This is a genomic window from Bacteroides sp. D55t1_190419_B8 (assembly GCF_015558905.1).
In the GTDB taxonomy this organism is placed as follows: Bacteria; Bacteroidota; Bacteroidia; order Bacteroidales; family Bacteroidaceae; genus Bacteroides; species Bacteroides vicugnae.
Genome location: NZ_JADMOU010000041.1, coordinates 1 through 44,022 on the forward strand (window position 1 = coordinate 1; position 44,022 = coordinate 44,022).

Sequence of the window (44,022 nt, forward strand, 5' to 3'; positions counted from 1 at the left end):
TAATAAGTTAATAATCAATCATATAAATAGAATAAAAACAGGAGTGGGATAGTAAAAAATATAATGCGTCTGCCCTGATCCTTTCAGAGATAGATGGTCACCTTATAGAATGACTAATATCACCTTATAAAGTGACATTAGTCATTCTATAAGGTGACCATTGTCCCGTTGTAACGTGACAACTACTCGAGTGCATAAAAGATTCTAGTTTTCTGCATAGAAAATCTTAAATCTATGCATTGAATAATCTTAAATACAATAAAGGTTATGGAGATATTACTTTATGGAAGTAGAATATCTTACTCGATCTTTATACGAATTTTATTTCGTTCCATAGCTGTTATCTTGTGATTAATGTCTTCTTGCACTGGTGAATTTCATTTTATATGCTGCCATACGATGACAAGGTAAAGTACACTGCTGAAAATAGTTAAGTGAAAAGCTACCTGGTTTGTTGAAAAATACTATATTTGTACACAACTCTAAATGTTCTATTTATGAAACACGACTGTCAACCAAAACCCATTGATACGGATTATATGGTATTGGTGCATGATATGATACGATTATCAGGACAAATAGCTCGAAATGTACACAATATGGGCAGAACCTGTATGTTTTGCCATCAATAAGTTATAAGCATGAACCGTTTTATAAACTACTACAAGAAGATATTCTCACAAGAGTATATGGATCGCACCATTTCGGGGGGTATCAAGTCGCAGCTCACCCTGTTACTCGTTACTATTGCTACGGTGCTGGCTATCTTCTTTATCATCGTGATGTTCTTCTCTATCCAATTTTATGGACATGAGGAATGGGGCGAAAGGCTCTGGGTGGTGTACAACAACTTTGTGGATCCTGGTAACCAAATGAACGAGACAGCTTGGTCCAGCAGGCTATTGCTGGGAATTGTTAGCTTTTCGGGATCCATTTTATTGGGCGGTGTGCTCATCTCTACCATTTCCAACATTATAGAGCGGCGTGTGGATGTGGTAAACACGGGGCGAATGACTTACCGCAACATAACTCAACACTATGTATTGATAGGCTTCAATGAACTATCTATCAATATGATACGCGAACTATATAACGAATGTCCTTCGGCACGTATCTTGCTGATGAGCGGTATAGAGGCAGCAACGGTGCGCCATCGCATACAGTCTGCCTTGCCCATCGAAATAGAGCGGCAGGTGCTTGTTTACTTTGGCAACATTGAGTCGGTCGAAGAACTTCAGCGGTTGAACATAGTGAGCGCGAGTGAAGTGTATGTATTGGGTGATGAAGAACGTTGCGGACGCGATGCTAAAAATATAGCGATTGTGCATTTGGTGAGTGCTTTGCGTGGCAAATGCCCCGATGGCAAGGTGATGCCTGTGTATGTACAGTTCGACAGCATCCCTTCGTACTCTAACATACAGAAAATGAATCTGCCGCCGGAGGTGTTTTGCATTGAGGGGAAACCTAATATCTTTTTCCGTCCCTTTAACCTCCACGAGAATCTGGCCCGGCAACTATGGAGTCTCTATGCTGCCGATAGTGAAAGATATTATGATCCGCTAGACTATCGCCCCATAAGCATAACGCAACAACCTGATGGAAGCTGGAGTGCTACTAGTCAAGACTATGTGCATCTGGTTATTGTGGGATTCAACCGGATGGGACGCTCGCTGTTGCTTGAAGCACTACGTATCTGTCATTATGCCAATTACGATGACCGTCTGCCGGCAGATGAACGCATACGTACCCGCATCACTTTAGTAGATCGAGAGATGGAGTCACAGAAAGACTACTTCAAAGCTCAATTTCCTTATATAGAGAGTCAGATAGACGATATTGAGGTAGAATATTGCCATGACGACATTTGTAGTACTGCTATGCGCACCCGTCTACAACAATGGGCACAAAATAAACACTGTATGCTTACAGTGGCTATTTGTGTGCATGATCCCGATTTGAGTCTCTCATTAGGACTCAATTTACCGCATGAGGTTTATCAGCATCAATGTCGTGTACTTATCCGTCAGGATTTCAATAACGATTTGTCGTCGATAGTGGATGATGAGCAAGGGCGTTATCGTTATGTCAAGGTGTTCGGCATGGTAGATAGGGGGATGAAGAAAAACATCTTGCAGGATAAACTCGCTTTGTATGTGAATTACCTCTACGATTGTTGCTATACGGATGAAAGCCTCAAGCAGAAAGAGGTGTTGAAGAAGATGTATGAATCTTATAGCAGCCACTCTGCCGACTTCATTTTGATGAATCACCAGGCACACTATCTGTGGAATAAATTGAGCGAGCCGTTACGTTGGGCTAACCGCTATCAACTGGATGCCTATAGTGTGTTTTGTCGCACGTTAGGCTACGGTATTAAGCGGAGCGACCGTTCGCCGGCGCGTATATCCGTATCTATGTTCAATGAGAATCTACCGTCTCAAGTTTTGTATCTGTTGGTGCGCATGGAGAAATACCGATGGAATGCCGAGCGTACGGTGGCTGGCTGGAGACGTGCCGAGGTGAAAGATAAAGTTTTCTTGCAACACCCTCTCATTATGCCTTTCAACGAATTGTTGCAAAAGTACCCCGAAGAGGTGGAGAAGGATGCCGACGTTATTCTTAATCTGCCCTATGTACTGGCATTGGGAGGATATGAACTTTATAAACTGGCGTAACCCTTATACGTTGAAAACCTAAAATTTCTTCCTGCATTGAATAAATGCCTTTTTTTCATTAAAATCATCTTTCTTTTGAGGAATAATTGTGGTGCATTTGTTCTTATTATAAATAAGAAGATCAATTATTTAAATAGAATGAATATGAAGAAAAAATTAGCAGGAGTTGCATTGGTGTTGGCTACCGTCTCTTTGATGAGTATACAGCCTGTAGAAGCATGTACGCGTGCGGTGTATATAGGCCCTGACCAGATGGTGGTAACGGGACGTACAATGGACTGGAAAGAAGATATCATGACGAATATCTATGTATTTCCGCGTGGCATCCAACGTATGGGACATAATAAGGAAAAAACAGTGAACTGGACTTCCAAATATGGAAGTGTGATTGCTACAGGATATGATATAGGTACTTGTGACGGAATGAACGAGAAAGGATTAGTAGCTAGCCTGCTTTTCTTGCCGGAATCCATTTATTCTCTTCCCGGCGATACCCGTCCGGCAATGGGCATCAGCATTTGGACACAGTATGTGCTTGATAACTTTGCCACAGTACGCGAAGCGGTGGATGAATTGAAAAAGGAGACTTTCCGCATTGATGCTCCCCGTATGCCGAATGGAGGACCGGAGTCTACCTTGCATCTGGCTATCACTGATGAAACAGGCAATACGGCCGTATTGGAATATCTGGATGGGAAATTGAGCATTCACGAAGGAAAAGAATACCGGGTAATGACAAATTCTCCTCGATATGAATATCAGTTGGCCATTAATGATTACTGGAAAGAAATCGGTGGCTTGCAGATGTTGCCGGGAACCAACCGGGCAAGCGACCGTTTTGTACGGGCTTCATTTTACATTCATGCCATTCCGCAGATTGCGGATGCAAAGATTGCAGTTCCCAGCGTATTGAGTGTGATGCGTAATGTTTCCGTGCCATTTGGTATTAATACACCGGAGAAGCCTTATATATCTTCTACCCGTTGGCGTTCCGTATCCGATCAGAAGAATAAGGTATATTATTTCGAATCTACCCTGACTCCGAATTTGTTTTGGCTGGACTTGAAGAAAATTGATTTTAGTCCGAAAGCCGGTATTAAGAAACTGTCTCTGACAAAGGGCGAAATTTATGCAGGTGATGCAGTGAAGGATTTGAAAGACAGCCAATCATTTACCTTCCTTTTCGAGACTCCGGTCATGTAATTTGTCAGTGTGATAGATATATAAAAGAGTGGTGGACAAATGCTTGTAATCAAGCTTGTCCACCACTCTTTTATATGTATCGTTTATAACTTGATTGTTATTTATCCGCTTTATCGTCTGGCATATTCCTGATGAAACTCTATGACTGCCTCTATCCCTTTCCGGAAGATCTCCAATGAGCAATTCTCATTTGGAGAATGAATCGCATTCGATTCGAGTCCAAATCCCATCAATACGGTTTTGATTCCCAATACCTGTTCGAAAGTAGAGATGATGGGGATACTTCCGCCACGGCGTACCGCCAACGGCTTTTTCCCGAAAGCGATTTCGAAACCTTTCTCTGCTGCCTGATAGGCAGGAAGTGAAATCGGGCACACATATCCTTGTCCTCCGTGCATGGGAGTCACTTTCACCTGTACTGTATCAGGAGCGATACTAAGAATATAATCTGCGAACATTTGCGAAATCTTATGGTGATCCTGATGCGGCACTAACCGGCAAGAGACTTTAGCATAAGCCTTTGAAGGCAGTACGGTTTTAGAACCTTCTCCTGTATATCCGCCCCAAATGCCACATACGTCAAAAGACGGACGGCAACTGTTACGTTCCAATGTGCTATATCCTTTTTCTCCGAAAAGCTCTTTTACACCGATTGCTTCTTTGTATTTCTTTTCGTCAAAAGGAATATGGGCTATCATTTCCCGTTCGGCTTGCGGCACTTCTTCCACATCATCGTAGAATCCGGGAACAGTGATACGTCCGTCGGCATCCGTTACTTTGCTGATAATCTGGCAAAGCACGTTGATCGGATTGGCTACCGCACCTCCGAAATGTCCGGAATGCAAGTCACGATTCGGTCCCGTCACTTCTATTTCCCAATAAGCCAGCCCGCGCAGACCAGTAGTCAATGAGGGAAGTTCGGCCCCTAGCATACTCGTATCCGACACTAGAATAACGTCTGCTTTCAGCAATTCTTTATGTTCTTCGCAGAAAGCTTCCAAGCTGGGCGAACCTATTTCTTCTTCACCCTCGAAGATGAACTTCACATTATTCTTCAGTAATCCGTTTTTGACGAGATATTCAAATGCTTTCACCTGAATGAACGATTGTCCTTTGTCATCATCCGCTCCACGTGCCCAGATATGTCCGTCACGTATTTCCGGTTCAAACGGTTCGCTTTTCCAGAGTTCCAATGGTTCGGCCGGCATCACATCGTAATGAGCGTAGATTAATACAGTCTTTGCATCCGGGTCTACGATCTTTTGAGCGAAAACAACCGGATTGCCCTGTGAGGGCATTACCAATGCTTCGTCCACACCTGCTTCCAATAACAGCTGTGCCCAGCGTTCCGCACAAGCCAGCATATCGTCGTGGTGCTCCGGCAAAGCACTGATACTGGGGATGCGGATGAGGCTGAACAAGTCATCCATCATCTTAGGTTCGTGTGCCGCTATGTATTTCTGAATCTCGTTCATTAGAGTTGCGTCGTTTTATCCAGTAAGTAATAATCGAGTATAGTCATGGCGGCCATTGCTTCTACGATAGGTACGGCACGAGGTAATACGCAAGCGTCATGACGTCCGCGTGCTTTCAGAGTGGTGTCGACGCCATCAATGTTGACAGTTTCCTGTTCCATTAGCAGCGTGGCAATCGGTTTGAACACTACACGGAAATAAATATCCTGACCATTACTCAATCCTCCCTGAATACCTCCGGAGTGATTGGTGTGCGTCTCGATCCGTCCGTTATTGTTATAGAAAACATCGTTCTGTTCGGAACCTTTCATTTTCAATCCCTTGAATCCTTCGCCGTATTCGAATGCTTTGGCAGCGTTGATGCTTAACATGGCGTTACCCAAGGCAGCATGAAGTTTACCGAAAACAGGTTGTCCCAATCCGATGGGGCATCCCTTAATGACACAGGTCAGTGTACCTCCGATGGTATCGCCTTCACCTTTTACCTTATAGATAAGGTCTGCCATTTCTTTTGCTTTTTCAGGGTCCGGACAACGTACATCGTTGGTTTCTATCAGGTCGAAATTATAGTCCGAGTAAGTACCCTCAAGCTTGATAGGACCTACCTGCGAGGTATAGGCAGTGATGTTGACTCCCAGTTGGCGGAGTGCCAGCTTAGCCAATGCACCGGCTACAACGCGCGAAATCGTTTCGCGTGCAGAGGAACGTCCGCCGCCGCGATGGTCACGGATTCCATACTTCACCGTGTATGTGTAATCAGCGTGTGAAGGACGATATACATTTTTCAGATTGTTGTAGTCATTGGGGTGTTGGTTTTCATTCCAAACGATAAAACCGATAGGACACCCGGTTGATTTCCCCTCAAAAATACCTGAAAGAAACTCTACTTTATCAGCTTCTTTGCGTGGGGTGGTAAGGATTGATTGTCCCGGACGACGGCGATTTAGTTCTTGTTGTACAAATTCTTCGTCGATGGTAATTCCTGATGGGAATCCGTCAATCACTCCTCCAATTCCTTTTCCATGAGACTCACCGAAACTTGTGAGTCGAAAGATATTGCCAAATGAATTAAACATAGTTGTGGCTTTTTTAAAATTACTATATGCAAATATAACAAAGTTTTCGGTAAGAAAGTTGCGAACTCGAAATAACTTCGAAAAAGGAAGCATATTGAACCTTTTTTCTTCTTTTTAGTTTATAAAGGACGAATTTATTGTAATAACTAAACCAAAGACGTATGAAAAAGAATCTATTGTATTTATTGGCATTGGTATGTGCTCTAACTTTCTTTGCTGCTTGTAGCAGTGACGATGACAACAGTGATAACAAGAATAACGAGAATCCTCCCGAAGAGGAGGCTGTGATAACGGCTCCGGATGTAATCGGAACGTATTGGGGAAATCTGGATATATCCATGATACCGGATGGTTCTGACCAGGAAATTGTCATCGGCGACGGAATAGAGAAGTTTATCACGCTCTCGCAGGTCAGCAATACGGAAGTGAAGATTGAACTGAAGGATTTTGAATTGTTCATCAATCAGCAGATACTAAAGTTTGGAGATATTGTCATTGATAAATGTGAAGTGAAGAAGGGGGAAGGTGTGTCTACATTCACCGGACAGCAAGACCTTACGTTTGAAGGAGATGCCGCCTCTTTGGGTACTTGCCCTGTGACAGTTACGGGAACTGTAGAAGATGGAAATGCAGACATGACTATTAATGTGAAAGTGCCTGCATTGCAACAGACGGTGAAAGTAACCTACTCCGGAGTGAAGCAGGTGGCAGAGCCTAGTGGGACTTAAAAAGCATACCCGAAACCTATATTCAAGTAGATGGGGTACATGGCAAAAGTGATCGTATTAAAATCGTTTTTAAATATATCATTCAATCCCCAGGTAAGATCGGCGTACACATTGAGGTGTTTGAAGGCTCGCCATCCGGCTCCTACTTGTAGTCCCCATTGGAAATGTCTCAAATCGTCAGAGAAATCGTATGTTGCAATTTTGCCGTCGGTAAACTCTACTTTCGGACCGGTGGGATTATCTTCCCGCAAATATCCTTCGTATACGTGACCTGAAAATTCTCTTGAAAGCAGATAGGAGAAATAAGGCCCGGCTTTGATGTTCCACCGGTTGGTTAGTTTGTAGGTAGCCATTAGAGGTATTGTCAGTCCGGCGGTATGTACTTTGGTTTTTACTCCGCCTGTCCATACTCCACTGATTCTTTCACCTCCTTGCCCGAGAATCTCCATATTATAATTCTTCACAGTGGCTTCGGTAGTCATTGCTTTGTTTTCAAGCCGCAATCCGACTATAATTCCGAGCTTGTTCTGAACGGCAATCCATTTGGTCACTTCACCTCCTATACTGATAGCCAATGTCGGGTTATATCCGTCAATGGAACGGATTTCCACCGGAAGAGGAAGCGGGGCTGTGCCGCCAATGCTGAAACCTGCTTTTATCTCATATTCCAGTCCGTGAAGGGCGGAACGGATCAGTGTTTCATTTCGATCAACCTGTGCATAGCCGGGGAGGGCTATTCCTATACAGGTTAGTAAGCTGAATATATACGGATAGATTTTCATCGTTCTTGTTGTTATAAAGTTATTTAGTTTTACTAATTTTCCGAGTGATAGATTAACTCGGCCTCGTCAATGAGCAACGTACTTCCGATTGCTCCGTTAAAATGATCTCCTTCCAGGCTTGAGGTGAACACTATGGCTATATTATATTTTCCATCCCTTAGCTTTTCCTTATCTATGAATTTGCCGGGGAGAGTGGTGAAAGGCAGCTTAAAGTAAGTCCATTCATTTGTTTCTTTGGCATTATCAATCCGTGCTGTTGAAATTAGATTTGGGCTGGTAAACGCGTTCGTCCCATCAAGAGTTGGAACAGATTCGCTGGTTTCGTACATGATGGCATATATGTCACAGATATCCCGTTTCCCATTTACAGGTTTGCCTCCTTCTGTAAACTGATCTCCTGCTTTATATTTATAATAACCTGCCAGATAAGTAGGTATATGCCGGAAAGGAAGACCGAATTTAGTTGCTTTAAGCGGATTACTCATCGCATTGTTTACATCGAAGGAACCGATAAACAGATTTCCTGCCGCAATGGGCATTCCTGCTAACTGTCCGAAGAATCCGGTACTGCGTGTCACTAAAGAAAGGCATTTGCCGGCTTTTCCGTCCGTTATTTGGAAAGTGGGATAATCATCAGCTGTTTTAGCTACGCCGGTCATGGCATAGCCCGCATTTCCGCTGGCCCATTCCATAACGACTTTATCTCCTTCGCGTTCTACAAATATGTAGTACTTCTTTCCGCCAAGCGTATCTTCGAAATTATAGTTCGTGGCAAGTTCGGTGTCGATAACCGATACGATATACGTTTTCTTCCAAACACCATCGGCGGCTGTAACAGTATATTCTTGTGGAGTATTGAAATTTCGTTCCGTACCGCTAAGAGGATTAATTGTAGCTCCCGGAGTCAATGTAAATTCTGGTGTAAGTTCTGAAATATCAGTTCCCGGACCGACGAAGATAGTGATGGAATTATTGTTAATAATAGGACTGGTTGTCATGGCTACTCCCGGTAGTATGCAACTTAATATGTCTGCTTCTGCATTGAGAGCTTCTTCGCGGATACAAGAAGAGGAAACAATAGCCAGCAGCAAATAGAGAATCACGTGTTTTGCTTTCATTTTTCTATCAATTCTTTCTGTTAAAGTTTGGTATATGGAAGGTTTTATAACAATATGAGATTTTATTTGTTCATTATAGAATGCTGGAAAAGAAAGAATTTCTTATTTTTGTGGAACTAAAACTTATAAGTCCATGACTGAATCAGAAAGAAGGCAAATTATAGAATTGATTAAGAAAGAAGTCATTCCGGCTATTGGATGTACGGAACCTATCGCAGTAGCGCTTTGTGTAGCTAAGGCTGCTGAAACGCTGGGAGTGAAACCGGAGAAGATAGACGTCTTGTTAAGTGCTAATATATTAAAGAATGCCATGGGAGTCGGAATCCCGGGGACGGGTATGGTAGGGCTTCCCATAGCTGTAGCTTTAGGTGCGTTGATTGGCAAATCAGACTACCAGTTGGAAGTGTTGAGGGACTGTACGCCGGAAGCGGTGGAGCAGGGAAAACTGTTTATTGCAGAAAAACGGATTTGTATTTCTCTGAAAGAAGATATTACGGAAAAGCTTTATATCGAGGTGAACTGTAAAGCGGGAGATAAAACAGCTAAAGCTATCATTGCCGGTGGACATACCACCTTTATATATATAGCCAAGGGTGAACAGATATTGCTCGACAAGCAACATACAGTCAGCGAGGAAGAGGAAGATGCTTCGCTCGAATTAAACTTGCGTAAAGTCTATGACTTTGCACTGACTGCTCCGCTGGATGAGATCCGTTTTATCCTTGATACAGCCCGTTTGAATAAAGCTGCTGCCGAGCAAGCCTTTAAAGGTAACTACGGACATTCTCTAGGTAAAATGCTTCGAGGAACTTACGAACATAAAGTGATGGGTGACAGCGTATTTTCTCATATTCTCTCTTATACATCAGCTGCTTGCGACGCCCGGATGGCGGGTGCAATGATTCCTGTCATGAGTAATTCCGGCAGTGGTAATCAGGGGATATCCGCTACACTCCCTGTCGTTGTCTTTGCCGAAGAGAACGGAAAGAGCGAAGAAGAACTTATCCGTGCTTTAATGCTAAGCCATCTTACTGTTATATACATCAAACAAAGTTTAGGACGTCTGTCCGCTTTGTGTGGCTGTGTGGTAGCTGCCACCGGATCCAGTTGTGGAATCACCTGGTTGATGGGGGGAAACTACAATCAGGTTGCCTTCGCCGTTCAAAACATGATTGCTAATCTGACAGGAATGATTTGTGACGGTGCAAAACCGAGTTGTGCTTTGAAAGTAACTACCGGAGTTTCGACAGCTGTATTATCTGCAATGATGGCAATGGAAGACCGTTGTGTGACTTCCGTAGAGGGAATTATCGACGAAGATGTAGATCAAAGTATCCGCAACCTGACAAGAATCGGCTCGCAAGCCATGAACGAAACGGATAAAATGGTGCTTGACATCATGACGCATAAAGGATGCTGATTTCAAGTATTAAGTAATAAGTATTAAGTATCAAATATTAGCTCAAATAACGGCATAAAAAAAGTATTAAGTATTAAAGCCCGGCTGTGTCCGCACGGAATTAATACTTAATACTTTATAATTTAATACTTTATTTAGTGACAGTGTCCGCCTTCGCAACCGCAGTCGTCTCCGCAGCCATCACCGCAGCTGTCGCATCCGCAACCGCAGCCATCACCACCACTCATCATTTTCACAAGTTCCTGAATTTCTTCGTTCGTAGCAGGACGGCTTTCCAGTATTTCACCTTCAAAGATCAGGTCGGCACCGGCCAACGGGTGGTTGAGGTCAACTACTACAATATCCGGTTTGATTTCTACTACGCTGGCATTTACGCGTTGACCGTCACCAGTCATCAAAGGCACGATGTTACCCTCTTTAATACGTTCACTGTCAAATTTGCCATCTATTTCAAAGATATTTTTGGGGAGGTCAATAACGTGTTGTTCGTCATATTGTCCGTAAGCCTTATCTGCCGGAATGGTAAAGTCAAATTTATCACCTTTAGAAAGAGCAGTTATCTGATTTTCGAAATCTTCGAGTGTTGTTCCTAATCCTGAAATGAATTGAAAGGGATGTTCTGCTTTTGCTTCTTCGAACAACTCTTTTTCACCATCTTCCATTGTATATAGTTTGTATGCAACGGTAATGTACTTGTTTTCTACTGTTTCCATCTGATATTTTTTGTTTCTGATTAATAATTCCCGGTAATCCGGGTCGACAAAGATACGAATTATTTGCTTTTACTCCGGTATAGGGAGGGTAAATTTCAGATTATTAAGTGCTTTTGTCAGAAAAGAAAAGTAGAACGCATCCTTTGATAATAGTTGTAAATTCAACCTTTAAGTGATAAAATAGAGAAATAACACCACTCTTCTCTTACAATTATTAGCTTTTAAGTGATTTTTTTCTTCGATTTGTTTGGAGTTAATAAAAAAGCCCTTACCTTTGCAGCACGAAAATAAAGAAAAGAAGATATGAATATGTTACATACATCTATTAACCTAGCAGTCCTGCATATTATTCGCGTCGTGGTGGTCCCATCAAGAGCGTGAGAAAGGTTTTTGTGTTGTATGTGTTCGTACCATAAAAGATAAAATTTAGAGCCTTTCTCACTTGTGTGAGGAAGGCTCTTTAATTAAAAGATAGATTGAAATGAAAAAGCAATTACGCAGTTCGTTTAGTACACAAGGCCGTCGGATGGCGGGAGCCCGTGCATTATGGGCAGCCAACGGTATGAAGAAGAATCAGATGGGTAAACCCATTATCGCTATCGTCAATTCGTTCACACAGTTTGTTCCGGGACATGTGCATCTGCATGAAATCGGTCAGCTGGTGAAGGCAGAGATTGAGAAGCTGGGATGCTTCGCTGCGGAATTCAATACAATAGCTATCGACGACGGTATAGCAATGGGACATGACGGTATGCTTTACTCGCTTCCTTCACGTGACATCATTGCAGACAGTGTAGAGTATATGGTTAATGCGCACAAGGCAGATGCAATGGTATGTATCAGCAATTGCGATAAGATCACTCCCGGAATGTTGATGGCAGCTATGCGTCTGAATATTCCTGCCGTATTTGTATCGGGCGGTCCGATGGAAGCCGGAGAATGGAATGGTCAGCACCTGGATTTGATCGATGCGATGATTAAATCGGCCGATGAAAGTGTCAGCGATCAGGAAGTAGCGAATATCGAGCAAAATGCTTGTCCTACTTGCGGATGTTGTTCCGGTATGTTTACCGCCAACTCAATGAACTGCCTGAATGAAGCAATCGGACTGGCTCTTCCCGGAAACGGAACCATCGTAGCTACACACGAGAACCGTACGCAGCTTTTCAAAGATGCAGCAGAACTGATCGTGAAAAATGCAAAGTTATATTATGAAGAAGGAGACGAAAGCGTACTTCCCCGTAGTATTGCTACCCGTCAGGCTTTTTTGAATGCCATGACGTTGGATATAGCGATGGGGGGATCGACCAATACAGTTCTTCACCTGTTGGCTATTGCTCATGAAGCAGAGGTAGACTTCAAGATGGACGATATCGACATGCTTTCCCGCAAGGCTCCTTGTCTCTGCAAGGTGGCTCCCAATACACAGAAATATCATATTCAGGATGTAAACCGTGCCGGTGGTATCATTGCTATCATGGATGAACTGGCAAAAGGAGGTCTGATAGATACATCCGTTCGACGGGTAGACGGAATGTCATTGGCGGAAGCTATTAATGAATATTCAATCACCAGCCCGAATGTAAGTGAAAAAGCAATTAAGAAATATTCGAGCGCAGCCGGAAATAGATTCAATCTCGTACTTGGTTCACAGGGTATGTACTATAAGGATTTGGATAAAGACCGTGCAACCGGATGTATCCGCGATTTGGAGCATGCTTATAGCAAAGACGGTGGATTGGCCGTATTGAAAGGTAACATTGCGCAAGACGGTTGTGTGGTAAAAACAGCAGGTGTAGACGAAAGTATCTGGAAGTTTACCGGACCTGCCAAAGTATTTGATTCGCAAGAAGCAGCCTGTGAAGGCATTCTCGGAGGCCGAGTCGTCAGTGGCGATGTCGTCGTCATTACGCACGAAGGTCCGAAGGGTGGTCCCGGTATGCAGGAAATGCTTTATCCTACCTCTTATATTAAATCTCGTCATCTCGGAAAAGAATGTGCTTTGATTACCGACGGACGTTTCAGTGGCGGAACTTCCGGATTGAGTATCGGACATATTTCTCCTGAAGCGGCAGCTGGAGGTAATATCGGAAAAATTGTAGACGGAGACATCATAGAAATCGATATTCCGGCCCGGAAGATTAACGTGCGACTGACGGATGAAGAATTGGCAGCCCGTCCGATGACTCCTGTCACTCGTGACCGTTATGTGCCGAAGAGTCTGAAGGCTTATGCCAGCATGGTAAGTTCTGCCGATAAGGGAGCAGTGAGATTAATCTGATATAGTTCATTTATCAACTATCAACTAATATGAAAGATTTAATAACAGGTGCAGAGGCTATGATGCGCTCTTTGGAACATCAGGGAGTGACTACCATCTTCGGTTACCCCGGTGGTTCCATAATGCCGGTGTTCGATGCCTTGTACGATCATCGAAATATATTGAACCATATTTTGGTTCGTCACGAGCAGGGAGCTGCCCATGCGGCACAAGGTTATGCCCGTGTATCAGGAGAAGTGGGCGTTTGCCTGGTGACGAGCGGTCCCGGAGCAACTAATACGGTAACAGGTATTGCAGATGCGATGATCGATAGTACACCTATCGTAGTGATTGCCGGACAGGTAGGAACAGGGTTTCTTGGAACAGATGCTTTTCAGGAAGTTGACTTGGTAGGTATTACGCAACCAATCGCCAAATGGAGCTATCAGATCCGTCGTGCGGAAGATGTGGCCTGGGCGGTCGCACGTGCGTTTTATATTGCCCGTAGTGGTCGTCCCGGTCCGGTGGTACTGGACTTTGCCAAGAATGCGCAAGTAGAAAAAACGAAATACGAACCGACGAAAGTCGATTTTATCCGCAGTTATGTTCCTGTTCCCGATACGGACGAGGAGTCTGTACAGGCAGCTGCCGAACTGATTAATAACGCCGAACGTCCGCTTGTATTGGTAGGACAGGGTGTTGAATTGGGAAATGCACAGAACGAATTGCGTGAATTTATCGAAAAGGCGGATATGCCTGCAGGCTGTACGCTGCTCGGACTGTCTGCTTTGCCGACAGAACATCCGTTGAATAAAGGAATGTTGGGTATGCACGGTAATTTGGGGCCGAATATCAATACCAATAAATGCGATGTGCTGATTGCCGTTGGTATGCGCTTTGACGACCGTGTGACTGGCAATCTGGCTACTTACGCCAAACAAGCGAAAGTGATTCATTTTGATATTGATCCTGCGGAAGTGAATAAGAATGTAAAGGTAGATGTAGCTGTTTTGGGAGATTGCAAGGAGACTTTGGCTTCTGTGACTAAACTCCTGAAAAAGAGAACTCATACCGAATGGATTGATAGTTTCAAAGAATATGAGAAGGTAGAGGAAGAAAAAGTAATCCGCCCTGAACTTCACCCTGCAACAAACTCTTTGAGTATGGGAGAAGTGGTGCGTGCGGTAAGCAATGCTACTCATCATGAAGCAGTTTTGGTAACGGATGTAGGTCAAAATCAAATGATGTCTGCACGTTACTTCAAATATACGAAAGAACGTAGTATCATCACTTCCGGAGGACTCGGAACAATGGGCTTCGGTCTTCCCGCAGCTATCGGGGCAACTTTTGGAGCACCGGAACGTACCGTATGCGTATTTATGGGAGATGGCGGACTGCAAATGAATATTCAGGAACTGGGTACAATTATGGAGCAGAAAGCTCCGGTGAAAATTATCTGCCTGAATAATAATTACCTCGGAAACGTACGCCAGTGGCAAGCTATGTTCTTCAATCGCCGCTATTCGTTTACTCCGATGTTGAATCCGGATTATATGAAGGTTGCTTCGGCTTATGATATTCCTTCCAAACGTGCTTTTACCCGTGAAGAACTGAAAGAAGCCATTGCAGAAATGCTGGCGACGGATGGTCCGTTCCTGCTCGAAGCGTGCGTAGTGGAAGAAGGCAATGTTCTGCCGATGACTCCTCCGGGTGGTTCGGTCAATCAGATGCTGTTGGAATGCTAGGAGAAGTTGAATATTGAGAATGGAAGATTGAAAGTTCGCAATTAAAATTTAGGATTATGAGTGACAAGACATTATATACGATAATAGTTCATTCCGAAAATATAGCCGGATTGCTGAATCAGGTAACTGCTGTATTTACTCGTCGGCAAATCAACATCGAGAGTCTGAATGTATCTGCTTCTTCTATTAAAGGTGTACACAAGTATACGATTACAGCCTTGACAGATAAGGACACCATTGAGAAGGTAGTGAAACAGATTGAAAAGAAGATCGATGTGATTCAGGCACATTATTTCACCGAGGATGAAATATACTTCCATGAGATTGCACTTTATAAGGTATCTACTCCTGCTTTTCAGGAAACTCCGGAAGCATCCAAGTTGATCCGCAGATACAATGCCCGTGTAGTGGAAGTCAATCCGGTATTTTCTATTGTCGAGAAAAATGGCATGAGCGAAGATATAACCTCACTCTACGGTGAACTGAAGGCTTTAAATTGTGTTTTGCAGTTTGTTCGGTCGGGACGCGTAGCGATTACTACCAGTTGCTTTGAACGGGTGAACGAGTTTCTCGATGGACGGGAAGCCATGTATAACCAGAGTAAAAACCAACAAGAATAATGAGTGAAGAAAATAAAATAGGAACTTATCAGTTTGTGGCAGAACCGTTTCATGTTGACTTTAACGGACGTCTGACTATGGGCGTACTGGGAAATCATCTGTTGAATTGTGCTGGTTTTCACGCAAGTGACCGTGGCTTTGGTATTGCAACACTGAACGAGGATAATTACACTTGGGTACTTTCGCGTCTAGCTGTTGAGTTGGATGAAATGCCTTATCAATATGAGAACTTTTCAGTTCAAACATGGGTGGAAAATGTCTACCGCTTGTTTACTGACCGTAACTTTGCTATTATTGATAAGGATGGGAAAAAGATTGGTTATGCGCGTTCCGTATGGGCAATGATTAATCTCAATACCCGCAAACCGGCCGATCTATTGACCTTGCACGGAGGAAGTATCGTAGATTATGTCTGTGACGAACCTTGTCCTATTGAAAAACCTTCACGTATCAAAGTGACAAGCGATCAGTCAATGGCTACCCTGACGGCAAAATACAGTGATATTGATATTAACGGTCATGTGAACAGCATCCGTTACATTGAGCATATCCTTGATTTGTTCCCGATAGAGTTGTACAAGACCAAACGTATCCGCCGTTTCGAGATGGCGTACGTGGCCGAAAGTTATTTTGGTGATGAGCTCTCTTTCTTCTGCGACGAAGTGAATGCAAACGAGTTTCACGTAGAAGTAAAGAAGAATGGCAGCGAAGTTGTTTGCCGTTCGAAAGTGATATTTGAATAAATGTGAGAATACAAAATTAATTAATAACGGATGACGTAAGTCATCAAAAACTAAAAACAAAAAGAAAATGGCACAGTTGAATTTTGGAGGTACTACTGAAACTGTAGTAATCCGTGACGAATTTCCATTGGAAAAAGCTCGTGAAGTATTGAAAAATGAAACAATTGCTGTAATCGGTTATGGCGTACAGGGACCTGGACAGGCACTGAACTTGCGTGATAACGGTTTCAATGTAATCGTTGGTCAACGTGAAGGAAAAACATACGATAAAGCAGTAGCAGACGGATGGGTTCCGGGCGAAACTTTGTTCGGCATTGAAGAAGCTTGCGAGAAAGGTACTATTGTAATGTGCCTGTTGTCTGACGCAGCAGTAATGTCTGTATGGCCTACTATCAAACCTTACTTGACTGCCGGAAAAGCTCTTTATTTCTCACACGGTTTTGCTATCACTTGGAATGACCGTACAGGTGTAGTTCCTCCTACTGATATCGACGTTATCATGGTTGCTCCTAAAGGTTCGGGTACCTCTTTGCGTACTATGTTCCTCGAAGGACGTGGCTTGAACTCTTCTTATGCTATCTATCAGGATGCTACAGGCAAAGCAATGGATAGAACCATCGCACTGGGTATTGGTATTGGCTCCGGTTATCTGTTTGAAACAACTTTCCAACGTGAAGCTACTTCTGACTTGACAGGTGAACGCGGTTCATTGATGGGTGCTATCCAAGGTTTGTTGCTGGCACAGTACGAAGTATTGCGTGAAAACGGTCATACTCCTTCTGAAGCATTCAATGAAACAGTGGAAGAACTGACACAGTCATTGATGCCGTTGTTTGCAAAGAACGGTATGGACTGGATGTACGCTAACTGTTCTACTACTGCTCAACGCGGTGCTCTTGATTGGATGGGCCCATTCCACGACGCTATCAAGCCGGTAGTTGAAAAGTTGTATAATAGCGTGAAGACTGGTAACGAAGCACAGATTTCTATCGACAGTAATTCACAACCTGATTATCGTGAAAAATTGAATGAAGAGCTCCGTCAACTGCGTGAAAGCGAAATGTGGCAGACTGCTGTTACTGTTCGTAAACTTCGTCCGGAAAACAATTAAACTGGATAAATTATACAAGTTTGTAAAAGGGAGAGGGCTGTTTGCTTTCTCCCTTTTTGGGTTAAAAAGAGATTTAGAAATGAATAAATGAAGCTTTCCGAAATTATTTTTCAAAAATATATTGATTATATGGACAAAAAATGCAAGTTTATGTTTATCTTTGCGTCATCAGATAAAATAAACGAGAAGTATGAATTAACTTAACCAGCCCTGAAGAATGATTAACATCACTAAATAAATAAACGAATGACGCTGCTTTTGATTTCTCAGAAGTGGTGATTTAGTGTGTTTTATCTTTATGGGAGTTGATATTTCTTTTTGAAATCTGCATTTGTATATTGAAAGTAAAAGTCATTTTAATGGCTTCTTAAATAAAGAATAGTACTGACGTAAAATAAAATATTGTTTGTTTTGTTTGTGTTAAAACGAAGTGTGGTTTCGTGAGAAAGTGCACTTTGTTAAAAGGAGGATTAAGTATTTAATCCTCCTTTTTAATGAATAACATCAGCCTTTTGTAAAAAGGATGTTTGGTAAGGGTAGAGGTGTCTCCTAATATAACAAGCTTCATTCGTGCCCTTGTAATCGCTACATTCATTCTTCGCAAATCATTCAGGAACCCAATCTGCCCATCCTCGTTGGCACGTACAAGACTGATGAAAATAACGTCCCGCTCCTGTCCCTGAAAACCGTCTACCGTGTTTACGGTGATGAGGCTGCGGAAGGGGCGTAAAAAGCTGCTCCCTTTGATCTTTCCCCTCAAATATTGCACTTGCGCCTTGTAGGGTGAAATCAGACCGAAATCAATTCTTTCATCCAATATCCGTTCTTTGCCGATCCGTTCGATATATGCTTCCAGTTCCTGTAGTAATAGATTGGCTTCCTGCTTGTTGATGCGTCCGAAACTCTCACCTACAAAATCTTCGTGAAAGTCCATTTCCGAAGTATCAATCCAATTCATAGGAGTGTCAAAATCAAGAATACCCCGGTAGCGCACTTCCGGAGCAGCTTCCAGTTCTCCGTGGTAGAACCAGTTGGAGGGAAACTGCATGATGGCTTCGTGCATTCTGTACTGCACTTTTAATAAAGAAACAGCAGAAGGCTTTTGCTGAACCACTTTTTCCATTAACGTGTGATCCAGTCCTCCACGAGCGGCTTCTATACATTTGATAGTTGGTGGGAGCTGGCAATGGTCTCCTGCAAGGATGACGCGGTCTGCCTTACGGATGGCAATCCAGCAGGCAGCTTCGAGCGCTTGAGCAGCTTCATCAATGAACAAAGTAGGAAAGCGACGCCCGTTGAGCAGACGATGGTTGCTGCTGACCAGTGTAGAAGCAATCACACGGGCACTATCAAATAGATCGGCATTGATTTGTATTTCCAACTCTGTGGCACGATCGCGGAGATGGCTCATGCGATTACGCATACCTTCCCGTTCAGAATAACTTCCCTGGCGCATCCGGCTACCCATTTCACGGATAGATTTGCGAATTCCCCAAAGTTCCGGATAGGCAGGATGGCTTTCAAACCGGCGTTCGTAGGTGGATGAAAGCATTCTGTCGTTGACCCGGGTAGGATTCCCGATGCGGAGTACGGGTACTCCCCGGTCTACCAGTTTCTCACAAATCCAGTCGACAGCAGTGTTGCTTTGTGCACAGACAAGCACTTGCGGTTCCCGGTGCAATGTTTCGTAAATTGCTTCGACAAGAGTCGTTGTTTTTCCGGTTCCCGGAGGACCGTGAACGATGGATACATCACGTGTGCAGAGTACCTTGTTGACAGCTGTTTCCTGGGTGCTGTTCAGCCAGGGGAAGCGGACAGGATATAACTCCCGGAATCCCGGTTTTTGTGTGCCAAGCAAAATATCACGCAGTTCTGCCAGACGATTATCTTTAGCGCGTATGGTGTCTTCCAGTGCCTCGAACATGGCCCGGTAGGATGTTTCGTCAAAATAAAGTTGCACCCCCAGTATGCCGTCAGTTTGCAGTTCCGCTAAAGCTCCCGCTCCGGGAAGTACAACTACCATTCGCTCCTCATCTGCAAAGCTGACAGTAGCGATGAAATTCATGTACTTCACTTTTCCTTCGAATGACTGGTGGAAAAAGCAGACGGGGCGGCCGAACTCGAAGGAATGCTCTATTTCTTTATTTTCGGTCCGTGTAATATCTATTACAAGCTGATTCAGAGAATTGTAGTAACTTCGGCCAAGAGAGACGGGATACCAGCAGAGACCGCGTTTCACTTTACGGGCAACGCCCATTGTTTCGGTCTGCCGTTTAAATTCTTCCTTTTCGTGTTCATACTCCATCCGTAGGAGGAGTTGCTGTTGCTGAAGGTCGATGATTGGACTTTTCGGATTATTACTCATAATAGGCGCAAAGGTAACAAATCTTCGTTCCGGGTAGAAAAAATATTTCATTTTGTTAAACATTACTCGAACGCCGTTCGTTATTTTTATAGATAGACTCATAAAAGATAAAACAATATGGTATATGATGTGACTATGTTAGAAGCTTTCTACGCTGCTTATAAAGGAAAGGTAGAACACGTACGGGCTATATTGAAACGCCCCTTGACGTTGGCCGAGAAGATTTTGTATGCTCATCTGTATGATGTAGCCGATTTAAAAGATTACAAACGGGGAGAAGATTATGTGAACTTCCGTCCCGACCGTGTAGCTATGCAGGATGCGACTGCGCAGATGGCATTGCTTCAATTTATGAATGCAGGTAAGGATCAGGTGGCTGTGCCCTCAACAGTACATTGCGATCACTTGATACAGGCGTACAAAGGTGCAAAGGCGGATATTGCTACGGCAAGATTGACCAATGAAGAAGTATACGACTTCCTTCGCGATGTATCTTCCCGTTACGGCATCGGTTTCTGGAAACCGGGAGCAGGTATTATCCATCAGGTAGTACTCGAAAACTATGCTTTCCCCGGCGGTATGATGGTAGGAACGGATTCCCACACTCCTAATGCAGGCGGACTGGGCATGGTAGCTATCGGTGTTGGTGGCGCGGATGCTGTGGATGTGATGACAGGAATGGAATGGGAACTGAAAATGCCGAAGATTATCGGTGTTCGTCTGACCGGAAAACTAAGTGGCTGGACATCTCCGAAAGATGTAATCCTGAAACTGGCCGGCATCCTTACCGTAAAAGGAGGAACAAATGCTATTATCGAATATTTTGGTCCTGGAACCGAATCCCTTTCTGCTACCGGGAAAGCTACCATTTGTAATATGGGTGCCGAAGTAGGGGCTACTACCTCTCTGTTCCCGTTTGACGGGCGCATGGCTGCCTATTTAAGGGCTACCGGAAGAGATTGTGTGGTCGATTGGGCGGAGACTGTCGATGCCGATCTTCGTGCGGATGATGTAGTGACCGACGAACCATCCAACTATTACGACCGTGTGATTGAAATAGACTTGTCGGAACTCGAACCTTATATAAACGGACCGTTTACACCGGATGCCGCTACTCCTATTTCCGAATTTGCAGAAAAAGTGTTATTGAACGGCTACCCCCGCAAAATGGAGGTGGGCTTGATCGGTTCATGTACCAATTCTTCTTATCAGGATTTGAGTCGTGCAGCTTCTTTGGCGAAACAGGTCACTGAAAAGAACTTGAGTGTCGCTGCTCCGTTAATCATCAATCCGGGTTCGGAACAAATTCGGGCTACTGCCGAAAGAGATGGGATGATTGAAGCTTTTGAACAGTTGGGTGCCACGATTATGGCAAATGCCTGTGGCCCTTGTATCGGTCAATGGAAACGCGAGACGGACGATCCGACACGGAAAAATTCAATCGTTACTTCTTTCAACCGTAACTTTGCCAAACGTGCTGACGGTAATCCGAATACCTATGCGTTTGTAGCTTCTCCGGAACTGACAATGGCATTAACGATTGCCGGCGATCTCTGCTTCAATCCGTTGAAAGACAGACTGGTGAATCATGACGGAGAAAAGGTGAAACTATCCGAACCAGTAGGAGATGAACTTCCTTTGAAAGGTTTTACATCCGGAAACGAGGGGTATATTGCCCCGCACGGAGCAAAAACGGAAATCAAGGTGAAGCCTGATTCTCAACGTCTCCAGCTCTTGACGCCTTTCCCGGCATGGGACGGACAGGATTTACTGAATATGCCTTTACTGATTAAAGCACAAGGAAAATGTACTACCGACCATATCTCTATGGCAGGTCCGTGGCTCCGCTTCCGGGGACATTTGGAGAATATTTCCGACAATATGCTGATGGGAGCTGTCAATGCTTTCAACGGTGAAACGAACAGCGTTTGGAATCGTTCAACAAATACTTATGGAACAGTTTCCGGTACGGCAAAAATGTATAAGTCTGAAGGTATTCCGTCTATAGTTGTTGCCGAAGAGAATTATGGAGAAGGTTCCAGCCGTGAACATGCAGCCATGGAACCGCGCTTTCTCAATGTGCGTGTCATTCTGGCTAAGAGTTTTGCCCGTATCCACGAAACGAATCTGAAAAAGCAGGGAATGCTTGCTCTTACTTTTGTAGACAAGGCAGACTATGAGAAGGTTCAGGAACACGATCTTTTGTCAGTAGTAGGTTTAGTCCATTTCGCACCGGGTCGCAATTTGACGATTGTTCTTCATCACGAAGACGGAACGAAAGAAAGTTTTGAAGTACAGCATACCTATAATGAACAGCAGATAGCCTGGTTCCGTGCCGGCTCTGCTTTAAATGCAAGATAAAATATGAGCAAGATAACCATGCAAGCAGATGGTACGTTGCTGGTGCCCGATGTGCCTACCGTACCTTATATTACCGGCGATGGAGTAGGAGCGGAAGTGACTCCTGCCATGCAAGCCGTAGTGGACGCAGCTATCCGGAAAGCTTATGGCGGCAAACGTCGGATCGAATGGAAAGAAGTGTTGGCTGGAGAACGTGCTTTCCATGCAACAGGTTCCTGGTTGCCGGATGAAACAATGGAAACCTTTCAGGAATACCTGATAGGAATCAAAGGCCCGTTGACAACTCCTGTCGGAGGTGGAATCCGGTCGTTGAATGTAGCGCTGCGTCAGACACTTGATTTATATGTCTGTCTTCGTCCGGTTCGTTGGTATCAGGGAGTACAGTCGCCTGTCAAATCACCTGAAAAAGTGAACATGTGCGTGTTCCGTGAAAATACGGAAGATATCTACGCAGGTATCGAGTGGGAAGCTGGTACTCCGGAAGCTGAAAAGTTCTATAAATTCCTGAAAGACGAAATGGGAGTAACAAAAGTCCGTTTCCCGGAAACCTCTTCTTTCGGTGTGAAACCTGTATCACGTGAGGGTACTGAACGTCTGGTACGTGCTGCCTGCCAGTATGCGCTCGACCATCATTTACCTTCTGTAACGCTGGTGCATAAAGGAAATATCATGAAGTTCACGGAAGGTGGCTTCAAGAAATGGGGTTACGAGCTGGCACAGCGTGAATTTGCCGATGCTTTGGCAGATGGCAGACTGGTGATAAAAGATTGCATTGCCGATGCTTTCTTGCAAAATACACTCCTGATTCCCGAAGAATATTCCGTGATAGCTACCTTGAATCTGAATGGAGACTATGTTTCCGACCAACTGGCGGCCATGGTAGGCGGTATCGGTATTGCTCCGGGAGCAAATATCAACTATCAAACAGGACATGCCATTTTTGAAGCGACTCATGGAACAGCTCCCAATATTGCGGGAAAAGATGTGGTGAACCCTTGTTCTATTATACTTTCGGCCGTAATGATGCTCGAATATTTTGATTGGAAAGAAGCGGCTGCTCTGATAGAGAAAGCCTTGGAACAAAGCTTCCTGGACGCTCGCGCTACACACGATTTGGCTCGTTTTATGCCGAATGGAACCTCCCTCTCTACTTCCGCTTTCACTCGTGAGATCGTGGAAAGAATTGAAAAACAAAAGTAACGAATAAAAAACGAAGAAAGATGAAAAAAGAGTACCTGATTTACAAACTTTCCGAGGAGATGAAGGAAGCTACCCGGATTGATAATGAATTGTTCCCAAAGTTTGATGTGAAACGCGGATTGCGTAATGAAGATGGCACAGGTGTATTGGTAGGTTTAACCAAAATCGGTAATGTAGTAGGCTATGAACGTATTCCGGGTGGTGGATTGAAACCGATACCGGGAAAATTATTCTATCGTGGTTATGATGTGGAAGATATTTCGCATGCCATTATCAAAGAGAAACGTTTCGGTTTTGAAGAAGTGGCTTACCTGTTGCTTTCCGGACGTCTGCCGGATAAAGAAGAATTGCTTTCTTTCCGTGAATTGATTAACGACAATATGCCGTTGGAGCAGAAAACAAAAATGAATATCATAGAGTTGGAAGGAAACAACATCATGAATATTCTTTCACGCAGTGTGCTTGAAATGTACCGTTTTGATGCGAATGCGGATGATACTTCCCGGGATAACCTGATGCGTCAGAGTATTGAACTGATTTCGAAATTTCCCACTATCATTGCTTATGCGTACAATATGCTTCGCCATGCTACTTTCGGACGTTCTCTGCATATCCGCCATCCGCAGGAAAAACTCTCTATTGCCGAGAACTTCCTGTACATGTTGAAAAGAAATTATACCGAACTTGATGCTCGTACCCTCGATTTGTTGCTGATTCTTCAGGCAGAACATGGGGGCGGTAACAACTCCACTTTCACTGTTCGCGTTACTTCTTCCACCGGAACGGATACTTATTCGGCCATCGCCGCAGGTATCGGTTCATTGAAAGGCCCGCTTCATGGAGGTGCAAATATTCAGGTTGCCGACATGTTCCAGCATCTGAAAGAGAATATCAAAGACTGGACAAGTGTGGATGAGATAGACACTTATTTCACCCGAATGTTGAATAAGGAAGTATATAATAAGAGCGGATTGATCTACGGTATAGGACACGCCGTTTATACAATCTCCGATCCCCGTGCTCTTCTGTTGAAAGAATTGGCTCGTGACCTTGCCCGTGAAAAAGGAAGAGAAAGTGAATTTGCTTTCCTCGAACTGTTGGAAGAACGAGCCATCGCTACTTTCGGACGTGTTAAAAACAACGGAAAGACAGTATCCAGCAATATCGACTTCTATTCAGGCTTCGTGTATGAAATGATCGGCTTGCCGCAGGAAATTTTCACTCCTCTGTTTGCTATGGCGCGTATCGTAGGCTGGTGTGCACACCGTAATGAAGAATTGACCTTCGAAGGCAAACGAATTATCCGCCCGGCTTATAAGAATGTACTCGATGATTTGCCTTATATTCCAATCAAGAAACGCTGATAAAAACAAATCCTTTTATTGAATATATAAGTGATCCCGGATGTATGCCTCGTAATTTCAGGTATGCGTTCGGGAATGCTGTTTTTTTATGTTCTTAAAGGAATGTATTTCAGATTCTTTCTATTTTTTGTACCGTCATTCGTTTCATTTTTGTTATTTTTGCGTGTTACAAAAAAAGATCGACATGAATATAGATGCTTTTAATCTGTTTCTGGGCGTGATGAGCCTGATTGCCCTGATTGTTTTTATCGCCCTTTACTTTGTGAAAGCCGGATATGGCATTTTTCGTACAGCATCGTGGGGCGTAGCTATATCCAATAAACTAGCCTGGATATGGATGGAAGCTCCCGTTTTCCTAGTGATGTGTGTAATGTGGATATATTCCGAGCGTCGGTTTGAACCGGTAATCTTCACTTTTTTCCTGTTCTTCCAGATTCATTACTTTCAACGTGCTTTCATTTTTCCCCTGCTACTGACGGGGAAAAGTAAGATGCCGCTGTCAATCATGTCGATGGGTATTCTTTTTAATTTACTGAATGGCTATATGCAAGGTAAATGGATCTTTTATCTTGCTCCCGAAACGATGTATCAATCCGGTTGGTTCGCTTCACCGTGGTTTATTATAGGCACACTGCTTTTTTTCACAGGTATGCTGACGAACTGGCATTCGGACTATATCATCCGGCACTTGCGCAAACCGGGAGATACCCGGCACTATCTGCCTCAAAAAGGTATGTACCGTTATGTCACTTCTGCCAACTATTTCGGTGAAATAGTGGAATGGGCAGGATGGGCGATACTCACCTGTTCACTTTCCGGACTTGTTTTCCTTTGGTGGACGATTGCTAACCTTGTTCCTCGTGCCAATGCCATCTGGTGCCGTTATCGCGAAGAATTCGGCGATGCAGTGGGAGAACGGAAACGAGTGTTCCCTTTCCTTTATTAGGTATTAGGGCATTTTTCATTACGACTTAAATATGACTCAATAAATATACTACTATGGAATCTAAACTTTTTAGTCCGGTCACCTTTGGCCCTTTGACGTTGCGGAATCGAACAATCCGTTCGGCAGCTTTTGAGAGCATGTGTCCGGAGAATACTCCTACGCAGATGTTGCTGGATTACCATCGTTCGGTAGCTGCGGGAGGAGTGGGTATGACAACAGTGGCCTATGCGGCTGTGACGCAAAGCGGACTTTCTTTCGACCGTCAGTTGTGGTTGCGTCCGTCTATTATTCCCCGTTTGCATGAATTGACAAAAGCTGTGCACGATGAAGGTGCAGCAGTGGGTATACAAATCGGACATTGTGGGAATATGTCCCATCGAAATATTTGTGGTGTCACTCCTATATCCGCATCTTCGGGTTTTAATCTTTACTCTCCTACGTTTGTGCGTGGAATGAAAAAGGAGGAGTTGCCGGAAATGGCACAAGCGTATGGAAATGCTGTCAATCTGGCGAGAGAAGCAGGATTTGACGCTGTTGAAGTGCATGCAGGACATGGTTATTTGATTAGCCAGTTCCTTTCTCCATATACCAATCATCGGAAAGATGAATATGGTGGTTCGCTCGAAAACCGGATGCGTTTTATGGACTTGGTGATGGAAGAAGTGATGAAAGCGGCAGGCAATGATATGGCCGTTTTGGTAAAAATGAATATGCGTGACGGTTTCAAAGGAGGCATGGAGATTGACGAATCGATACAAGTGGCCAAACGTCTATTGGAACATGGAGTTCATGGATTGGTGTTGAGTGGAGGCTTTGTGAGCCGTGCACCGATGTATGTGATGCGGGGTGCCATGCCAATCCGTTCGATGTCTTACTATATGAATTGCTGGTGGCTGAAATACGGAGTCCGTATGTTTGGTAAATGGATGATCCCCTCTGTACCTTTCAAAGAAGCATATTTCCTTGAAGATGCACTGAAATTCCGGGCAGCTCTTCCGAATGCGCCGCTGATTTATGTCGGCGGTCTTGTTTCTCGTCAGAAAATAGATGAAGTGCTCGATTCCGGTTTTGATGCCGTACAGATGGCGAGAGCTTTGCTCAACGAACCGGGATTTGTGAATCGGATGAAAAAGGAGGAACAAGCACGCTGTAGCTGTGGACACAGTAATTATTGCATCGGTCGTATGTATACGATAGAAATGGCTTGTCATCAACATTTGAAAGAACAAATCCCTTTGTCTTTACAAAAGGAGATTGATAAATTGGAGAAAAAATGAGTGAAATGAAATGGGCGATTATCACCGGTGCGGACGGAGGAATGGGGACAGAAATAACACGTGCCGTAGCCAAAGCCGGTTATCGAATCATAATGGCATGTTATAATCCGAAGAAAGCGGAGATTGTCCGCGAACATTTGAGCAAGGAAACCGGAAACCCGTATTTGGAAGTAATAGCTATTGATTTGTCTTCCATGCAATCGGTAGTTTCTTTTGCCAACCAGATTTTGGAAAGAAACCTCTCCATTGCTTTGCTGATGAATAATGCCGGAACGATGGAAACAGGTTTTCATACTACTTCTGATGGGTTTGAGCGAACGGTAAGTGTGAACTATATGGGACCTTATCTGCTTACTCGGAAATTGGTTCCGCTGATGGTGCGTGGAGCGCGTATCGTCAATATGGTTTCTTGTACATACGCAATTGGTAAACTCGATTTTCCCGATTTCTTTCACAGAGGAAAAACGGGGAGTTTTTGGAGAATTCCTGTTTACAGTAACACCAAACTGGCTTTGTTACTATTTACTTTCGAACTCTCCGGGCAACTTCGTGAGAAAGGAATCACCGTCAATGCTGCCGATCCGGGAATTGTTTCTACCAATATCATTACGATGCATAAGTGGTTTGATCCGTTGACGGATATTTTTTTTCGTCCTTTTATCCGCAAACCGAAGAAAGGGGCTTCTACGGCAGTCGGTTTATTGTTGGATGAAAAGGAAGCAGGCGTGACAGGACAACTGTATGTCAATAACCACCGGAAAAACTTGTCTGATAAATACACGAATCATGTGCAGAAAGAGCAGTTGTGGGAGGTGACGGAACGGTCGTTAGCGCAGTGGCTGACATGATTCATTATGACATTTTTCGAATTCAGTTGTCATTATTTCTTTGATCTGTTGGATCTCGTCGCTTAATATTGAGTTTTTCCGATGTCCGATGTAGAGTGTATTTTTCATCTCTACATATCCTTTCCACAGGCATATAATATCTCCTCGTTCTATAGAATCCCGGCAGATAGAATGAGGCATAAGTGCCAGGCCGACACCTTTTTCCAAACAGCGGAGAATGGTATTCTTGTCAGGCATCACATAATTGGGTGCGAAATCGCTCTCTTTTTTGAAATTGAGTTTCCAAAAACGCGCCCATATATTTTTTTCGTTGCTGTACCAAAGTTGAGATTGTAACCACTTTCTTACCTGACCCTTATTCTCAATATCCAGCTGCTGGAATTGAGAGATATCGGTTTCTTTTCCTGCAGCGACGATAAATTCGGAGGTTCCGAGAACTTGATATGAAATATTGTGAATGGGCGTTTCGATTGAAGTGATGATAATGTCTACCGAACCGCTTTCCAGAAGCTCACTCAATTTGTCGTTGTCTCCGAATTGTACGATGAGATTAAAATCTAAATCGGCGATATGAGGAGCTATTAGTTGAGAAAATAGTCCCGAATATACTCCAAGGCAAAGAGTCATTCTCTCTTTTCCACTTCTCTTGCGGACACTGTTTTCTACTTCTTCCAATTTGGTGAGTGAGTAACATATTTGCCGGTATAGCTTTCTTGCTCGTTCATTGGGAATCATTTTCCGGGTGTTACGTTCAAATAACGGATGTCCGATATAATTTTCCAGTGAACTTAAATGCAGACTGACGCCAGGTTGAGAAATATTCAACTCTTTGGCGGCGTCGCTCATAGTTCCCGTATCAAATATAGCTTTAAAGGTTCTAAACCACTCCAGATCTGCTCTCATCTTGTCTTATTTATTAGAAAAGTTTGGGTGATACCAAATTTTTATGATTTTTATAATTAATGCTTGTTATATACTTTTGCACCCGCAAATGTAATTCTTATTTAGAATAAATAAAAATATGAGTCGGGTGAAAAAGATTGTTTGTTGTGAAATAAAGAGGATGACAGGTCTACTGTTGTTGATGTTAATTTTCTCTCTATCAGCTTATTCGCAGCATGGGAAGGGATCCATGATATCGGGTCGAATAATATCTACGGAAAAAGAAATAGTTGATTTTGCTACTGTTCACCTGAAAGGGACTGGTTTCGGTTCTGCCACTAACCGTGAGGGGCTTTATCATATTAAAGCTCCCGGTGGCGAATATACATTAGTTGTTTCCGCTATGGGATATAAAACGATAGAAAAAAAAGTGGTTTTAAGAAGGGGAGAACGGATAAAGATGAACTTTACCATCACTCCTGATGTGAAAGAACTTAGTGAAGTGGTGATTTCTACTTCCGGAGTGAATCGGGTGAATAAATCAGCTTTTAATGCTGTAGCGATTGATGCAACCAAACTTCATAATAGTACGCAGGATTTAGCCAGTGCTTTAACGAAGGTGCCTGGTGTGAAGTTGCGTGAGTCAGGCGGGGTGGGTTCGGATATGAATCTTTCTTTAGATGGAATGAGTGGAAAAAACATCAAGTTATTCATTGATGGAGTGCCGCAGGATGGAGTAGGAGGCTCGTTCAGCCTGAATAATATTCCGATTAATTTTGCAGAGCGTATCGAAGTATATCGTGGTGTGGTACCCGTTGGCTTTGGTACGGATGCTTTGGGCGGTGTGATAAATATTGTCACCGGAAATAAGCGGCGTACATTTGTCGATGCTTCATATTCTTATGGATCTTTCAACACCCATAAATCGTATGTGAATGTGGGACATACGGCTGATAATGGGTTTACATTCGAAATCAATGCTTTTCAGAATTATTCGGATAATAATTATTGGATTGATACTCCGGTGGAACATTATGATGAAGTGGTCGATGAAGATGGCTGGGTATCCGGCTGGGATTCGGAAAAAATAGAACGGGTGAAACGCTTTCACGACACTTATCATAATGAGGCTGTTGTGGGTAAAGTGGGGCTTGTGAATAAACCGTTTGCCGACCGTTTGATGCTTACCTTTACCTATTCGCAAAATGATAAGGAAATCCAGAACGGTGTTGTACAGGAAATTGTATACGGACAAAAACGGCGGAAAGGCCATTCATTTATGCCTTCGGTGGAATACCGGAAAAGAAACTTATTGCTCAAAGGTCTGGATGTGAACCTGACTGCAAACTATAACCGTAATATTACTCAAAACATTGATACGGCAACTTATGAATATAACTGGCTGGGACAAATGCGGTATAAAAAAGGTAAGTTGGGCGAGCAGAGTTATCAAGACTATAAATCAAGTACCGATAACTGGAACGGTACCTTTACTGCCAATTATCATTTGGGTGAAAGCCATGCTTTCGTGCTTAATCATGTGTTGATGGGGTATGAGCGTAAACCTACTTCTTCTGCTAATATAACAGATGCTACGGGTGCCGCCCAGTATAGCAAAATTGAAAAGAAATCAAGGAAGAATATCACAGGACTTTCTTATCGTTATAGTCATAAGGATTTGTGGAATGTTTCTGTGTTTGGTAAATACTATAACCAGTACAGTAGTGGGCCGAGAAATACCAACAATGATGATAGTTCTTCCAATAATAGAGTCAGTTATGAAGAGTCTGCCGGTAGTACCGGAGCCTTTGGCTATGGGATAGCTGCTACGTATTTGTTTTTGGATGGATTTCAGGCAAAGTTTTCGTATGAAAGGGCGTTACGCCTTCCTACAGCTGATGAATTGTTTGGTGATGATGATATGGAACTGGGAGATGCAGGATTGAAACCGGAACACAGTCATAACGTAAATGCGAGCTTGTCTTACTCACACGAATTTGGAAAACATTCTATATATGTCGAAGGAGGATTGGTGTATAGAGATACGAAGGACTTTATCCGGCGTTTGACCGGAACGTTTTTGGCAGGTTCATCACAATATGCAGCATACATGAACCATGGACGTGTAAGGACAATGGGCTGGAATGCGGAAGTACGCTATAATTATTCTAAATGGTTTTCTATCGGTGGAAATTTCACCGATTTGAACACGCGTGATTACGAGAGGTACGGATTGAATGGGAGTGAATCGACTACCTATAAAGTAAGGATGCCGAATATTCCTTATTTGTTTGCTAACGTAGATGCTTCCTTTTATGCGCATCATCTTTTTGGAAAGGGCAATTTGCTGACAGTAACATATGATAATTATTATGTGCATGAATTTCCTCTCCATTGGGAAAATCATGGGGCTTCCAATAAAAAGGGAGTACCAAGTCAGTTTTCTCATAATCTTAGTTTGGTTTATAGTCTGAAGAACTCCCGCTACAACTTTTCTCTGGAATGTAAGAACTTTACAGATGAGAAGCTTTATGACAACTTTAGTCTACAGAAAGCCGGTCGTGCTTTTTATGGGAAAATCAGATATTATTTCAACAGATAAAAAATGAACAGGCTCTTTGAGCTTAATCTTTAAATATTAGTCAATTTTTAATAGGAACAAAAAATGGTAAGAAAGAATTTTTTATGGATGCTTGCAGTGTCTATGGTTATGGGATTGACAGTTTTGTCTTGTAGTGATGATGAGCCGGGAAATCAGGGAGACGACGGCAAGGGAACAGGTAGTGACTCTCCCAAATATGGGGTCAATTTTACCCTCATTGATTCGGATCAGCAGAGGTATAAAACTTCCACTCTGGTAACCGAAGATTTGGTTGGAAACGGAGAATATTTTACCGTATCCGGCTTTGAATCCATAGGTGATAAAGTGTATACAGCCTTGTGTCCGTTGGGTTTCAGTGATTATGGAATTGAGTCGGGAGCAGCAGAGGGATATGAAGACCTGATTGCGGAAGATGAAGAAACCGGAGAAAAGTCAATAAGTGCAACTGTACACCCTAATCAAGTTTGGATTGGAATTTATGACGGAATTAATAATTTTGATAAGAAGCCGACTATCATCACTGATAATCGTATCAGCTATGCAACTTCACGTTATCGTTCTCAATTCTACCCAACTATTTGTGCGGCAGATGACGGTTATTTGTATGTCTTCTCAAACAGTGTAGCAAAGAGCCAAAGTAATGAGAAAAATAAAACGACTCTTGATGCGGGAGTGCTTCGTGTCAACACAACAACTAACGAGTTTGATAAGTCTTATTATTTTAATATAGAAGATGCGGCAAATGCTACATTTGGAAAGAAACTCTCTTTCTTCCAGGTATGGCATATCACAGGTACTAAATTTTTGTTGAGAATGTACGCTACAGAAGGAAAATATGACTCTACGAGTGATGCAAAAATGATGGCAATTTTTGATTCTCAAAGCGGAACTTTAACTAAGGTGACCGATTTCCCGGTTGCTGAAGAATTGGCGGATATGGGAAGATTTGTTTATGTTGAAAATGGTAAAGCCTATATTCCGGTCGTATTCCAGAAATCTGCTTCGGGTTCATCTACAGTTCAACAACCCGCCATTTATATTATTGATGCTGCGGCTGCTAAGGCTACTAAGGGAGCGACTGTTCAGGCTGACGGAGGTATTACCGCTATTTGTAAAATGAATAATGGGACGTTGGAGAAATATGTAATTGCTGCTGCAAGTTCGGAAGCCTCTTATTTGGTTCCGGCAACAGAAGCGGAAATAAATGATCCGGATGCTGTATTAACTATTAAAGTGGAAGGTGGTAGTACGGAAACGGATGCTGCAACTCATTGGCTCTTCCCTAATCAAAAATATGCATACGGTTTGGGATACCGTCAAGGTGATGCCGGAGTTTCATATTCTTTCGAACTGAAAAGTGACGGTACATTGGGCAAGCGTTCGGCAGAATTTACTATGCCGCGTTTTACCGCATTCGGAACTAGAGATCAATATTTGATTCTGGGTGCTGCTGCTGAAACAAGTTTATAAAACAGTATAAAAATAGATAAAGGCCGGTTCTCTCTCTTCTTTTTTAGAGGGACTGGCTTTTTACCACTCCAAATACAATGAAGAAAATTTTCAGACAAATACATTTGTGGCTTTCCGTCCCTTTCGGACTGATAATTACTCTTATCTGTTTCTCCGGTGCTATGCTGGTATTCGAGAATGAGGTAAATGAGTTGTCCCGTCCTGCACTTTACTATGTAGAAACAGTAAAAGAGGAACCTATTCCTATCGATAAGTTACTTGAAAAAGTGGCAGCGACATTGCCGGACAGTGTATCTTTGACCGGTGTTAGCATTTCTTCTGATCCCGGGCGTACTTATCAGGTCAATCTTTCCAAACCACGCCGCGCATCTTTGTATGTAGACCAGTACACGGGTGAAGTAAAAGGAAAAAGTGAGCGCAGTAGTTTTTTTACGTTTATGTTCCGGATGCACCGCTGGCTGTTGGATAGTATGAAACCGGGAAATGATGGAATATTTTGGGGTAAGATGATTGTAGGTGTCAGTACACTGTCATTGGTTTTTGTATTGATCTCGGGAATCGTTATTTGGTGGCCTCGTACACGTAAGTCTTTGAAAAACAGTCTGAAAATAACAGCAACAAAAGGTTGGAAAAGATTTTGGTATGACTTGCATGTGGCGGGAGGAATGTACGCCCTGATTTTTCTGTTAGCTATGGCATTGACGGGATTGACATGGTCCTTTCCGTGGTATCGGACAGCTTTTTATAAAGTCTTCGGGGTAGAAATGCAAGTGCATACCCTCCAAGGACATGAACAGAAGGGTAATCCCCAAAAGGGAGATGTCAGACTGGCACATCAAGAAAAGAAGAGAGAAGGCAATGATGCACAAAATGGTGAAAGAGGTGGGCGTCCGAAAGGTCGGAAGGACAATGGAGAACATGGAGAGAGGCCACATAATGGTAAAGAACAATCAGGAAATCATAAAAAAGATAGAGAGCATGCCGGAAATCAGGGGGCTGGAGAATATCCACGGAGGCAGTTGGACAGTAAGGAATATCCGGAAAACGATCACAGTAATCGGTATTCTGCGGCTTTGCCATTCGCTTATTGGCAGGAAGTGTATGATAAACTAAGGTATCAAAATCCGGAATATAAGCAAATCAGTGTTTCTTCCGGTACGGCAAGTGTATCTTTCAACCGCTTTGGAAATCAGCGTGCGTCTGATCGTTATTCTTTTAATACGGATACTGGTGAATTTACAGAAACAAGTCTTTATCAACATCAAGACAAGTCAGGGAAGATTCGCGGCTGGATTTATTCGGTACATGTCGGTAATTGGGGAGGGATGTTTACCCGCATACTTGCCTTTATTGCCGCTTTGATTGGGGCTGCATTACCACTGACCGGCTATTATTTATGGATAAGGAAATTCATCAGGCAATTAATAGGTACGAAGAAATAAAGGCTGTATAATGGTAGGCCATTGTCAGTAATGGCATCTTTACTTTATTTCTATTCCGATTTGAGCAAAATCATACGATTTTGTTTAGAATACATTGTGATTTGTACTCTTTTTATTGTCAATCTGTCAGAATAACACTCAAGTGGTTGAATATCAATTCTATATATCCTGACAATAGATGCTGATAATAGGCTGACAATAAAACATATATACTTTTATTGTCAGTGCTGACTCCTTATCAGGTAGCTTGTTTGCAGGCTGATAAAGTGGGGGGAATAGGAAAAGAAACTGGTATAGTTACGTTGGGATACCGGTATTGTTCTATTAAAGTACCGGTATCATTAATTTCCCACGGCCGTGACAAGATCTTCTCACGGCCGTGGTAGGAACTCTTCACGGCTGTGGGAAGAAGCTACCACGGCTGTGGTGAATTAGCTATATCGGCATCCTAATCGAACAATAGTTACTGTATGATGGAAGTATTGCAGTTGTATAACGGTAGTTTAATGGATATTTGTCGCGAAAGGTAAGTAGCATTGGAGGATGGAATTCATATATGTGAACGCACTTGGTGTTGTAGTTGCGTTCATCTCTATCATATTATATAAATAAAAGAGCCATGAATAAATGGGTTACTCCATCATTCATAGCTCTTTATCGTCATATATCAGTATAAATAAACTCTTTAGAATAAAAAATTAGATCGAAAGCTCTTTCAATACAGTGACGAGGTCTCTCTTGATCGGTTTGTCATTCTTAATAGCCTTGCTGAACGGCACGTAAACGATTTCATCATGTTCGATTCCGATCATAACATTGCGTTGATCTTCCATAATGGCATCGATAGCAGCAGCACCAAGGCGGCTTGCCAGAATACGGTCGTGAGCGGTAGGACTACCACCACGTTGCAGATGACCTAAAATCGTCACACGTACATCATATTGCGGATATTCGTTTTTCACACGTTCGGCATAATGCATGGCTCCTCCTGTCAGTTCGCTTTCGGCTACTAATACAATGCTACTGTTTTTGGACTTGCGGAATCCGTTTTTGATAAACTCTTCCAGTTGGTCGACTTCCGTACTGAATTCCGGAATAATGGCAGCTTCCGCACCCGAAGCGATAGCTCCGTTCAACGCAAGGAAACCGGCATCACGTCCCATAACTTCAACGAAGAACAAGCGTTCATGTGAAGTGGCTGTGTCGCGAATCTTATCTACGGCATCCAATATGGTATTCAATGCAGTATCATATCCGATGGTCGTATCTGTACCGTAAAGGTCATTGTCAATAGTTCCCGGCAGTCCGATACATGGAACATCAAATTCCTGTGCAAAGATACGCGCACCTGTCAGTGAGCCGTCTCCACCGATGATAACCAAAGCATCAATGCCTTCTTTTTTCATGTTGTCATAAGCCAACTGACGACCTTCCGGAGTCGTGAACTCTTTACAACGGGCTGTTTTCAGGATAGTACCACCCAACTGGATGATATTACTCACATTCTGACTCTTGAATTCTTTGATTTCACCTGTAACCAGACCTTTATATCCTCTGTATATACCTTTAACTTGCAATCCATTGTAGATGGCTGCACGTGTCACTGCACGTATAGCAGCGTTCATTCCTGGAGCATCACCTCCGGAGGTCAAAATTCCGATACACTTAACTGTTCCCATATAACAATCTCTCATTAATTAGTTTGACGCGGCAAATGTACAACAAAAAGTTGAAAGCAGTGGTTATGAAGTTTTTTTTCGTAAGAAGAAAACATTAAAAATGTTCAAATGACCTTTTTTTGCTTTCCTTTTATTCATTCGTGTTACTTTGCCGTTTCCTTATGTTACTTTGCTATTATTCTTTGTCAGAATAAAGCTGTTATTCTTTGATAAGCGTCCGAATGTGATTGTAAATCTTCTCCATCAGCCATTTAGGAGTAGAAGTCGCACCACATACGCCAATTGAATTTACGTTTTGAAGGAGAGAAGGATCTATTTCTTTCTCATTATCTATCAAATGTGAATTGGTATTTACCTTCAAACATTCTTCAAACAGCATTTTTCCGTTTGAACTCTTTTTGCCACTGACGAAGAATATCAAATCGTGTGTAGCTGCAAACTCCCGGAGCTTAGGCATCCGGTTGGCAACCTGACGACAGATAGTATCATAATATTCGAAAGTCGCTTCCGGTGAAATATGTTGCTTGAAGTATTCCACGATTTCCTGAAACTCGTCCAGTGACTTGGTGGTCTGTGAGAAAAGACGGATGCTTTTGTTTAAATCCAACTGTTTGGCTTCTTCTGCCTTTTCAATGACAATTGCTTTTCCATCTGTTTGTCCCACCAATCCCAATACTTCAGCATGGCCGTTTTTGCCGTATATGACAATTTGTTTTTCTTTGTCACTGTCTGTCAGATACCCTTGTCTGATGCGTTTTTGCAAACGTAATACTACCGGACAGGTCGCATCGATAATCTCTATATTATTTTCACGGGCAATCATGTAAGTTTCCGGTGGCTCTCCATGTGCGCGAAGCAATACTTTGGCATTCTTCAGCTGCTTGAATTCTTCCCGGTTGATCGTGATTAATCCCATCGTTTTAAGCCTTTCCACTTCCCGGCTATTGTGTACAATATCTCCGAGACAATAGAGAGTCTCTCCCTTTGCCAACTCTTCTTCTGCCTTATGAATGGCTGTCACCACACCAAAGCAGAAGCCGGACCCCTCGTCTATCTCCACCTTGATCATAAAGCAAACTATTTACTTACCTTATTAAATTGTCTGAAAAGCCATTCCTTTTGCTCTTCAATCGATAAGTGGGTGTTATCCAGAAGCAGGGCATCTTCAGCTTTGCGAAGCGGACTTACTTCCCGGTTCTGGTCGATATAATCCCGTTGTTTCACGTTTTCCAAAATTTCGTCGAAGCTGGCTTCCTGTCCTTTTGCTTTCAGTTCGTCATAACGGCGTTGAGCACGGATTTCGGGAGTAGCGGTTACAAATATTTTCAGTTCCGCATCAGGGAAAACGGTGGTTCCTATATCCCGGCCATCCATCACAATTCCCTTTTCCTTTCCCATAGTCTGTTGCTGCGCCACCATTTCTTCACGTACGAAGTCAAGCGTACTGATAGGACTCACTTTGGAAGAAACCTCCATCGAACGGATTTTATTCTCCACATTCACGCCGTTGAGATACGTGTCGGGACGTCCGGTTTCCTTATTCAGCTGGAAAGATATACGAATGTTCTTGATTTCATTTTTCAGTTTCTCCGTATCGATCACGTCTCCGTTGAAAATCCCGTTTTCTATACTATATAAAGTGACCGCACGATACATGGCTCCGCTGTCAATGTAAATATAACCCACTTCGCGGGCAAGATCTTTGGCCATTGTACTTTTTCCACAAGAGGAAAAGCCATCGATTGCAATTGTTATCTTTTTCATATTCAGTTTATCTGATTTGTCCGCCAAAGATACGGTAAATTTGAAAATCAACCATAGGTTTGCTGTTAAAAGGGGCAAGACAAGTACGAAAGAATTAAAAAAGTTAAAAAGCTGGATAAAAAAGAGATAAAGAGGAGAATGGATCTATGAAAATGTACTATATTTGCCCAGAGACACACGGAAGACACTTTTTTTTAATCATTATATTAATAAATTTATGGAAGTTAAAAAATCACCCAAGGCAGACTTGGAAGGCAAGAAGTCTACATGGCTGCTCGTTGGTTACGTGGTAGTTCTAGCTTTCATGTTCGTGGCGTTCGAATGGACCCAGCGTGACGTGAAAATAGATACAAGCCAGGCAGTAGCTGATGTTGTGTTTGAAGAGGAAATCATTCCTATTACTGAAACCCCGGAACAGGCAGCACCACCACCACCTGAAGCTCCAAAAGTAGCAGAATTGCTGGAGATTGTGGATGATAAGGCTGAAATTGAAGAAACAACAACTATTATTAATGAAGATAATCAAGCTCGTGTAGAGGTTAAATACGTGCCTGTACAGGTTGTTGAAGAAGAGCCGGAAGAACAGACAATTTTCGAGGTTGTAGAAAATATGCCGGACTTCCCGGGCGGACAAGCAGCTTTGATGCAGTATCTGGCAAAAAATATTAAATATCCGACTATCGCACAGGAAAACGGAACTCAAGGACGTGTTATCGTACAGTTCGTTGTTAATAAGGACGGTAGTATCGTGGATGCGAAGGTTGTACGTAGCGTTGACCCGTATCTGGATAAAGAAGCCCTCCGTGTGATTAACACCATGCCGAAGTGGAAACCAGGTATGCAGCGCGGAAAACCGGTACGTGTAAAATTTACGGTTCCTGTGATGTTTAGATTGCAGTAATTTGTAACACTATAAATTGGGAGGCTGCTTTCGGCAGCCTCTTTTTATTCATTCATTTTTTTATTCATCATGTTTACAGCTTCTCAATTACTCGATAAGATAAATAATCATATCTCTGAAATCCAGTTTACCCGGACGCCGAAAGGGCTTTATGAACCGATTGAATATATCCTTTCTCTGGGTGGGAAGCGGATACGTCCTGTATTAATGTTGATGGGATATAACCTGTATCGGGAGGATGTTGCGTCTATATACGATCCTGCCACTGCAATCGAAGTTTATCACAATCACACCTTGTTACATGATGATTTGATGGATCGTTCGGATGTGCGCAGAGGGAAACCTACCGTACACAAGGTCTGGAACGATAATACTGCTGTACTTTCGGGAGATGCTATGCTGATTCTGGCATTCCGGTATATGACGGGGTGTCCGCCGGAACACCTGAAAGAAGTGATGGATTTATTCAGCCTGACTACACTCGAAATCTGTGAAGGACAGCAACTGGATATGGAATTTGAATCTCGCTGTGACGTCACAGAAGACGAATATATTGAAATGATTCGTTTGAAAACAGCTGTGTTGCTTGCGGGTAGCCTTAAAATTGGTGCAATTCTCGCAGGAGCGACTGCTGAAGATGCAGAGAATCTATATAATTTTGGAATGCATATCGGAGTAGCATTCCAGTTGCAGGATGACTTGTTGGATGTATACGGTGATCCGGAAGTGTTCGGGAAGAAGATAGGTGGAGACATCCTCTGCAATAAAAAAACATATATGCTTATCAAAGCACTGAACCGTGCGGATGAAAAGCAGCATACTGAATTGAATCGTTGGTTGAATGCGGAAGCTTTTCAGCCTTCTGAAAAAATCGAAGCGGTAACTGAAATCTATAATCAGTTGAACATCCGCAATATCTGTGAAAGCAAAATGCGTGAATATTATACGCTCGCTATGGAAAGCCTGGCGGCGGTAGCTGTTGCAGAAGACAGAAAAAAGGAACTGAAGAATCTGGTGAAATTGTTAATGTATCGTGAAATGTAGCTATTATGCCTTATAGACGATTACCAAATACAGATCAAGCAAGAGTTCGGGCACTGAAAGCGGCTGTCGAAAAGGGAGAGATGTATAATGTGCGTGACTTGGCTATTACATTGAAGACATTATTTGAAGCACGTAACTTCTTGCATCGGTTCGAGGCGGCGCAAATTTATTATACACAGTGCTACGATAATCAGTCACGTGCCAGCCGTAAACATCAGATGAATGTGAAGACTGCCCGGCTGTATATCTCTCATTTTATTCAGGTGCTTAATTTGGCAGTGCTTCGTGATGAAATCAAGGTGATACATAAAGAGTTATATGGCTTGCCTGCTTCTAATACCGTACCGGATTTGTTGAGTGAAGCCTCATTGGTAGAATGGGGGAAGAAAATAATCGAAGGCGAACAACTAAGAACCACTCAAGGTGGCATACCTATTTATAATCCGACTATTGCACGCGTGAAAGTGCATTATGATATTTTCCTGGATAGCTATGAACGGCAGAAGAATTATCAGGCATTAACCAATCGTAGTCTTGATGAACTGGCGTCCATGCGTGACCGTGCCGATGAATTGATTTTGGACATCTGGAACCAAGTAGAAGCCAAATATCAGGATGTCACTCCCAATGATACCCGATTAGAAAAATGTCGCGACTATGGGCTGATATATTATTATCGCTCCAGCGAAAAAATAAAAGAAGAAAAAGAAATATCATGTTGATCGATACTCATTCTCATCTTTTTGTTGAAGAATTTACCGAAGACCTGCCGCAGGTGATGGAACGTGCACGGAAAGCGGGAGTTTCCTATATTTTTATGCCCAATATAGACAGTACGACCATTGATGCTATGTTGTCAGTTTGTAGGGATTATCCGGGATTTTGCTATCCGATGATCGGATTGCACCCCACTTCTGTCAATGAATCATATGAACAGGAATTAGCGATTGTCCGTAAATACCTGTCGACTTCCCATGAATTTGTGGCTATCGGAGAAATAGGTCTTGATCTTTATTGGGATAAGACTTTTCTGAAAGAGCAGATCTTGGTTTTTGAAAAACAAATAGAGTGGGCGCTAGAATATGATCTTCCCATTGTAATCCATTCAAGAGAAGCGTTTGAATATATATATAAGGTAATGGAATCCTATAAAAATACCCCATTGACCGGCATTTTTCATAGTTTTACCGGGACATCGGAAGAAGCGGAGAAAATGTTGGAATTCGAAGGATTTATGTTAGGTATCAATGGAGTTGTAACTTTCAAGAAGTCGACCTTACCGGAGACACTGGCGACTGTTCCTTTGGAACGTATTGTGCTCGAAACCGATTCTCCCTATTTGGCTCCCGTGCCGAATCGGGGAAAGAGGAATGAAAGTGCCAATGTGAGAGACACCCTTATGAAGGTGGCGGATATCTATCAGATGGACCCGGAGTACGTTGCACAGGTCACTTCTGTGAATGCGCTAAAAGTGTTCGGAATCCGCAAATAAGGTTCGAAAGGTTTTAAATTATATTAATTTGCAGTATTTATTCGAGATAAAAGAGTAAGAATGCTTCTTGAAAAGAAAAAAAAGAATACATTTGTAGCTGAAAATGCTGAAAACGCAGAGGGAGAGGTGCTCGAGTGGTTGAAGAGGCACGCCTGGAAAGCGTGTATACGCCAAAAGTGTATCCGGGGTTCGAATCCCCGTCTCTCCGCAGAAATGAAAGAGAGATGAGAAGTAAATACAATAATAATCAATTAATTAATCTTAAAAATTAGACACACAATGAAAAAGTTATTTGCAATTGTTGCTGTGATTGGGGCCTTCACTTTTGGCTCAATTCAATTTGCTCAGGCTCAAGACGCTCCTGCAGCAGAACAAACTGAACAACAAGCTGCTCCTGCCGCTGAAGCTACTACAGCTGCTGCTCCTGCTGCAGAAGAGGGTGGTATTCACAAGGAAATCAAAGTTAAATTCATCGAAGGTACTGCATCTTTCATGAGTTTGGTAGCTATCGCTTTGGTGATCGGTTTGGCTTTCTGTATTGAACGTATCATTTATTTGAGCTTGGCTGAAATCAACACAAAAAAATTCATGGCATCTATCGAAGCTGCTTTGGAAAAAGGAGATGTTGAAGCTGCTAAAGACATTGCTCGTAACACCAGAGGTCCGGTTGCTTCTATCTACTATCAAGGTCTGATGAGAATTGATCAGGGTATTGATGTAGTTGAGAAGTCAGTTGTATCTTACGGTGGTGTACAGGCTGGTTACCTTGAAAAAGGATGTTCTTGGATCACACTGTTTATCGCAATGGCTCCGTCACTCGGATTCTTGGGTACTGTAATCGGTATGGTGCAGGCATTTGATAAAATCCAGCAGGTAGGTGATATCTCTCCGACGGTTGTTGCAGGTGGTATGAAAGTTGCCTTGATTACAACTATCTTCGGTTTGATCGTAGCATTGATCCTTCAAGTATTCTACAACTACGTACTTTCTAAAATTGAGGCTCTTACAAGTGAAATGGAAGATTCTTCCATCTCTTTGCTTGACATGGTAATCAAATATAACTTGAAATACAAAAAATAATCTAAAATGAGTAAGTTAACATATAAAGCATCGTATTACGCACTTTATGCGATGTTTGCCATTATTCTGATCGTAATAGGGCTTTTCTTTTTCGGAGGAAATGCTACAGGCGATGCAGTGATTGTGGGGGTAGATCCCGAAATGTGGCAGCCGGCTCAAACAGATGCCTTACTCTATTTGATGTACGTCTTGTTTGGTGTGGCTATTGCTGCTACAGTTCTTGGTGCTATATTCCAATTTGGTGCAGCTCTCAAAGATAATCCGGCAAACGCTATCAAGTCTTTGCTCGGTTTGGTTCTTTTAGTTGTTGTTTTAGTTGTAGCTTGGTCTATGGGTGATGGTACACCGATGCAGATCCCTGGCTATAGTGGTACTGACAACGTTCCTTTTTGGCTGAAACTAACAGATATGTTCCTTTATTCTATTTACATACTGTTGTTTGTGACTATTGTTGCAATCATTGCAAGTGGTATAAAGAAAAAATTATCGTAATCAATTGAGGACACTCAATTAAATAAGTGATTAAAAATGGCAAAAGGAAAAAGAAAAGTTCCTGATATTAACTCAAGTTCTACGGCGGATATCGCTTTCTTGTTGCTGATCTTCTTCTTGATTACGACATCAATGGATACGGACCGTGGTTTGGCAAGACTTTTGCCTCCACCACCTGAAGATCAAGATCAACAGAATACAGATAAGATCAAAGAACGTAACGTCTTACAGGTATACCTGAATAAGGATGATGCCTTGATGTGCGGAAATGATTATATCAGTGTTGATGAGCTAAGAGAAAGAGCTAAAGAATTTATTGCTAATGTTGCTAATGCAGAACACATGCCTGAAAAAACACAGAAGAATGTAGAATTCTTCGGCACATATCTGGTTAATGACAAGCACGTAATTTCTTTGCAGAATGACCGTGGATCTTCTTATCAGGCATATATCAGTGTGCAGAACGAATTGGTGGCTGCATATAATGAATTGAGAGACGAGTTGGCTCAGGAAAAATGGCAAAAGACATATGCGGAATTGAATGACGATCAACAAAAGGCGATTCGTGAAATTTATCCGCAGAGAATTTCTGAGGCAGAACCTAAAAAGTACGGAGATAAAAAGAAGTAAGTAATGGGAAAATTTAATAAGACTGGTAAACGTGAAATGCCGGCATTGAATACTTCTTCGTTGCCTGACCTTATCTTTACTTTGTTGTTCTTCTTTATGATTGTAACAACAATGCGTGAGGTAACATTAAAGGTGCAGTTTACACTTCCGCAAGGTACTGAACTCGAAAAACTGGAGAAGAAATCGCTGGTAACATTCATTTATGTAGGGGAACCTACACAAGAATATCGCGCGAAAATGGGTACTGAAAGTCGTATTCAGCTGAACGACAGCTATGCTGAAGTTGGTGAGGTACAAGACTTCATTTTCCAGGAACGTGCAAGTATGAATGAAGGTGATGCAGCTAAAATGACTGTGTCTCTGAAAGTAGATCAAAAGACAAAGATGGGTATTATTACTGACGTAAAAAATGCTCTTAGAAAATCTTATGCTTTGAAGATTAACTATTCAGCCACTAAACGAGGTGAGAAGTAATTAGTTAATTTAATATATAAAAGTGAAGGGTGTCCAAATC

At 42.8% G+C, this 44,022-nt stretch carries 36 protein-coding genes and 1 tRNA gene; 27 read left to right on the forward strand and 10 right to left on the reverse strand.

The window, feature by feature from the left end:
• Nucleotides 1-641 precede the first annotated feature (641 nt).
• Nucleotides 642-2,675 carry a hypothetical protein gene (locus I2I13_RS22340; RefSeq protein WP_195650552.1) on the forward strand — a complete coding sequence of 678 codons (2,034 nt, stop codon included), beginning with the start codon at nt 642-644 and terminating at the stop codon, nt 2,673-2,675.
• A gap of 144 nt (nt 2,676-2,819) precedes the next feature.
• Nucleotides 2,820-3,878, forward strand: a complete 1,059-nt coding sequence (locus tag I2I13_RS22345) for a linear amide C-N hydrolase (protein ID WP_074637587.1) — start codon at nt 2,820-2,822, stop codon at nt 3,876-3,878.
• Between the two features lie 110 nt (nt 3,879-3,988).
• Here I2I13_RS22345 and I2I13_RS22350 read toward each other — a convergent pair whose 3' ends face one another.
• Together I2I13_RS22350 and aroC are read right to left on the reverse strand one after the other, a co-directional pair.
• Nucleotides 3,989-5,353, reverse strand: a complete 1,365-nt coding sequence (locus I2I13_RS22350) for a dipeptidase (RefSeq protein WP_074637567.1) — start codon at nt 5,351-5,353, stop codon at nt 3,989-3,991.
• A complete protein-coding gene (gene aroC / locus I2I13_RS22355) occupies nt 5,353-6,429 on the reverse strand; it encodes a chorismate synthase (protein ID WP_004306728.1) in 1,077 nt (358 codons plus the stop codon). Before aroC ends, I2I13_RS22350 begins: the two co-directional genes overlap by 1 nt.
• A 161-nt stretch (nt 6,430-6,590) precedes the next feature.
• Between aroC and I2I13_RS22360 the strand changes: the two genes are divergently transcribed.
• Complete coding sequence (locus tag I2I13_RS22360; protein ID WP_195650553.1) at nt 6,591-7,157, forward strand: calycin-like domain-containing protein; 567 nt, start codon at nt 6,591-6,593, stop codon at nt 7,155-7,157.
• Here the strand turns inward: I2I13_RS22360 and I2I13_RS22365 are convergent.
• Nucleotides 7,154-7,939 (reverse strand): porin family protein, encoded by a 786-nt coding sequence (locus tag I2I13_RS22365; RefSeq protein ID WP_074637572.1) that lies wholly within the window; start codon nt 7,937-7,939, stop codon nt 7,154-7,156. The genes I2I13_RS22360 and I2I13_RS22365 overlap by 4 nt on opposite strands.
• 32 nt (nt 7,940-7,971) lie before the next feature.
• Entirely contained in the window at nt 7,972-9,057 is a 1,086-nt protein-coding gene (locus I2I13_RS22370; protein WP_195650554.1) for a PCMD domain-containing protein, read from the reverse strand.
• 133 nt (nt 9,058-9,190) lie between these two features.
• On the opposite strand from I2I13_RS22370, the gene I2I13_RS22375 reads away from it, so the two are divergent.
• Entirely contained in the window at nt 9,191-10,477 is a 1,287-nt protein-coding gene (locus I2I13_RS22375; protein WP_074557628.1) for a serine dehydratase subunit alpha family protein, read from the forward strand.
• Between the two features lie 134 nt (nt 10,478-10,611).
• Here I2I13_RS22375 and I2I13_RS22380 read toward each other — a convergent pair whose 3' ends face one another.
• On the reverse strand, nt 10,612-11,190 hold the full coding sequence (locus tag I2I13_RS22380; RefSeq protein ID WP_004306740.1) for a peptidylprolyl isomerase: 579 nt from the start codon (nt 11,188-11,190) through the stop codon (nt 10,612-10,614).
• Between the two features lie 481 nt (nt 11,191-11,671).
• Between I2I13_RS22380 and ilvD the strand changes: the two genes are divergently transcribed.
• From ilvD to ilvC, 5 genes are all read left to right on the forward strand, one after another.
• Nucleotides 11,672-13,471 carry a dihydroxy-acid dehydratase gene (gene ilvD / locus I2I13_RS22385; protein WP_195357651.1) on the forward strand — a complete coding sequence of 600 codons (1,800 nt, stop codon included), beginning with the start codon at nt 11,672-11,674 and terminating at the stop codon, nt 13,469-13,471.
• A gap of 29 nt (nt 13,472-13,500) precedes the next feature.
• The gene (gene ilvB, locus I2I13_RS22390) at nt 13,501-15,195 is read left to right on the forward strand and encodes a biosynthetic-type acetolactate synthase large subunit (protein WP_195650555.1); all 1,695 of its coding nucleotides are present in this window, start codon (nt 13,501-13,503) and stop codon (nt 15,193-15,195) included.
• A gap of 56 nt (nt 15,196-15,251) precedes the next feature.
• Nucleotides 15,252-15,815 (forward strand): acetolactate synthase small subunit, encoded by a 564-nt coding sequence (gene ilvN, locus I2I13_RS22395; protein WP_008650275.1) that lies wholly within the window; start codon nt 15,252-15,254, stop codon nt 15,813-15,815.
• Nucleotides 15,815-16,558, forward strand: a complete 744-nt coding sequence (locus I2I13_RS22400) for an acyl-[acyl-carrier-protein] thioesterase (protein WP_195357647.1) — start codon at nt 15,815-15,817, stop codon at nt 16,556-16,558. The genes ilvN and I2I13_RS22400 overlap by 1 nt, the downstream gene beginning before the upstream one ends.
• A gap of 67 nt (nt 16,559-16,625) precedes the next feature.
• Entirely contained in the window at nt 16,626-17,669 is a 1,044-nt protein-coding gene (gene ilvC / locus I2I13_RS22405) for a ketol-acid reductoisomerase (RefSeq protein ID WP_122136875.1), read from the forward strand.
• Between the two features lie 478 nt (nt 17,670-18,147).
• Here ilvC and I2I13_RS22410 read toward each other — a convergent pair whose 3' ends face one another.
• On the reverse strand, nt 18,148-20,085 hold the full coding sequence (locus tag I2I13_RS22410) for an AAA domain-containing protein (RefSeq protein ID WP_229128697.1): 1,938 nt from the start codon (nt 20,083-20,085) through the stop codon (nt 18,148-18,150).
• A 66-nt stretch (nt 20,086-20,151) separates the two neighbouring features.
• Here I2I13_RS22410 and I2I13_RS22415 point away from each other — a divergent pair, with 66 nt between their 5' ends.
• From I2I13_RS22415 to I2I13_RS22440, 6 genes are all read left to right on the forward strand, one after another.
• Complete coding sequence (locus I2I13_RS22415; protein ID WP_195650557.1) at nt 20,152-22,395, forward strand: aconitate hydratase; 2,244 nt, start codon at nt 20,152-20,154, stop codon at nt 22,393-22,395.
• 3 nt (nt 22,396-22,398) lie between these two features.
• On the forward strand, nt 22,399-23,595 hold the full coding sequence (icd, locus tag I2I13_RS22420) for an NADP-dependent isocitrate dehydrogenase (RefSeq protein WP_148365137.1): 1,197 nt from the start codon (nt 22,399-22,401) through the stop codon (nt 23,593-23,595).
• Between the two features lie 20 nt (nt 23,596-23,615).
• Nucleotides 23,616-24,959, forward strand: a complete 1,344-nt coding sequence (locus tag I2I13_RS22425; RefSeq protein ID WP_148365136.1) for a citrate/2-methylcitrate synthase — start codon at nt 23,616-23,618, stop codon at nt 24,957-24,959.
• A 184-nt stretch (nt 24,960-25,143) separates the two neighbouring features.
• Nucleotides 25,144-25,905 carry a DUF1295 domain-containing protein gene (locus tag I2I13_RS22430; RefSeq protein ID WP_195650558.1) on the forward strand — a complete coding sequence of 254 codons (762 nt, stop codon included), beginning with the start codon at nt 25,144-25,146 and terminating at the stop codon, nt 25,903-25,905.
• 53 nt (nt 25,906-25,958) lie between these two features.
• Nucleotides 25,959-27,182: an NADH:flavin oxidoreductase gene (locus tag I2I13_RS22435; RefSeq protein WP_195650559.1), complete on the forward strand. Its 1,224-nt coding sequence runs from the start codon at nt 25,959-25,961 to the stop codon at nt 27,180-27,182.
• Entirely contained in the window at nt 27,179-28,030 is an 852-nt protein-coding gene (locus I2I13_RS22440; protein WP_148365134.1) for an SDR family oxidoreductase, read from the forward strand. The genes I2I13_RS22435 and I2I13_RS22440 overlap by 4 nt, the downstream gene beginning before the upstream one ends.
• Here the strand turns inward: I2I13_RS22440 and I2I13_RS22445 are convergent.
• Nucleotides 28,010-28,933: a LysR family transcriptional regulator gene (locus I2I13_RS22445; RefSeq protein WP_148365133.1), complete on the reverse strand. Its 924-nt coding sequence runs from the start codon at nt 28,931-28,933 to the stop codon at nt 28,010-28,012. The genes I2I13_RS22440 and I2I13_RS22445 overlap by 21 nt on opposite strands.
• Before the next feature lie 160 nt (nt 28,934-29,093).
• Between I2I13_RS22445 and I2I13_RS22450 the strand changes: the two genes are divergently transcribed.
• The 3 genes from I2I13_RS22450 to I2I13_RS22460 all read left to right on the forward strand — a co-directional run bounded on the left by I2I13_RS22450 (nt 29,094) and on the right by I2I13_RS22460 (nt 34,426).
• Entirely contained in the window at nt 29,094-31,514 is a 2,421-nt protein-coding gene (locus I2I13_RS22450; RefSeq protein WP_229128698.1) for a TonB-dependent receptor, read from the forward strand.
• A gap of 63 nt (nt 31,515-31,577) precedes the next feature.
• Nucleotides 31,578-32,984 (forward strand): DUF4374 domain-containing protein, encoded by a 1,407-nt coding sequence (locus I2I13_RS22455; RefSeq protein ID WP_195650561.1) that lies wholly within the window; start codon nt 31,578-31,580, stop codon nt 32,982-32,984.
• A 77-nt stretch (nt 32,985-33,061) separates the two neighbouring features.
• On the forward strand, nt 33,062-34,426 hold the full coding sequence (locus I2I13_RS22460; RefSeq protein WP_195650562.1) for a PepSY domain-containing protein: 1,365 nt from the start codon (nt 33,062-33,064) through the stop codon (nt 34,424-34,426).
• 698 nt (nt 34,427-35,124) lie between these two features.
• Here the strand turns inward: I2I13_RS22460 and pfkA are convergent.
• From pfkA to cmk, 3 genes are all read right to left on the reverse strand, one after another.
• On the reverse strand, nt 35,125-36,105 hold the full coding sequence (gene pfkA, locus I2I13_RS22465) for a 6-phosphofructokinase (protein WP_004297914.1): 981 nt from the start codon (nt 36,103-36,105) through the stop codon (nt 35,125-35,127).
• A gap of 199 nt (nt 36,106-36,304) precedes the next feature.
• Entirely contained in the window at nt 36,305-37,174 is an 870-nt protein-coding gene (locus tag I2I13_RS22470; protein ID WP_195650563.1) for a 4-hydroxy-3-methylbut-2-enyl diphosphate reductase, read from the reverse strand.
• Nucleotides 37,175-37,182: 8 nt separating this feature from the next.
• Nucleotides 37,183-37,869 (reverse strand): (d)CMP kinase, encoded by a 687-nt coding sequence (cmk, locus tag I2I13_RS22475; protein WP_148365128.1) that lies wholly within the window; start codon nt 37,867-37,869, stop codon nt 37,183-37,185.
• A 217-nt stretch (nt 37,870-38,086) separates the two neighbouring features.
• On the opposite strand from cmk, the gene I2I13_RS22480 reads away from it, so the two are divergent.
• The 9 genes from I2I13_RS22480 to I2I13_RS22520 all read left to right on the forward strand — a co-directional run bounded on the left by I2I13_RS22480 (nt 38,087) and on the right by I2I13_RS22520 (nt 43,982).
• The gene (locus I2I13_RS22480; protein WP_148365127.1) at nt 38,087-38,770 is read left to right on the forward strand and encodes an energy transducer TonB; all 684 of its coding nucleotides are present in this window, start codon (nt 38,087-38,089) and stop codon (nt 38,768-38,770) included.
• A 69-nt stretch (nt 38,771-38,839) separates the two neighbouring features.
• Complete coding sequence (locus tag I2I13_RS22485) at nt 38,840-39,814, forward strand: polyprenyl synthetase family protein (RefSeq protein WP_122136863.1); 975 nt, start codon at nt 38,840-38,842, stop codon at nt 39,812-39,814.
• Between the two features lie 5 nt (nt 39,815-39,819).
• The gene (locus I2I13_RS22490) at nt 39,820-40,536 is read left to right on the forward strand and encodes a hypothetical protein (protein ID WP_148365126.1); all 717 of its coding nucleotides are present in this window, start codon (nt 39,820-39,822) and stop codon (nt 40,534-40,536) included.
• The gene (locus I2I13_RS22495) at nt 40,530-41,306 is read left to right on the forward strand and encodes a TatD family hydrolase (RefSeq protein WP_148365125.1); all 777 of its coding nucleotides are present in this window, start codon (nt 40,530-40,532) and stop codon (nt 41,304-41,306) included. Before I2I13_RS22490 ends, I2I13_RS22495 begins: the two co-directional genes overlap by 7 nt.
• A 120-nt stretch (nt 41,307-41,426) precedes the next feature.
• Nucleotides 41,427-41,514 (forward strand) — tRNA-Ser (locus tag I2I13_RS22500).
• Between the two features lie 71 nt (nt 41,515-41,585).
• Nucleotides 41,586-42,386 (forward strand): MotA/TolQ/ExbB proton channel family protein, encoded by an 801-nt coding sequence (locus I2I13_RS22505; RefSeq protein ID WP_195650564.1) that lies wholly within the window; start codon nt 41,586-41,588, stop codon nt 42,384-42,386.
• Between the two features lie 6 nt (nt 42,387-42,392).
• Nucleotides 42,393-42,878 (forward strand): hypothetical protein, encoded by a 486-nt coding sequence (locus tag I2I13_RS22510; RefSeq protein ID WP_148365123.1) that lies wholly within the window; start codon nt 42,393-42,395, stop codon nt 42,876-42,878.
• Between the two features lie 36 nt (nt 42,879-42,914).
• Complete coding sequence (locus I2I13_RS22515) at nt 42,915-43,508, forward strand: biopolymer transporter ExbD (protein ID WP_195650565.1); 594 nt, start codon at nt 42,915-42,917, stop codon at nt 43,506-43,508.
• 3 nt (nt 43,509-43,511) lie between these two features.
• Nucleotides 43,512-43,982, forward strand: a complete 471-nt coding sequence (locus I2I13_RS22520; RefSeq protein ID WP_004315772.1) for a biopolymer transporter ExbD — start codon at nt 43,512-43,514, stop codon at nt 43,980-43,982.
• Nucleotides 43,983-44,022: the final 40 nt, after the last annotated feature.

Excerpts from the sequence above, each read along its gene's own strand:
- I2I13_RS22345 (WP_074637587.1), top strand. The coding sequence starts at position 2,820 with ATGAAGAAAAAATTAGCAGGAGTTGCATTGGTGTTGGCTACCGTCTCT.
- I2I13_RS22435 (WP_195650559.1), top strand. The coding sequence starts at position 25,959 with ATGGAATCTAAACTTTTTAGTCCGGTCACCTTTGGCCCTTTGACGTTG.
- I2I13_RS22425 (WP_148365136.1), top strand. The coding sequence starts at position 23,616 with ATGAAAAAAGAGTACCTGATTTACAAACTTTCCGAGGAGATGAAGGAA.
- aroC (WP_004306728.1), bottom strand. The coding sequence starts at position 6,429 with ATGTTTAATTCATTTGGCAATATCTTTCGACTCACAAGTTTCGGTGAG.
- icd (WP_148365137.1), top strand. The coding sequence starts at position 22,399 with ATGAGCAAGATAACCATGCAAGCAGATGGTACGTTGCTGGTGCCCGAT.
- I2I13_RS22470 (WP_195650563.1), bottom strand. The coding sequence starts at position 37,174 with ATGATCAAGGTGGAGATAGACGAGGGGTCCGGCTTCTGCTTTGGTGTG.
- I2I13_RS22415 (WP_195650557.1), top strand. The coding sequence starts at position 20,152 with ATGGTATATGATGTGACTATGTTAGAAGCTTTCTACGCTGCTTATAAA.
- ilvD (WP_195357651.1), top strand. The coding sequence starts at position 11,672 with ATGAAAAAGCAATTACGCAGTTCGTTTAGTACACAAGGCCGTCGGATG.
- I2I13_RS22520 (WP_004315772.1), top strand. The coding sequence starts at position 43,512 with ATGGGAAAATTTAATAAGACTGGTAAACGTGAAATGCCGGCATTGAAT.
- ilvN (WP_008650275.1), top strand. The coding sequence starts at position 15,252 with ATGAGTGACAAGACATTATATACGATAATAGTTCATTCCGAAAATATA.
- I2I13_RS22375 (WP_074557628.1), top strand. The coding sequence starts at position 9,191 with ATGACTGAATCAGAAAGAAGGCAAATTATAGAATTGATTAAGAAAGAA.
- I2I13_RS22445 (WP_148365133.1), bottom strand. The coding sequence starts at position 28,933 with ATGAGAGCAGATCTGGAGTGGTTTAGAACCTTTAAAGCTATATTTGAT.
- I2I13_RS22505 (WP_195650564.1), top strand. The coding sequence starts at position 41,586 with ATGAAAAAGTTATTTGCAATTGTTGCTGTGATTGGGGCCTTCACTTTT.
- I2I13_RS22455 (WP_195650561.1), top strand. The coding sequence starts at position 31,578 with ATGGTAAGAAAGAATTTTTTATGGATGCTTGCAGTGTCTATGGTTATG.
- I2I13_RS22440 (WP_148365134.1), top strand. The coding sequence starts at position 27,179 with ATGAGTGAAATGAAATGGGCGATTATCACCGGTGCGGACGGAGGAATG.
- I2I13_RS22430 (WP_195650558.1), top strand. The coding sequence starts at position 25,144 with ATGAATATAGATGCTTTTAATCTGTTTCTGGGCGTGATGAGCCTGATT.
- I2I13_RS22515 (WP_195650565.1), top strand. The coding sequence starts at position 42,915 with ATGGCAAAAGGAAAAAGAAAAGTTCCTGATATTAACTCAAGTTCTACG.
- I2I13_RS22370 (WP_195650554.1), bottom strand. The coding sequence starts at position 9,057 with ATGAAAGCAAAACACGTGATTCTCTATTTGCTGCTGGCTATTGTTTCC.
- I2I13_RS22450 (WP_229128698.1), top strand. The coding sequence starts at position 29,094 with ATGACAGGTCTACTGTTGTTGATGTTAATTTTCTCTCTATCAGCTTAT.
- I2I13_RS22365 (WP_074637572.1), bottom strand. The coding sequence starts at position 7,939 with ATGAAAATCTATCCGTATATATTCAGCTTACTAACCTGTATAGGAATA.
- I2I13_RS22380 (WP_004306740.1), bottom strand. The coding sequence starts at position 11,190 with ATGGAAACAGTAGAAAACAAGTACATTACCGTTGCATACAAACTATAT.
- I2I13_RS22510 (WP_148365123.1), top strand. The coding sequence starts at position 42,393 with ATGAGTAAGTTAACATATAAAGCATCGTATTACGCACTTTATGCGATG.
- I2I13_RS22340 (WP_195650552.1), top strand. The coding sequence starts at position 642 with ATGAACCGTTTTATAAACTACTACAAGAAGATATTCTCACAAGAGTAT.
- I2I13_RS22495 (WP_148365125.1), top strand. The coding sequence starts at position 40,530 with ATGTTGATCGATACTCATTCTCATCTTTTTGTTGAAGAATTTACCGAA.
- I2I13_RS22490 (WP_148365126.1), top strand. The coding sequence starts at position 39,820 with ATGCCTTATAGACGATTACCAAATACAGATCAAGCAAGAGTTCGGGCA.
- cmk (WP_148365128.1), bottom strand. The coding sequence starts at position 37,869 with ATGAAAAAGATAACAATTGCAATCGATGGCTTTTCCTCTTGTGGAAAA.
- pfkA (WP_004297914.1), bottom strand. The coding sequence starts at position 36,105 with ATGGGAACAGTTAAGTGTATCGGAATTTTGACCTCCGGAGGTGATGCT.
- ilvC (WP_122136875.1), top strand. The coding sequence starts at position 16,626 with ATGGCACAGTTGAATTTTGGAGGTACTACTGAAACTGTAGTAATCCGT.
- I2I13_RS22410 (WP_229128697.1), bottom strand. The coding sequence starts at position 20,085 with ATGAAATATTTTTTCTACCCGGAACGAAGATTTGTTACCTTTGCGCCT.
- I2I13_RS22350 (WP_074637567.1), bottom strand. The coding sequence starts at position 5,353 with ATGAACGAGATTCAGAAATACATAGCGGCACACGAACCTAAGATGATG.
- I2I13_RS22480 (WP_148365127.1), top strand. The coding sequence starts at position 38,087 with ATGGAAGTTAAAAAATCACCCAAGGCAGACTTGGAAGGCAAGAAGTCT.
- I2I13_RS22485 (WP_122136863.1), top strand. The coding sequence starts at position 38,840 with ATGTTTACAGCTTCTCAATTACTCGATAAGATAAATAATCATATCTCT.
- I2I13_RS22460 (WP_195650562.1), top strand. The coding sequence starts at position 33,062 with ATGAAGAAAATTTTCAGACAAATACATTTGTGGCTTTCCGTCCCTTTC.
- I2I13_RS22360 (WP_195650553.1), top strand. The coding sequence starts at position 6,591 with ATGAAAAAGAATCTATTGTATTTATTGGCATTGGTATGTGCTCTAACT.
- ilvB (WP_195650555.1), top strand. The coding sequence starts at position 13,501 with ATGAAAGATTTAATAACAGGTGCAGAGGCTATGATGCGCTCTTTGGAA.
- I2I13_RS22400 (WP_195357647.1), top strand. The coding sequence starts at position 15,815 with ATGAGTGAAGAAAATAAAATAGGAACTTATCAGTTTGTGGCAGAACCG.